This is a genomic window from Streptomyces sp. bgisy159, assembly GCF_057707805.1.
Genome location: NZ_JBYIQX010000032.1, coordinates 1 through 57,671, shown reverse-complemented (window position 1 = coordinate 57,671; position 57,671 = coordinate 1). Strand labels below are relative to the sequence as shown.

44 protein-coding genes and 1 pseudogene (1 of these 45 running past the window's edge) are annotated in these 57,671 nt (G+C 70.8%); 19 read left to right on the top strand and 26 right to left on the bottom strand.

Going from position 1 to position 57,671, the window contains the following annotated elements; translation table 11 throughout:
• The 3 genes from AC3ET3_RS26140 to AC3ET3_RS26130 form a co-directional block, all read left to right on the top strand.
• Nucleotides 1-606, top strand: the 3' portion of a protein-coding gene (locus AC3ET3_RS26140; RefSeq protein WP_435612994.1) for an aminoacyl-tRNA hydrolase. Its footprint begins 102 nt before the window's first position; 606 of the gene's 708 nt are visible here — the last part of the coding sequence; its start codon lies off the left edge, out of view; its stop codon occupies nucleotides 604-606.
• 476 nt (nucleotides 607-1,082) lie between these two features.
• A complete protein-coding gene (locus AC3ET3_RS26135) occupies nucleotides 1,083-2,420 on the top strand; it encodes an MbnB/TglH/ChrH family RiPP precursor modification enzyme (RefSeq protein WP_435612993.1) in 1,338 nt (445 codons plus the stop codon).
• A 298-nt stretch (nucleotides 2,421-2,718) separates the two neighbouring features.
• Nucleotides 2,719-4,314, top strand: coding sequence for an alpha/beta hydrolase (locus AC3ET3_RS26130; protein WP_435612992.1), 1,596 nt, complete (start codon nucleotides 2,719-2,721; stop codon nucleotides 4,312-4,314).
• A 99-nt stretch (nucleotides 4,315-4,413) separates the two neighbouring features.
• Here AC3ET3_RS26130 and hemQ read toward each other — a convergent pair whose 3' ends face one another.
• Nucleotides 4,414-5,145: a hydrogen peroxide-dependent heme synthase gene (hemQ, locus tag AC3ET3_RS26125; RefSeq protein WP_432158408.1), complete on the bottom strand. Its 732-nt coding sequence runs from the start codon at nucleotides 5,143-5,145 to the stop codon at nucleotides 4,414-4,416.
• A 5-nt stretch (nucleotides 5,146-5,150) separates the two neighbouring features.
• Nucleotides 5,151-6,650 (bottom strand): protoporphyrinogen oxidase, encoded by a 1,500-nt coding sequence (gene hemG, locus AC3ET3_RS26120; protein WP_432135894.1) that lies wholly within the window; start codon nucleotides 6,648-6,650, stop codon nucleotides 5,151-5,153.
• A gap of 182 nt (nucleotides 6,651-6,832) precedes the next feature.
• Here hemG and AC3ET3_RS26115 point away from each other — a divergent pair, with 182 nt between their 5' ends.
• Together AC3ET3_RS26115 and AC3ET3_RS26110 are read left to right on the top strand one after the other, a co-directional pair.
• Complete coding sequence (locus AC3ET3_RS26115; RefSeq protein WP_432135895.1) at nucleotides 6,833-7,897, top strand: DUF4349 domain-containing protein; 1,065 nt, start codon at nucleotides 6,833-6,835, stop codon at nucleotides 7,895-7,897.
• A gap of 33 nt (nucleotides 7,898-7,930) precedes the next feature.
• Entirely contained in the window at nucleotides 7,931-9,328 is a 1,398-nt protein-coding gene (locus AC3ET3_RS26110; RefSeq protein ID WP_432135926.1) for an FAD-dependent oxidoreductase, read from the top strand.
• Here the strand turns inward: AC3ET3_RS26110 and AC3ET3_RS26105 are convergent.
• Nucleotides 9,312-9,584 (bottom strand): hypothetical protein, encoded by a 273-nt coding sequence (locus AC3ET3_RS26105; RefSeq protein WP_432135896.1) that lies wholly within the window; start codon nucleotides 9,582-9,584, stop codon nucleotides 9,312-9,314. The genes AC3ET3_RS26110 and AC3ET3_RS26105 overlap by 17 nt on opposite strands.
• Nucleotides 9,585-9,709: 125 nt before the next feature.
• Between AC3ET3_RS26105 and AC3ET3_RS26100 the strand changes: the two genes are divergently transcribed.
• Nucleotides 9,710-10,528 carry a rhomboid family intramembrane serine protease gene (locus AC3ET3_RS26100; protein ID WP_435612991.1) on the top strand — a complete coding sequence of 273 codons (819 nt, stop codon included), beginning with the start codon at nucleotides 9,710-9,712 and terminating at the stop codon, nucleotides 10,526-10,528.
• Between the two features lie 65 nt (nucleotides 10,529-10,593).
• On the opposite strand, the gene hemE is transcribed toward AC3ET3_RS26100, so the two are convergent.
• Nucleotides 10,594-11,661 carry a uroporphyrinogen decarboxylase gene (hemE, locus tag AC3ET3_RS26095; protein WP_435612990.1) on the bottom strand — a complete coding sequence of 356 codons (1,068 nt, stop codon included), beginning with the start codon at nucleotides 11,659-11,661 and terminating at the stop codon, nucleotides 10,594-10,596.
• A 119-nt stretch (nucleotides 11,662-11,780) separates the two neighbouring features.
• On the opposite strand from hemE, the gene AC3ET3_RS26090 reads away from it, so the two are divergent.
• The 5 genes from AC3ET3_RS26090 (at nucleotide 11,781) to AC3ET3_RS26070 (ending at nucleotide 18,741) form a co-directional block, all read left to right on the top strand.
• Nucleotides 11,781-12,458, top strand: coding sequence for a DUF3000 domain-containing protein (locus tag AC3ET3_RS26090; protein WP_432158405.1), 678 nt, complete (start codon nucleotides 11,781-11,783; stop codon nucleotides 12,456-12,458).
• A 381-nt stretch (nucleotides 12,459-12,839) separates the two neighbouring features.
• Entirely contained in the window at nucleotides 12,840-13,502 is a 663-nt protein-coding gene (locus AC3ET3_RS26085; protein ID WP_003972894.1) for a response regulator transcription factor, read from the top strand.
• A gap of 243 nt (nucleotides 13,503-13,745) precedes the next feature.
• Complete coding sequence (locus AC3ET3_RS26080) at nucleotides 13,746-15,026, top strand: ribonuclease D (RefSeq protein WP_432135900.1); 1,281 nt, start codon at nucleotides 13,746-13,748, stop codon at nucleotides 15,024-15,026.
• A gap of 368 nt (nucleotides 15,027-15,394) precedes the next feature.
• The gene (locus AC3ET3_RS26075; protein WP_432135901.1) at nucleotides 15,395-16,615 is read left to right on the top strand and encodes a thiolase family protein; all 1,221 of its coding nucleotides are present in this window, start codon (nucleotides 15,395-15,397) and stop codon (nucleotides 16,613-16,615) included.
• Nucleotides 16,612-18,741, top strand: coding sequence for a 3-hydroxyacyl-CoA dehydrogenase NAD-binding domain-containing protein (locus tag AC3ET3_RS26070; protein WP_432135902.1), 2,130 nt, complete (start codon nucleotides 16,612-16,614; stop codon nucleotides 18,739-18,741). The genes AC3ET3_RS26075 and AC3ET3_RS26070 overlap by 4 nt, the downstream gene beginning before the upstream one ends.
• A 254-nt stretch (nucleotides 18,742-18,995) precedes the next feature.
• Here the strand turns inward: AC3ET3_RS26070 and AC3ET3_RS26065 are convergent, their stop codons facing one another.
• Entirely contained in the window at nucleotides 18,996-20,012 is a 1,017-nt protein-coding gene (locus AC3ET3_RS26065; RefSeq protein ID WP_432135903.1) for a PLL family lectin, read from the bottom strand.
• 72 nt (nucleotides 20,013-20,084) lie between these two features.
• On the opposite strand from AC3ET3_RS26065, the gene AC3ET3_RS26060 reads away from it, so the two are divergent.
• Nucleotides 20,085-20,456, top strand: a complete 372-nt coding sequence (locus AC3ET3_RS26060) for an NTP pyrophosphohydrolase (RefSeq protein WP_432135904.1) — start codon at nucleotides 20,085-20,087, stop codon at nucleotides 20,454-20,456.
• Between the two features lie 147 nt (nucleotides 20,457-20,603).
• On the opposite strand, the gene dxs is transcribed toward AC3ET3_RS26060, so the two are convergent.
• From dxs to ngcE, 8 genes are all read right to left on the bottom strand, one after another.
• Entirely contained in the window at nucleotides 20,604-22,526 is a 1,923-nt protein-coding gene (dxs, locus tag AC3ET3_RS26055; protein WP_432135905.1) for a 1-deoxy-D-xylulose-5-phosphate synthase, read from the bottom strand.
• Between the two features lie 193 nt (nucleotides 22,527-22,719).
• A complete protein-coding gene (locus tag AC3ET3_RS26050; RefSeq protein ID WP_432135906.1) occupies nucleotides 22,720-24,063 on the bottom strand; it encodes a sugar ABC transporter permease in 1,344 nt (447 codons plus the stop codon).
• On the bottom strand, nucleotides 24,060-24,851 hold the full coding sequence (locus AC3ET3_RS26045) for an ATP-binding cassette domain-containing protein (RefSeq protein ID WP_432135907.1): 792 nt from the start codon (nucleotides 24,849-24,851) through the stop codon (nucleotides 24,060-24,062). Before AC3ET3_RS26045 ends, AC3ET3_RS26050 begins: the two co-directional genes overlap by 4 nt.
• A 266-nt stretch (nucleotides 24,852-25,117) precedes the next feature.
• The gene (locus AC3ET3_RS26040; RefSeq protein WP_432135908.1) at nucleotides 25,118-26,203 is read right to left on the bottom strand and encodes a sugar ABC transporter substrate-binding protein; all 1,086 of its coding nucleotides are present in this window, start codon (nucleotides 26,201-26,203) and stop codon (nucleotides 25,118-25,120) included.
• A gap of 134 nt (nucleotides 26,204-26,337) precedes the next feature.
• The gene (locus AC3ET3_RS26035) at nucleotides 26,338-27,549 is read right to left on the bottom strand and encodes an ROK family transcriptional regulator (RefSeq protein WP_432135909.1); all 1,212 of its coding nucleotides are present in this window, start codon (nucleotides 27,547-27,549) and stop codon (nucleotides 26,338-26,340) included.
• 623 nt (nucleotides 27,550-28,172) lie between these two features.
• Nucleotides 28,173-29,090: a carbohydrate ABC transporter permease gene (locus AC3ET3_RS26030; protein WP_432135910.1), complete on the bottom strand. Its 918-nt coding sequence runs from the start codon at nucleotides 29,088-29,090 to the stop codon at nucleotides 28,173-28,175.
• A 1-nt stretch (nucleotide 29,091) separates the two neighbouring features.
• Nucleotides 29,092-30,018, bottom strand: a complete 927-nt coding sequence (locus AC3ET3_RS26025; protein WP_432158404.1) for a carbohydrate ABC transporter permease — start codon at nucleotides 30,016-30,018, stop codon at nucleotides 29,092-29,094.
• A gap of 16 nt (nucleotides 30,019-30,034) precedes the next feature.
• Nucleotides 30,035-31,486 carry an N-acetylglucosamine/diacetylchitobiose ABC transporter substrate-binding protein gene (gene ngcE / locus AC3ET3_RS26020; protein ID WP_435612989.1) on the bottom strand — a complete coding sequence of 484 codons (1,452 nt, stop codon included), beginning with the start codon at nucleotides 31,484-31,486 and terminating at the stop codon, nucleotides 30,035-30,037.
• Between the two features lie 232 nt (nucleotides 31,487-31,718).
• On the opposite strand from ngcE, the gene AC3ET3_RS26015 reads away from it, so the two are divergent.
• Complete coding sequence (locus tag AC3ET3_RS26015; protein WP_432135927.1) at nucleotides 31,719-32,243, top strand: hypothetical protein; 525 nt, start codon at nucleotides 31,719-31,721, stop codon at nucleotides 32,241-32,243.
• Nucleotides 32,244-32,247: 4 nt separating this feature from the next.
• Nucleotides 32,248-34,203: an alpha-glucuronidase gene (locus AC3ET3_RS26010; RefSeq protein ID WP_435612988.1), complete on the top strand. Its 1,956-nt coding sequence runs from the start codon at nucleotides 32,248-32,250 to the stop codon at nucleotides 34,201-34,203.
• Here the strand turns inward: AC3ET3_RS26010 and AC3ET3_RS26005 are convergent.
• The 6 genes and pseudogenes from AC3ET3_RS26005 to AC3ET3_RS25980 all read right to left on the bottom strand — a co-directional run bounded on the left by AC3ET3_RS26005 (nucleotide 34,149) and on the right by AC3ET3_RS25980 (nucleotide 40,244).
• Entirely contained in the window at nucleotides 34,149-34,382 is a 234-nt protein-coding gene (locus tag AC3ET3_RS26005) for a Beta-galactosidase C-terminal domain (protein ID WP_432135928.1), read from the bottom strand. The genes AC3ET3_RS26010 and AC3ET3_RS26005 overlap by 55 nt on opposite strands.
• Before the next feature lie 59 nt (nucleotides 34,383-34,441).
• Nucleotides 34,442-35,119, bottom strand: a pseudogene (locus tag AC3ET3_RS26000) (hypothetical protein); the annotation flags it as partial.
• Nucleotides 35,116-36,627 (bottom strand): GH39 family glycosyl hydrolase, encoded by a 1,512-nt coding sequence (locus AC3ET3_RS25995; RefSeq protein WP_435612987.1) that lies wholly within the window; start codon nucleotides 36,625-36,627, stop codon nucleotides 35,116-35,118. The gene AC3ET3_RS25995 and the pseudogene AC3ET3_RS26000, both read right to left, overlap by 4 nt.
• A complete protein-coding gene (locus AC3ET3_RS25990; RefSeq protein ID WP_435612986.1) occupies nucleotides 36,624-38,276 on the bottom strand; it encodes an ABC transporter substrate-binding protein in 1,653 nt (550 codons plus the stop codon). Before AC3ET3_RS25990 ends, AC3ET3_RS25995 begins: the two co-directional genes overlap by 4 nt.
• Nucleotides 38,277-38,361: 85 nt before the next feature.
• The gene (locus AC3ET3_RS25985; protein ID WP_435612985.1) at nucleotides 38,362-39,255 is read right to left on the bottom strand and encodes a carbohydrate ABC transporter permease; all 894 of its coding nucleotides are present in this window, start codon (nucleotides 39,253-39,255) and stop codon (nucleotides 38,362-38,364) included.
• The gene (locus tag AC3ET3_RS25980) at nucleotides 39,252-40,244 is read right to left on the bottom strand and encodes an ABC transporter permease (RefSeq protein WP_432135917.1); all 993 of its coding nucleotides are present in this window, start codon (nucleotides 40,242-40,244) and stop codon (nucleotides 39,252-39,254) included. Before AC3ET3_RS25980 ends, AC3ET3_RS25985 begins: the two co-directional genes overlap by 4 nt.
• A 228-nt stretch (nucleotides 40,245-40,472) precedes the next feature.
• Between AC3ET3_RS25980 and AC3ET3_RS25975 the strand changes: the two genes are divergently transcribed.
• Nucleotides 40,473-41,438: an acetylxylan esterase gene (locus AC3ET3_RS25975; RefSeq protein WP_435612984.1), complete on the top strand. Its 966-nt coding sequence runs from the start codon at nucleotides 40,473-40,475 to the stop codon at nucleotides 41,436-41,438.
• Between the two features lie 256 nt (nucleotides 41,439-41,694).
• Here AC3ET3_RS25975 and AC3ET3_RS25970 read toward each other — a convergent pair whose 3' ends face one another.
• The 3 genes from AC3ET3_RS25970 to AC3ET3_RS25960 all read right to left on the bottom strand — a co-directional run bounded on the left by AC3ET3_RS25970 (nucleotide 41,695) and on the right by AC3ET3_RS25960 (nucleotide 46,826).
• Entirely contained in the window at nucleotides 41,695-42,789 is a 1,095-nt protein-coding gene (locus AC3ET3_RS25970; RefSeq protein WP_435612983.1) for a lytic polysaccharide monooxygenase auxiliary activity family 9 protein, read from the bottom strand.
• A 281-nt stretch (nucleotides 42,790-43,070) separates the two neighbouring features.
• Nucleotides 43,071-45,788 carry an aconitate hydratase AcnA gene (gene acnA / locus AC3ET3_RS25965; protein ID WP_432135920.1) on the bottom strand — a complete coding sequence of 906 codons (2,718 nt, stop codon included), beginning with the start codon at nucleotides 45,786-45,788 and terminating at the stop codon, nucleotides 43,071-43,073.
• Between the two features lie 321 nt (nucleotides 45,789-46,109).
• Entirely contained in the window at nucleotides 46,110-46,826 is a 717-nt protein-coding gene (locus AC3ET3_RS25960; RefSeq protein WP_432135921.1) for a hypothetical protein, read from the bottom strand.
• Between the two features lie 263 nt (nucleotides 46,827-47,089).
• Here AC3ET3_RS25960 and AC3ET3_RS25955 point away from each other — a divergent pair, with 263 nt between their 5' ends.
• Nucleotides 47,090-48,619 carry a helix-turn-helix domain-containing protein gene (locus AC3ET3_RS25955; protein ID WP_432135922.1) on the top strand — a complete coding sequence of 510 codons (1,530 nt, stop codon included), beginning with the start codon at nucleotides 47,090-47,092 and terminating at the stop codon, nucleotides 48,617-48,619.
• A gap of 713 nt (nucleotides 48,620-49,332) precedes the next feature.
• On the opposite strand, the gene AC3ET3_RS25950 is transcribed toward AC3ET3_RS25955, so the two are convergent.
• Nucleotides 49,333-50,664 carry a hypothetical protein gene (locus tag AC3ET3_RS25950; RefSeq protein ID WP_432135923.1) on the bottom strand — a complete coding sequence of 444 codons (1,332 nt, stop codon included), beginning with the start codon at nucleotides 50,662-50,664 and terminating at the stop codon, nucleotides 49,333-49,335.
• 1,165 nt (nucleotides 50,665-51,829) lie between these two features.
• A complete protein-coding gene (locus tag AC3ET3_RS25945) occupies nucleotides 51,830-52,225 on the bottom strand; it encodes a hypothetical protein (protein ID WP_432159080.1) in 396 nt (131 codons plus the stop codon).
• A gap of 104 nt (nucleotides 52,226-52,329) precedes the next feature.
• On the opposite strand from AC3ET3_RS25945, the gene AC3ET3_RS25940 reads away from it, so the two are divergent.
• Nucleotides 52,330-53,649, top strand: coding sequence for an ISL3 family transposase (locus AC3ET3_RS25940; RefSeq protein ID WP_435612982.1), 1,320 nt, complete (start codon nucleotides 52,330-52,332; stop codon nucleotides 53,647-53,649).
• On the opposite strand, the gene AC3ET3_RS25935 is transcribed toward AC3ET3_RS25940, so the two are convergent.
• Entirely contained in the window at nucleotides 53,587-54,531 is a 945-nt protein-coding gene (locus tag AC3ET3_RS25935) for an ISAs1 family transposase (RefSeq protein ID WP_432159082.1), read from the bottom strand. The genes AC3ET3_RS25940 and AC3ET3_RS25935 overlap by 63 nt on opposite strands.
• A gap of 565 nt (nucleotides 54,532-55,096) precedes the next feature.
• Here AC3ET3_RS25935 and AC3ET3_RS25930 point away from each other — a divergent pair.
• Together AC3ET3_RS25930 and AC3ET3_RS25925 are read left to right on the top strand one after the other, a co-directional pair.
• Nucleotides 55,097-55,321 carry a hypothetical protein gene (locus AC3ET3_RS25930; RefSeq protein ID WP_432159083.1) on the top strand — a complete coding sequence of 75 codons (225 nt, stop codon included), beginning with the start codon at nucleotides 55,097-55,099 and terminating at the stop codon, nucleotides 55,319-55,321.
• Entirely contained in the window at nucleotides 55,318-56,160 is an 843-nt protein-coding gene (locus tag AC3ET3_RS25925; RefSeq protein WP_432159084.1) for a hypothetical protein, read from the top strand. The genes AC3ET3_RS25930 and AC3ET3_RS25925 overlap by 4 nt, the downstream gene beginning before the upstream one ends.
• A 75-nt stretch (nucleotides 56,161-56,235) precedes the next feature.
• Here the strand turns inward: AC3ET3_RS25925 and AC3ET3_RS25920 are convergent, their stop codons facing one another.
• Nucleotides 56,236-57,351, bottom strand: a complete 1,116-nt coding sequence (locus AC3ET3_RS25920) for a hypothetical protein (protein ID WP_432159085.1) — start codon at nucleotides 57,349-57,351, stop codon at nucleotides 56,236-56,238.
• Nucleotides 57,352-57,671 lie beyond the last annotated feature (320 nt).

Here is a 57,671-nt window from a genome sequence, read left to right as displayed (position 1 = left end):
GCGCCGCCCGCCCGTACCGACGCCCTGGAGACCGCCGCGCGCGCCGTGCTCATGCTGCTGAGCGACGAGCGGGCGCGGGGTGACGGCGAGTGGGCGCGGGCCGTGCGGGACTGGCAGGACGCTCGGATCCGCAAGGTGGTCCGGCGTGCCCGGGGCGCCGAGTGGCGGCGGGCCGAGGCGCTGCCCGGGATCACCGCGACCGGGAGGTCGGCCGAGGTGCGGGTGTTCCCGCCGGTTCCGCTCGACGGATGGCCCAAGGAACTGGCGAAACTCCAGGTGTCCGGCACCGAGTTGGACGACCCCGAGCCGCCGGAGCCGGCCGGGCCCGGGGTGCCGGTGCTGTGGATGAGCCCGAAGGTGACGATGTCCGCAGGCAAGGCGATGGCACAGGCCGGACATGGCGCCCAGCTCGCCTGGTGGGAGCTGCGCGAGGAGCAGCGGGCGGCCTGGCACGAGGCGGGTTTCCCCCTCGCCGTACGCACGGCCCCGCCCGAACGCTGGCCCGAACTGACCTCCAGCGGCCTCCCGCTGGTGCGGGACGCAGGGTTCACCGAGATCGCCCCCGGGTCGTGCACGGTGGTGGCGGAGCATCCGGGGCTGCGGTAGCGGGCCGGCGGACGGGAACGTCTGCGTGCTCGCCATCCGAGTACGACCGGATCTCCGGACCCGGTCCGGTGCCTCGTACGAGCGGAACCGGCGTGGTCGCCGCCCTCGGCATCGGCTTGGCGGCTCGACTGCGTGAGGTGTTTCGAGCCGAGGCCCCTGTTGCCGAGCGGCTCGGCAACAGGGGCCCTCCACCGCATCCGCCCGGGGGAAGACGGATGGGGAAGGCCACCGCCCGGGGGAGGGCCGGACCGGGAGAGCGCCGGTGAGGCGGTGGGCGACCACAATGCGCCACCTTGGCCGAAACCTGCAAGGGTTCGGACGCGAGGTCTTGTGCCGACGTGTCCACGCCCCACCAGGCGCCGCCGCGCGAAGCTCAAATGTTGCTCTGAAAGTGCCCGGCGCACGGTTCACGGGCGGCCTGCGCGGACATACCCCGGGCACTGCTCGACGGGGGCCGCAGGAGGGGGACAGGGAGCATGGCGGGACAGGTGGCACGGCTGGGGACGGGGATCGGCTGGCGGCCGGAGATCGCGGACGCGGTGGAAGAGATGCCGGGGATCGACTGGGTCGAGGTGGTCGCCGAGAACGTCTGCCCGGGGCATCTGCCGGACTCCCTGACGCGGCTGCGCGAGCGGGGCGTGACGGTGGTCCCGCACGGGGTCTCCCTGGGGCTCGGCGACGCCGACCGCCCCGACGGGGGACGGCTGGCGGCGCTCGCGGAACGGGCCGAGGCGCTGGGGGCGCCCCTGGTCACCGAGCACATCGCGTTCGTACGGGCGGGCGGGGCGCTGACCGCGTCGCCCCGCCTGGAGGCCGGCCATCTGCTGCCGGTGCCGCGCACCCGCGACGCCCTCGCCGTGCTGTGCGAGAACGTGCGCATCGCCCAGGAGTCGCTGCCCGTGCCCCTGGCCGTCGAGAACATCGCGGCGCTCATCTCGTGGCCGGGCGACGAGATGACGGAGGAGCAGTTCCTGTACGAGCTGGCCGACCGCACCGGCGTACGGCTGCTGATCGACGTGGCCAACCTCCACACGAACCACGTCAACCGGGGCGAGGACCCGGCCAAGGCGCTCGCCGAACTGCCGCTGGAGGCGCTGGCGTACGTCCATGTCGCGGGCGGGTTCGAGCGCGACGGCGTCTGGCACGACAGCCACGCGCACCCGGTGCCGCGTCCGGTCCTCGACATCCTCACCGACCTGGCGTCCCGGGTCCGCCCGCCCGGCGTGCTCCTGGAACGCGACGAGGACTTCCCCGGACCTGGCGAGCTGGAAAGGGAGTTGGCGGACATCGGGGAGGCAGTGCGGGCGGGGGCCGGGCTGCGGGGGACGGCGTCCGCGGCGCCGGACGGCGGCGCCCTGCCGGGCGCACCGGAGGACGGCGGCGCGGCGTCGCCGGAGCCGCCGCCCACCGAGCCCGCCCGGCTGCGGCTCGGGCTCGCGCAGGCGGCGCTGCTGTCGGCCCTGGTCGCGGGGACTCCCGCGCCGGAGGGGTTCGACCGGGCGCGGCTCGCCGTTCAGGCGCGGGCGCTGGCGGCGAAGCGGGCCTCCGTGGTGGCCAAGGTGGCGCCCGAACTGCCCGAGATCCTGGGCTCCGCCTACCGTCCGGCGTTCCTCGCCTACACCCATGCCCGGCCGATGCGGGGAGGGTACCGCCGGGACGCGCTGGACTTCGCGGAGCATCTGCTGCTCGGCACCGGTCCGGGCGACGGCCGTACCGAGCGGGCCCTCAGACGGTGGTGGCTGGACCGCTCCGGACCGGCCCCGCGCCGCCGCTCACGGCTGGCCAGGGTGGGGCGGGCGCTGATCCGCCGGTGAGGCGGACGGGTTCCGTCTCCGCGCCGGAGGCCCGGGGGCCGTGTGACCGCCGGCCCGCCGTCGCGATCTCACGGCGCGGTCTCCCCACTGACGGCCCAGGGAACGGCAGCGCAGAGCCAGGGCCGCCGGAGCCCACGACCGCCTCCCCCTGAGCACCGGCCGGGCCCGGCCGGGCCGGTGGGGCACGCCGGGGGGCGTGCGGGGGCATTGGGGACGACACCCGGGGGCGGTCCTTGCCTTCCGTGCCGGGCGATCGAAACATCCCTCCTGTCGCCGCCGCGCACCGAAGGGACACGCGATGAGAGCCGCCGCCCTCTACTCGGCCGCCGGAGCCCTGCTCCTGGCCGGTCTCACCGCAGTCCCGGCGGATGGCGCCCCCGACGCCGCCGGGCCGCGCCGGGCCGTCGCCGAGCGGTACGGCACCGCCGTCGCCGCCGCCCGGGCCGCGGCCGCCGGCATCTCCTTCGGCCGGTGCCCCGACGCCGAGGACCTGCCGGGCAGCATGGTGTGCGGCACGGTCGAGGTGCCGCTCGACTACACCCGCCCGTACGGCGAGCAGATCGAGTTGGCCGTCAGCCGGGTCGAGGCCACCCGGCGCGACCCGCACCACAGCGAGCGCAAGGTGCCCCGGCAGGGCGCACTGGTGTTCAACCCGGGCGGTCCCGGCGGTTCCGGCCGGTACTTCCCGCTGATCGGGCTGATGCCGGGGTGGAAGCGCATCGCGGGCGCCTACGACCTCGTCGGCTACGACCCGCGCGGGGTGGGCCGCTCGGCGCCGCTGTCCTGCCAGGACCCCGGACACTTCTTCAAGGGCCCGTCGATGGCACCGGCCCACCCCTCCGAGACCTACAAGCGGGAGCGCGTCGCGCGGGCGAAGGCGTACGCGCGCGGCTGCGCCGAGCGCAACGGCGCGGCGCTGCGCCATCACCACTCCCTCAACAACGCGCGTGACCTGGACGTCCTGCGGGCCGCACTCGGCGAGGACCGGCTGACCTTCATGGGTGCCTCGTACGGCACGTACTTCGGCGCCGTCTACGCGACGCTCTTCCCGTCCCACGTACGGCGCATGGTGTTCGACGCGCCGGTCGACCCGGACCCGGGCCGGGTCTGGTACCGCAACAACCTCGCCCAGTCAGCGGCGTTCGAGGGCCGCTGGGCGGACTTCCGGGAGTGGATCGCCCGGCACCACGACACCTACGGGCTGGGCCGGACCTCGGCGGCGGTGCTGCGCAGCTACGAGCGGGCACGGGCCCGGCTGGCCGAGGAGCCGGCCGGCGGCAAGGTCGGTCCCGGCCAGCTGCAGGGGGCGTTCCTGCAGGCCGGGTACTACGACGACTACTGGCCGCACCGCGCGCGGGCGCTGTCGGACTACCTCAGGGGCGATCCGCGCCAGCTGATCGCGCAGGCCGGACCGGTCACCCGGGTGGCGGCCGAGGCGGAGAACGCGAGCGCCGTCTACACGGCCGTGGAGTGCAACGACGCGCCCTGGCCGACCGACTGGCGGGTGTGGGACCGCGACGCCACACGGCTCTCGCGGGTGGCGCCGTTCGAGACGTGGGACAACGTGTGGACGAATCTGCCCTGCGCGTTCTGGTCGGCGCCCCGGCAGCGCCCGCTGGATGTGCGCACCGGGCCCGGGGAGCTGCCGCCGACGCTGATCCTGGCGGCCGAGCGGGACGCGGCGGCGCCCTACGAGGGGGCGCTGGAACTCCACCGCAGGCTGGCGGGCTCGGTGCTGGTGACCGAGCGGGACGCGGGGACGCACGGGATTGCCGGAGGGCCGAACGGATGCGTCAACGGCTACTTCGAGACCTACCTGCTCGAAGGACGGCTGCCCGGCCGGCACGCGGCGTGCGCGGGGCGTCCGGAGCCGGAGCCGTCGGGCGGGAAGTGACACCGGGGCGGCTCCGGGGGCGGACACTGCGCGGCCGGCCGGTCGACGCGGCCCCCGTGCCCTTCCGGCCGGGGCACCGGGGCCGTGTCGGCCGCTTCCCTAGGCCAGGCCGGCCACCAGCTCGGCCACGGACTTCCGGCGGCCCGTGAAGAACGGGACCTCCTCGCGGACGTGCATCCGGGCCTCGGAGCCGCGCAGGTGGCGCATGAGGTCGACGATGCGGTACAGCTCGTCGGCCTCGAACGCGAGCAGCCACTCGTAGTCGCCCAACGAGAACGAGGCGACCGTGTTGGCACGGACGTCCGGGAACCCGCGGGCCATCTTGCCGTGGTCGGCGAGCATGCGGCGGCGGTCCTCGTCCGGCAGCAGGTACCAGTCGTAGGAGCGGACGAACGGGTAGACGCTCACGTAGTTGCGCGGCGTCTCGTCGGCGAGGAACGCCGGGATGTGCGAGCGGTTGAACTCGGCGGGACGGTGCAGCGCCATGTTCGACCAGACCGGCGTGAGGGCGCGGCCCAGCTTGGTGCGGCGGAAGAGGTTGTACGCCTCCTGGAGCTCGTCGCTGGTCTCGGCGTGCCACCAGATCATGACATCGGCGTCGGCGCGCAGGCCCGACACGTCGTACGTGCCGCGGACCGTGACGTCCTTCGCGGCCAGCTGGTCGAACAGCTCCTGAACCTCGTCGGCGTACCCAGCGCGGTCCTCGGGCAGCGTGTCCTTCAGCCGGAAGACGGACCAGAGCGTGTAGCGGATGACCTCGTTCAGGTCCTTGGCCAGCTTGCCCTTGTTGGGGATACGGCCGGGCTCGGTGGTGGGGGCGTCGTCACTCATGTCCCTCATTCTCCTGCTCCTGCGTGCGGACTCTGCACCGGGTCGGCGGTGAGCTCGTCCGCACCGCTCAGGTCTCCTTCCAACTGGTCCACCGCCGCGTAGGCGCTGGCGACGCACGCGGGGATGCCCACGCCGTCGTAGGGCGCGCCGCACACCGCGAGGGCGGGCAGCTTCGCGATGTGCTCGCGGATCCGGGCCACGCGCGCGTGGTGACCGACCGGGTACTGGGGCAGGCCGTCGGTCCAGCGGGTGACGCGGGTCTCCAGCGGGACGGCGTCCAGGCCGGTGGCCTCGCGCAGGTCGTGGCGCGAGACGTCGACGAGGCCGGCGTCGGGGCGGTCGAGGATCTCCGTCTCGCCGTACCGCCCGACGGAGGTGCGCAGGACGACCACGTCCGGGTCCTGGTCGGCGAGCCAGCCCCACTTCTGGGAGGCGAACGTGGACGCCTTGATGGTGTGTCCGTCGACCGGCGGCACGAGGAAGCCGCTGCCGTCGGGCAGGGTGACGTCGGCGCGGCGGTAGGCGAGGCTGATCAGGGCCATCGAGGCGTACTCCACGGCGCGCAGCTCGGCGGCGGCCGCCGGGGACTCGGCGGCCAGCAGTTCGGCGGCCACGGGCGCGGGCACGGCGAGGACGACGGCGTCCGCGGCCAGGACGCGTTCGCCCGCGGTCACCCGCCAGCCGCCGTCCGGATCGCGTCGCAGGGCGGTCACCGGGGTGCCGGTGCGGATCTCGCCGCCGCGCGCACGGACGGCGTCGGCGACGGCGAGCGGCAGCGAGCCGATGCCGCCCTCGATGCCCGCGAACACCGGTCCGGGCTGCTGCGGCGCGGCGGACGCCCGGGCCTGGATGTCGCGGACGGCCTCGGTCAGGGAGGGGTGCCTGCGCGCCGCGTGGAAGAGCTGCGGGACCGCCGAGCGCATCGAGATGCGGTAGGCGTCACCGGCGTACACCCCGCCGAGCAGGGGTTCCACCAGGCGGTCGACGACCTCGCGGCCGAGCCGCGCCGCCACGTACTCCCCCACCGCCACGTCGTCGCCGATCTCGGTGGGCGGCAGGTCGGCGTCCCGCTCGATGCGGGACACGCCCTCGGCGGACAGCACGCCGGACAGGGCGGCGGCGGTGCCCGGGACGCCCATGACATGGCCCTTGGGCATGGGGCGCAGGGCGCCGCGGGTCCAGATCGACGCGGTCGCGGTGGCCGGGGGCTGCAGCCGGTCGGCGAGGCCCACCTCGCGCGCCAGGCCGACCGCCTCCGGGCGGCGGGCCAGCATCGACTCGGCGCCCAGGTCGACGCGCACGCCCGCGATCTCGCCGGCGAACAGCTTGCCGCCGACTCTGCCGGACGCCTCCAGGACGGTGACCCGTGCCCCGCGGGCCAGGAGCCGGTGTGCCGCGGCCAGCCCCGCGATGCCGGCTCCGATGACGACGACCTGATCTGTGTCCGTCCGGGCTGTGTCCGTCCGACCCGGGTCCGTGCCTGTGCCCGTACCTGCTGCGCTCATGGCTCCAGCCTCTCAAACGCCACCGACAGTCACGCCAGGGCCGTCCGGCCCTGCCGAACGGGACCCCCGTGGCTGCGCCGAGTCCGGACCGTGACCGCTTCGGAACGGGCGCCGTCCAACGTTCCGGCCGGTTGCGGCGTCAAAGGAGCGTCAGTGGTCACCAAGTCGGGGGGTAAGCCCGTATGCCCACACGTCATTCCGTACGCCGGCCGGTAGGAGTGCTGGCCGGTCTGCTGTTCGCCGCCGGTGTCGCGCTCACCGGTTGTGCCGGTGCCGACAGCGGCGACTCCGGCGCCGCCAAGGGGGCCGCCCGGGACGAGGCGGCCCAGCCGGCGGTCGGTGGTGAGGCCGCGGGCCCGGCGGCGGGCGCCGCCGGGGAGGACACCGCGGCGGGCGCCGGATCGTCCGGGAACGGGGCCGACGCGAAGGCCGGTTCCCCGGCCGCGCTCCCCGTCAACCGGATCATCCGCACCGCCACCCTGACCGTGCAGGTCGAGGACGTGCCGAAGGCACTGGACCAGGCCCGCTCCACCACCGAGGACGCGGGCGGCTACGTCGGTGAGGAGAGCACCACGCGGGAGGAGGACGGCAGCGAGCACACGCGCGTGGTGCTGCGGGTGCCCGTCGAGAAGTACCAGGCGGTGCTCACCGGGCTGCAGGGCACGGGCAAGCTCGTGGAGCGCACGGCGAAGGCCCAGGACGTCACCGACCAGGTCGTCGACGTCGACAGCCGGGTCCGCTCGCAGCGCGCGAGCGTCGCGCGCGTGCGCGAGCTGATGGACCGGGCCACCGAGCTCAGCGACGTGCTCTCGCTGGAGGCGGAGCTGAGCAAGCGCCAGGCGGACCTGGAGTCGCTGCTCGCCCGCCAGGCGTCCCTGAAGGACCGCACCAGCCTGGCGACGATCACGCTGACCCTCGACACGCCGCCGGCGCCCGACGAGGACGAGGACGGGGGCAAGGACGACGACCCCGGCCTGCTGGACGCCCTGGCCGGCGGCTGGGACGCGTTCGTGTCGGTGCTGCGGTGGGTGGCGGTGGTCGTCGCCGCGGTGCTGCCGTTCGCGGTCGCGGCGCTGGTGCTGGTGCTGGTGTGGCTGCGTGTGGTCCGGCCCCGGCGGCGCCGCGCCGCCGCGCCGGCCCCCGCCTACCCGCCGGTGCCGGCACCCGCGGTGGCGCCGGTCGGATCCGGCGCACCGGCCGCCGCCCACCCGGACGAGGAGCGCGGCGAGGAGGACCGGGAGGACTGAAGTGCCGGGTCCCCGTAGCGTGTTCACATGACCATGAACGGAAATGGCGGCGGGGGCGGTGGCGGCCGGGAACGGCTGGTCGTGATCGGCGGGGACGCCGCGGGCATGTCCGCGGCGTCCCAGGCCCGGCGGATGAAGGGCCCGGACGCCCTGGAGATCGTTGCCTTCGAGCGGGGCCACTTCACGTCGTACTCGGCGTGCGGCATCCCGTACTGGGTGGGCGGCGCCGTCCGCGACCGGGACCGGCTGATCGCCCGGACGCCGCAGGAGCACCGCGCCCGGGGCATCGACCTGCGGCTGCGTACCGAGGTCACGGAGATCGACGTGGCCGGGCAGCGGGTACGCGCGCGTGACGTCGACTCCGGGGCCGAGTCCTGGACGTCGTACGACAAGCTCGTGATCGCGACCGGTGCCCGTCCGATCCGTCCGGACATGCCGGGCGGCGACGCCCGCGGCGTGCACGGGGTGCAGACCCTGGACGACGGACAGACGCTGCTGGACACGCTGGCACGCGCGCGTGGGCGCCGCGCGGTCGTCGTCGGGGCGGGCTACATCGGCGTGGAGATGGCCGAGGCGATGATCAACCGCGGGTACGAGGTGACCGTCGTCAACCGGGGCAGCGAGCCGATGGCGACCCTGGACCCGGACATGGGCCGGCTGGTGCACTCCGCGATGGAGGGGCTCGGCATCACCATGGTGAACGACGCCGAGGTCACCGGGGTGGTCACGGACGACGACGGCTGGGCGCGGGAGGTGGTCACCCGGGACGCGCGGTTCCCGGCCGACATCGTGATCCTCGGCATCGGCGTCCGCCCGGAGACCGGGCTCGCCGAGGCCGCCGGCCTCCCGCTGGGCGCGCACCGGGGGTTGCTCACCGACCTGGCGATGCGGGTGCGCGGCCAGGAGAAGGTGTGGGCGGGCGGCGACTGCGTGGAGGTGCTCGACCTGGTGTCCGGCCAGGAGCGGCACATCGCGCTGGGCACCCACGCCAACAAGCACGGCCAGGTCATCGGCACCAACGCCGGCGGGGGTTACGCCACGTTCCCCGGCGTGGTCGGCACGGCCGTCAGCAAGGTCTGCGACCTGGAGATCGCGCGGACCGGCCTGCGCGAGAAGGACGCCCGCAGGGCGGGCCTGCGGTTCGAGACGGTCACCGTCGAGTCGACCAGCCGGGCCGGGTACTACCCCGGGGCCTCCCCGATGACGGTGAAGATGCTCGCCGAGCGCCGGACCGGGCGGCTGCTCGGCGTGCAGATCGTGGGCAGGGAGGGGGCGGCGAAGCGGGTCGACATCGCCGCGGTCGCCCTGACGGCGGGCATGACGGTGGAGCAGATGACGACCCTGGACCTGGGGTACGCGCCTCCGTTCAGTCCGGTGTGGGACCCGGTCCTGGTGGCGGCCCGGAAGGCCGCGGCTAGGCTGTCCCGCTGAGCCTGGGCAGCGAGGAGACGGCCGCGGGCTGCTCGGCCGCCGGCTTGGCGTGCGCGGCCGCCGCGGGGCGGGACCGCAGCCGGTGGCTCACCGCCTCGTCCAGGGTCACCGGCCGCTGAGCCTGCGCCGCCAGCCGGCCCGCCTCCTGGCCCAGCCGGGCCACGTCCTCCCACGGCAGCCGCACCACCAGGGAGAGTTCCGCCTCGCCGTCCGGCAGCGCCTGGACGGGCAGCGCAGGGGTCACTCGGTCGTTCATCGCCTGTTCCTCACGTCGGCCCCGCGGCGTGCCTTCCCCGCACCGCGGGCGGTTGCCGAGTGATACGCGCGGACGGGGGACGCCGTTCACCGATTCGCCCAACGGATCGGGGGCAGTAGTTCTGTGTGGTCATCCCCGTCCATGATCTGAACCCGGCGCGCACCACCCCTTGGGTGACCTACGCGCTGATCGCCGCGAACGTGCTGGTGTTCCTGTTCATGCCCGGTCTGGCCGGCTCCGTGGCGGGGGACAGCAGCCTGGCCCAGTCCTGCCACCTGCACGCGTTCCTGGACCAGTACGCGGTGGTGCCGAGTGAGTTGATCCACCATCAGATGCCGCGGCTGGTCCCCACGGGCGAGGTCGGGCTCGGCGCGAACGGTCCGGGTTGTGTGCTGGGCCCGCCGGACTACGACAAGTCGCCTCCGCTGTCCGTGCTCACCTCGATGTTCCTGCACGGCGGCTGGCCGCACGTGCTGGGCAACATGCTCTTCCTGCTGATCTTCGGCAACAACATCGAGGACCGGATGGGCCACGTCCGCTTCGCGCTGTTCTACGTGGCCTGCAGCTACGCGGCGTCGTACGGTTTCGCCCTGCTCAACGACGACTCGACGGACCCGCTGATCGGCGCGTCCGGGGCGATCGCGGGCGTGCTCGGCGCGTATCTCGTCCTGTATCCGAGGGTCAGGGTCTGGGTCCTCGTCCCCTTCCTCGTCTTCCTGCCGCTCCGCCTGCCGGCCTGGCTGGTCCTGGGCTTCTGGTTCGTCCTCCAGGCGGTCTACTCCTCCGGCCAGGGCGTCTCCGACGCGGGCACGGTGGCCTACGCGGCCCACGTGGTCGGCTTCCTGGCGGGCATGCTGATCGCCTGGCCCCTCAAACCGGGCACGACCCAACCGCCGGAACCACGCGGGTTGCTGTTCGGCAGGCGGGCCCGCCCGAGTTGGTGACCGCGTCCGCGTCCGACGGCATCCGCCGGACGCAGCGACGCGCCCCCCGAGGCACCCGGGGAGCGTCAGCGGGCGGTCTCCGCGTGGACGTGCTCCACCAGCCGGGTCAGCGCGTCCGGGTCCGTGGCCGGCAGGACGCCGTGGCCGAGGTTGAAGATGTGGCCCTCCAGGCCGGCGGCCGCGTCGAGGACCTCGCGGGTCCTGGCCTCGACGGCCTCGCGGGTGGAGAACAGCAGCGTCGGGTCCAGGTTGCCCTGGAGCGCCTTGCCGGGGCCGACGCGGCGGGCGGCCTCGTCGAGCGGGACGCGCCAGTCGACGCCGACCACGTCCGCGCCGGCCTCGCCCATCAGCTTCAGCAGCTCGCCGGTGCCGACGCCGAAGTGGATGCGCGGGACGCCGTAGTCGGCGACCGCCCGGAAGACCTTGGCGGAGGCGGGCATCACCGAGCGGCGGTAGTCGGCGGGCGCGAGGGCGCCGACCCAGGAGTCGAACAGCTGGACGGCGCTCGCGCCGGCCTCGATCTGCACCTTCAGGAAGCCGGCCGTGATGTCGGCGAGGCGGTCGAGGAGGTCGGCCCACAGCTCGGGGTCGCCGTACATCATCGCCTTGGCGTTCTCGTACGTGCGGGACGGGCCGCCCTCGACGAGGTAGCTCGCCAGGGTGAACGGCGCCCCGGCGAAGCCGATGAGGGGGGTGGTGCCGAGTTCGCGGGTGAGCAGGCCGATCGCCTCGGTGACGTACGAGACGTCCTCGGGTGTCAGGTCGCGGAGCCGGGCGAGGTCGGCGCGGGTGCGGACGGGGCGGCCGACGACCGGGCCGACACCCGGCTTGATGTCGAGGTCGATGCCGATGGCCTTGAGCGGGACGACGATGTCGCTGAAGTAGATCGCCGCGTCCACGCCGTGCCGTCGCACGGGCTGCAGGGTGATCTCGGTGACCAGCTCGGGCCGCATGCAGGAGTCCAGCATGCCGATGCCCTCGCGGACCTTGCGGTACTCCGGCAGCGAGCGCCCGGCCTGCCTCATGAACCACACCGGGGTGTGCGGGACGGGTTCACGTCGGCACGCCTTGAGGAACGGGGAGTCGTACGTGGCGGTCGGCTGCTGGCCCGAGGGGCTTCCGTTGGCACTCACGGGGCAAGTCTCGCACGGCACCGACCCGGGGGACCGCGGCACCCGGCGGCGGATCACACGCACCGGGACCCGGGGTGTCTACGCCGACACGAGGCGCCGGTTCCCCTTAACCTTCCCGCATGGCTGCGGCTCAGGGACGACTGTCGGACGGCACGGGCGGAATGGACGACGCGAAGGACGTGGGGGAGACGGACCGGCATCCGGACAGCACGGTGCCACCGGCGTTCGGCGCCGCGGTCGAGGCCCTTCGAGGCAGTCGGCTGCGGCCGCAGATCGAGGTCGAGCCGACCCCGGCGCCCAAGCGGCTCGCCCCCTTCGCGTACGCGCTGGAGGCGACGGTGGTCGACGGTGAGCAGGACCTGGCCGACGGACGGCTGGTGCTGCTGCACGACCCGGCCGGGCACGACGCCTGGCGCGGAACGTTCCGGCTGGTGACGCTGGTCCGGGCGGATCTGGAGCCGGAGATGGCGGCCGACCCGCTGCTGCCGGAGGTGTGCTGGTCCTGGCTGACCGGTGCGCTGCAGGCGCGGGGGCTGACGTACGGCGAGCCGAGCGGCACCGTGACCCGCGCCAGTTCGCACCACTTCGGCGGGCTGGCCGCGCGGCCTGCCGCCTCGCAGATCGAGATCCGTGCGTCCTGGACGCCGCGCGAGGGGCTGGGCGGGGTGCCGGACACGGCCGGTCATCTGGCGTCCTGGTGCGACCTGCTGGCGCAGGTCGCGGGACTGCCGCCGGCCGGTCCCGGTGACGCGTCGGTGGTGACGTTGCCGCAGCGCCGGGATCCGCACTCCCGCTGACCCGCCCTCCGCCCCGCCCGCCCCCGGGCGCCCCTCCCCCAGCCACCCCCACCCTCCCTCTCAGGTCCCTTCTGCCCCGGGTCACGGTCGCCCGGGGCAGCGGTGTGTCCAGGGGTGCCGTCGGTCAACCCTCTGCGAGCCGGTCTTGGGCATCTCTTTGTCGATACGGACACTTTGTGACCTGTCTCGCCACTCAAACGGGCTCGATCGCACCCGTCCGATCCGATTTGACCTTCGGATGATCGAGCGCACGTCCGAATTGCACTGATTGTTACTCACTAGATCGTGATCATTTCCTAAAGGCGGCCGGGCTCGGTGCCGAAGACGACTGTGACCTTGAAAAGCAGGGTTCGTCCCCATCCCGCCATCCCAGGAGGCCTGGTGTCCGTTCTCCTCGAGCAGCCCGCAAGCCTGGTCGCCTACCGCCCGAACAAGCCCACCGCCATGGTCGTCGTGGCCGACCCGCGCGTCCGCTCCACCGTCACCCGCCACCTGTGGGCGCTCGGTGTGCGCGACGTCATCGAGGCCTCGTCCGTCGCGGAGGCTCGTCCCCGCATCGGCAACCCCCGCGACATCTGCGTCGCGGACGTCCACCTCCCCGACGGCTCCGGGCTGACCCTCCTGTCGGAGACCCGCGCCGCCGGCTGGCCCAACGGCCTCGCTCTCTCCGCCGCCGACGACATCGGCGCCGTCCGCAACGCCCTCGCCGGCGGTGTCAAGGGCTACGTCGTCACCGGCACCCGCACCAACGTCGGGCTCCCCACCCGCCCCGGTGCCGCCCCCATCGGCGCCGCGGCCGCCCGCCTGCACCGTCGCCCCCCGGGTGCCCCGAGCCACCCGGGCGGCTACCGCGAGCTCTCCGGCCGCGAGGTCGAGGTCCTGCGCCTCGTCGCCGAGGGCCAGTCCAACAAGGCGATCGGCGTCTCGATGGGCCTGTCCGCACTCACCGTCAAGAGCCACCTCGCCCGGATCGCCCGCAAGCTGGGCACCGGCGACCGCGCCGGCATGGTGGCGGTGGCCCTGCGCACCGGCATCATCCACTGACCCCGAGCACCGCAGGCGCTCCCGCCGCCTCCGGTACCGCCCCGTCCCCCGCTCCTTTTCCCCGGCACCCCGGCGTCCCCCTGGTCCCCCGCCTTCACCCCCGCCCCCCATCACCCCTCTCCTCTCCCCTCACCCGTTCGTGAACCCCGCCTTTCCGCGGCGTGACTGGTTTGCGTCCCCTCGGTGCCCGTCGACGGAACGTTCCGTCGGCGGGCGCCGTCCGCACACGGATACCCTTGACAGGTGACCGACGCCCAAGAAACCGCAGCAGCCAGCTCACTGCGAACCACCGGAGGCGCCCCTCCGGACGACGGCGGATCTACTGCTCAAGGGGCGCCGACACCATTGCTGGAGCCCCGTGAGGGCATCCCACCGGTGATCGCCGACGAGACCGCCCTCGCCGAGGTGATCGCCGCCTTCGCCGAAGGGCAGGGCCCCGTCGCCGTCGACGCCGAGCGCGCCTCCGGCTACCGGTACGGGCAGCGCGCGTACCTCGTCCAGTTGCGCCGCGAGGGCGCCGGCTCCGCGCTGATCGACCCCGTCGCCTGCCCCGACCTCTCCGCGCTCGGCGACGCCCTCGCCGACACCGAGTGGGTGCTGCACGCCGCCACCCAGGACCTGCCGTGCCTGCGCGAGATAGGCATGGTGCCGACCACCCTGTTCGACACCGAGCTGGCGGGCCGGCTCGCCGGGTTCCCCCGGGTCGGACTCGGCGCGATGGTCGAGAGCGTGCTCGGCTTCGTCCTGGAGAAGGGCCACTCCGCCGTCGACTGGTCCACCCGCCCGCTCCCCGAGCCCTGGCTGCGCTACGCCGCGCTGGACGTCGAACTGCTCGTCGACCTGCGCGACGCGCTGGAGAAGGAGCTGGACCGGCAGGGCAAGCTGGACTGGGCCCGACAGGAGTTCGCGGCGATCGCGGCCGCGCCGCCCGCCGAGCCCCGCAAGGACCCGTGGCGGCGCACCTCCGGCATGCACAAGGTGCGGCGGCGCCGGCAGCTGGCCGTCGTACGGGAGCTGTGGCAGACCCGGGACCGGATCGCTCAGCGGCGTGACGTCTCGCCGGGCAAGGTGCTGTCCGACGCGGCGATCGTGGAGGCGGCGCTCGCCCTTCCGGGCACGGTGCACGCGCTGGCCGCGCTGAACGGCTTCGGGCACCGGATGGGGCGGCGGCAGCTGGAGCAGTGGCAGGCCGCCGTCGACCGGGCCAGGGCGCTGTCCGACGCCCAGCTGCCGCAGCCGGGGCAGCCGGTGACCGGGCCGCCGCCGCCGCGGGCGTGGGCCGACAAGGACCCGGCGGCCGCGGCGCGGCTGTCGGCGGCTCGGGCCGCCGTGTCGGCCCTGGCCGAACAGCTGAACATGCCGCAGGAGAACGTGATCACACCGGACACCGTGCGGCGGGTCTGCTGGGAGCCGCCGAAGGCGGTCAGCGAGGAGTCCGTCTCGGACGCGCTGTCCGGCCACGGCGCCCGGCCGTGGCAGGTCGAGCTGGTCACGCCGGTCCTGGTGGCGGCGTTGTCCGCGTAGCCGTAGCGAGAGAACCGACCAGGGGCGGCAGGACGACCGGGATCGCTGCCGCCGAGAGGGGCCCAGTGGGCGCCGAGGGGTTCCTCGAAGCGGAACGAGGGCGTCGAGATCGCGCCAAGATCCTGGAGCGGCATGGCAGGGAAGGAGACGTGGAAGGCGTGGTGGACGGTGGTCGACGGCGCACGCCGTCGTCGAGCCGACCGGAAGCGTCCCGCCGATCGTCCACGGCTCCCCCGAAGGTGTGACGTTCGCCGCTTGGACCTCCGGGGCTGGGCAGCTACGTTACCCACAAGTAGCATGGGCCTGAGCGCGCGCTCAGCGCATGCGCACCGCAGTAGTGCCTATCCCGCACCTGGAGGAGAGCCATCGTGCCTCGTACCGTCAGGGACGTCGTCTTCGTCGACGGCGTCCGCACCCCGTTCGGCAAGGCGGGCCCGAAGGGCATCTACCACGAGACCCGCGCCGACGACCTCGTCGTGAAGGCGATCCGGGAGCTGCTGCGGCGCAACCCCGGTCTCGACCCCAAGAAGATCGACGAGGTCGCCGTCGCCGCGACCACGCAGATCGGCGACCAGGGCCTGACCCTCGGCCGCACCGCCGGGATCCTCGCGGGCCTGCCGACCTCCGTCCCGGGCTACTCCATCGACCGCATGTGCGCCGGCGCCCTGACCGCCGTGACCACGGTCGCCGGTTCGGTCGCCTTCGGTGCCTACGACGTCGCCGTCGCCGGCGGTGTCGAGCACATGGGCCGCCACCCGATGGGCGAGGGCGTCGACCCCAACCCGCGGTTCGTGAGCGAGAAGCTGGTCGACGAGTCGGCGCTGTTCATGGGCATGACCGCCGAGAACCTGCACGACCGCTACCCGCAGATCACCAAGCTGCGCGCCGACGAGTACGCGGTGCGCTCGCAGGAGAAGGCCGCCAAGGCGTACGCCAACGGCAAGATCCAGGCCGACCTGGTCCCGATCTCCGTGCGCCGCACCAACCCGGAGGCCGGCGAGACCGGCTGGGGCCTGGTCACCGCCGACGAGCCGATGCGCCCGGGCACCACCCTGGAGAACCTCTCCGGTCTCAAGACCCCGTTCCGCGTCCACGGCCGGGTCACCGCCGGCAACGCGGCCGGTCTGAACGACGGTGCCACCGCCTCCCTGATCGCCTCCGAGGACTTCGCGCGCGAGAACGGCCTGCCGGTCAAGATGCGCCTGGTCTCCTACGCCTTCGCGGGCGTCGAGCCGGAGGTCATGGGCTACGGCCCGATCCCGGCGACGGAGAAGGCCCTCGCCCAGGCGGGGCTGTCCATCTCCGACATCGGCCTGTTCGAGATCAACGAGGCGTTCGCCGTCCAGGTCCTGGCCTTCCTGGACCACTACGGCATCGCGGACGACGACGAGCGCGTCAACCAGTACGGCGGCGCCATCGCCTTCGGCCACCCGCTGGCCTCCTCCGGCGTCCGGCTGATGACCCAGCTGGCCCGCCAGTTCGAGGAGCAGCCGCAGGTCCGCTACGGCCTGACCACCATGTGCGTCGGCTTCGGCATGGGCGCGACGGTCATCTGGGAGAACCCGCACTTCGACGGAGGCACCAAGTGAGCACCACCGCTGAGCTCCTGAAGGGCGCGGCCGAGCTGTTCCCCGACGAGGTCGTGACGCAGGCGCACGTACGCCACCTCGACCTGCCGTCCGGCGCCGGGCGGTTCGCCCTGATCACGCTGGACAACGGCTTCGACCACACCAAGCCGACCACCTTCGGCCCGGCCTCGCTGGCGAACCTCAACGTCGCGATCGACCAGGTCGAGGCGGAGGCCGCGGCCGGCGACATCGTCGGCGTCGGCATCACCGGCAAGCCGTTCATCTTCGCCGTCGGCGCCGACCTCAAGGGCGTCGAGCTGCTCAAGGAGCACAAGGACGCGCTGGCCATCGGCAAGGGCGGCCACGAGGTGTTCAAGCGCCTCGCGGGCCTCGCCGTGCCGACCTTCGCGTACTACAACGGCGCCGCGATGGGCGGCGGTGTCGAGGTGGGTCTGCACTGCACCTACCGCACCGTCTCCAAGGCGCTGCCGGCGTTCTCCCTGCCGGAGGTCTTCCTCGGCCTGGTTCCCGGCTGGGGCGGCTGCACCCTGCTGCCGAACCTGATCGGCGCCGAGAAGGCCGTCTCGGTCATCATCGAGAACAGCCTCAACCAGAACAAGCAGCTCAAGGGCAAGCAGGTCTACGAGCTCGGGATCGCCGACGCGCTCTTCGAGGGCGCCGACTTCCTGGAGCAGTCGCTGATCTGGACGGCGTCCGTCCTCAAGGGCGAGATCGTCGTCGAGCGCCCGGCGATCGACCGCGGTGAGGCCTGGGACCAGGCCGTGGCCAAGGGCCGTTTCGTCGCGGACTCCAAGGTGCACGGCGCGGCCCCGGCCGCCTACCGCGCGCTGGACATCATCGCCGCCGCCAAGAACGGCGACCTGCAGCAGGGCTACGACGCCGAGGACCAGGCGCTCGCCGACCTGATCATGGGTGGTGAACTGCGCGCCGGCATCTACGCGTTCAACCTGGTGCAGAAGCGCGGCAAGCGCCCGGCGGGCGCACCGGACAAGAACCTGGCGCGCCCCGTCACCAAGGTGGGCGTGGTCGGCGCCGGCCTGATGGCCTCTCAGCTCGCCCTGCTCTTCCTGCGCCGTCTGGAGGTGCCGGTCGTGCTGACCGACATCGACCAGGAGCGTGTCGACAAGGGTGTGGGCTACGTCCACGCCGAGATCGACAAGCTGCTCGGCAAGGGCCGGATCAACCAGGACAAGGCCAACCGGCTCAAGGCGCTGGTCTCCGGTGTCCTGGACAAGGCGGAGGGCTTCGCGGACGCCGACTTCGTCATCGAAGCCGTCTTCGAGGAGATCGGCGTCAAGCAGCAGGTCTTCGCGGAGGTCGAGGCGGTCGCCCCGGCGCACGCGATCCTGGCGACGAACACCTCCTCCCTGTCCGTCAGCGAGATGGCGTCGAAGCTGAAGCACCCGGAGCGGGTCGTCGGCTTCCACTTCTTCAACCCGGTCGCGGTGCTGCCGCTGCTGGAGATCGTCCGCGGCGAGAAGACGGACGACGCGTCGCTGGCGACCGCCTTCGCCGTGGCCAAGAAGCTGAAGAAGACGGCCGTCCTGGTCAAGGACGCCCCGGCGTTCGTGGTGAACCGCATCCTGACCCGCTTCATGGGCGAGGTGCAGAACGTCATCGACGAGGGCACCCCGGTCGAGGTCGCGGAGAAGGCGGTGGAGCCGCTCGGCCTGCCGATGTCCCCGCTGGTGCTGCTGGAGCTGGTCGGCCCGGCCATCGGTCTGCACGTGTCGGAGACGCTCAACCGGGCGTTCCCGGACCGCTTCAGGGTCTCCCCGAACCTCAAGGCGGTCGTCGAGGCCGGCAAGCGCGGCTTCTACGTCTACGACAGCGGCAAGCCGGAGCTGGACCCGGAGGTCGCCGCGCTGCTCAAGCAGGGCGATGCCGTCCTGACCGAGGAGCAGGTGCGCGCCCGGGTGCTGGAGGCGGTGGCGCAGGAGATCGGGCTGATGCTCGACGAGGGTGTCGTCGCCGAGGCGCAGGACGTCGACCTCTGCCTGATCACCGGTGCCGGCTGGCCCTTCCACCTGGGCGGCATCACGCCGTACCTGGACCGTGAGGGTGTCTCCGAGCGGGTGACCGGCAAGCGGTTCCTGGCTCCGGGCGTGGCCTCGGTTCCGGCGTGACGTCCGTGCACGAATGACGAGGGCCTCCGCTTCCGGGCGGAGGCCCTCTTCGTGTCGCCCGCTTCCGGGCGCCGCCGCTACTCGGCCTGCGGCCGGGCCGGTGCCCGGCTGCCGCGGCGAGCCGGGCCTTGCGTTCGCGTCCCCCGCCTCCCGGCGGACGACGCGCCTACGGGCGCGGTACCGGGCGCCACGCCCGCACGTCGAGGGGAGCCGATGGAGCCGCGTCAGGTGCGCGCGATACGGAGATCAGGTGATCACACCTCCTGCCACGCCGTCAGCGCCAGCCCCGGTTCCTCCTTGCGGCGGCTGATGAGCAGCTTGCCCGTCGACGGGGACAGCGCCGCGGCGACCACCCGGCCGTCGGCGTCCTGCGTGAGCGCCACCTCGGCGTCCGCCGGCAGCACGGGACCGGACTCGGTCCACACGGCACCGGCCGACTCGTCCTCGGTGGGGTACGCGGCGAACACGACCCGTCCGGCGGACGACCGCTGGGCGACCAACGTGCAGTCCAGCCCGTCGAGTTCGCAGCGCACCGCGGCGACCGGGCCGGGGCCCGCGGAGGCGACCAGCGGCACGGGCTTGCCGCCCGGCCGCCAGGCGCACACGTCTCCGGACTCGTCGGTGAAGAACAGCGTGGTGTGCTCCGCGGAGGTGGCCAGGGCGCGCAGGGTGCCGGGGCGGACCGCCGTCTGCGCCCGCTCCTCCACCACGAAGGGGGTGGCGGGCTTCTCCTGCCGCCAGTACAGGACGGCGCCGGGCACGGCCGCGTAGACCTCCATACGGCCGTCCTTGCCCGCGACCGCGGCGGGAGCGCCCTGGATGTCCTCGCCCCCGAAGTCGCGCCACGGGCCCCAGCCGCCCTTGACCGACTGGGCGCGCATGCTCAGTCCACCGGCCGCGTTGCGGAGGAAGACGTGGGCACGGCCCTGGTCGTCGACGGCGACGGAGGGATCGCCGGTGCGCTCTCCCTTGCCGTTCGGGTGACCGATGGGTTCCCAGTCCAGGGGCGCCAGCAGGGGCCTGAAGTGCGTGGAGTGCACCAGCCCGGATTCGCCGGGCACCGTGGGCCGCCATGACACCAGATGCCCGTAGGCGTCGATTCCCTGGCCGACGGAGAGCACCGGGTGCAGCCGCTGGTCGCCGCCGATCCTGCGCGGGGCGTCCCAGGCACCGCCCGGTGCCCGCTCCGCCCGGCACAGCACGGCGTCGCCGGAGAGCTGGTAGACGCTGAGGCGGCCGTCCCGGCCGCGTATGAGCCACTTGCCGTTCACCCGATCACTCTAAGCCGCCCGTCGTCGGCGGTGTGGGTGGGGCACCCCATCGGGCGTGCGAGGCTGGGCCCCATGGACCGCACCGCTGCCCTGCTCGTGATCGTCGACGCCGCGAACGTCGTCGGGTCGGTGCCCGACGGCTGGTGGCGGGACCGGCGCGGCGCCGCCGAGCGGCTCCGTGACCGGCTGGCCGCCGAGGGCCTGCCGGGGCGCCCCGGTCCGGTGGAGATCGTCCTCGTCGTGGAGGGCGCGGCGCGGGGCGTGGCCCCGGTGCCCGGCGTCCACGTCGAGTCCGCGCCCGGCAGCGGCGACGACCACATCGTCGCCCTCGTCGCCGAACGCGGTGCCCGCGCCTGCCTCGTCGTCACCGCCGACCGGGAACTACGCCGCAGGGTCGGCGAACTGGGCGCGGAGGTGACGGGCCCCCGGACGGTACGGGGATGAGCCGGCCGCGGACCGGCGGGTGACCGCTGCGGCAGGGGAACAGCACATCTGCTCACCGCCCGGCCGAGCCCACCGAAAAGGGGCGCGGGGAACTGCGCGACCAGCCCCCACGCGCCCGCGGGCGAAACCCGCGCCCCGCCCGGAGGGCTAGTCGCGGGCGGGCTCGACGGAGTCGACCGTGGTGCGGTCGAAGCGGCCGTCCAGCCTGGAGACCAGTCCGGTGACCTGGCGGGCGATGTCGGGCGCGGTCAGCCCGATCTCGGCCATGACCTCGGCCCGCGACGCGTGGTCGAGGAAGCGCGGCGGAATGCCGAAGTCCCGCAGCGGCACGTCCACACCCGCGTCGCGCAGCGCCTGCGCGATCGCCGAACCGACACCGCCGACGCGGGAGTTGTCCTCGACGGTCACGACCACCCGGTGCCGCTCGGCGAGCGGGGCCATCGCCTCGTCGACCGGCTTGACCCACCGCGGGTCGACGACGGTCGTGGAGATGCCCTGCCGGTCGAGCAGCGCGGCGACCTCCAGGCACATCGGCGCCAGCGCGCCCACCGACACCAGCAGCACGTCCGGCGTGTCCGTGCCCGGCTCCCGCAGCACGTCCATGCCGCCGACCCGGCCAACGGCGGGCACCGCGGGCCCGACGGCGCCCTTGGAGAACCGCACGACGGTCGGCGCGTCGTCGACGGCGACGGCCTCGCGCAGCTGCGCCCGCACCTGGTCCGCGTCGCGCGGCGCGGCCAGCCGCAGCCCCGGCACCACCTGGAGGATCGACATGTCCCACATGCCGTTGTGGGAGGCGCCGTCGGTACCGGTGATCCCGGCCCGGTCGAGCACGAAGGTCACCCCGCACCTGTGCAGGGCGACGTCCATCAGCACCTGGTCGAAGGCGCGGTTGAGGAAGGTGGCGTAGACGGCGAAGACGGGGTGCACCCCGGCGTGCGCGAGACCGGCCGCGGACACGGCGCCGTGCTGCTCGGCGATGCCGACGTCGTAGACCCGGTCGGGGAAGGCCTTGGCGAACTTGTCCAGGCCGACCGGCTGGAGCATGGCCGCGGTGATGGCGACGACGTCCTCGCGCTCCTTGCCGAGGGCGACCATCTCCTCGCCGAAGACGGAGGTCCAGTCGGCGCCGGAGGAGGCGATGGGCAGACCGGTGTCGGGGTGGATCTTGCCGACGGCGTGGAAGCGGTCGGCCTCGTCCTGGAGGGCGGGCTGGTAGCCGCGGCCCTTCTCGGTGAGGCAGTGCACGATGACCGGCCCGCCGAAGCGCTTCGCCCGCGCCAGCGCCGACTCCAGCGCCTCGATGTCATGGCCGTCGATGGGGCCGACGTACTTCAGGCCCAGGTCCTCGAACATGCCCTGCGGGGCGATGAAGTCCTTCAGGCCCTTCTTGGCACCGTGCAGCGTGTCGAACAGCGGTTTGCCGACGACGGGGGTCTTCTCCAGCACCTCCTTGGTGCGGGCGAGGAACCGCTCGTAGCCGTCGGTCGTGCGCAGCGTGGCCAGGTGGTTGGCGAGGCCGCCGATGGTGGGCGCGTAGGAGCGCTCGTTGTCGTTGACGACGATGACCAGCGGGCGGTCCTTGGCGTCGGCGATGTTGTTGAGCGCCTCCCAGGCCATACCGCCGGTGAGGGCGCCGTCACCGATGACGGCGACGACGTGGCTGTCGCGTTCGAGCAGCTGGTTGGCCTTGGCGATGCCGTCGGCCCAGCCGAGCACCGTGGAGGCGTGGCTGTTCTCGATGACGTCGTGCTCGGACTCGGCCTGCGAGGGGTAGCCGGACAGGCCGCCCTTCATCTTCAGCTTGGAGAAGTCCTGCCGGCCGGTGAGCAGCTTGTGCACGTAGGACTGGTGGCCGGTGTCCCACAGCACCTTGTCCTTCGGCGACTCGAAGACCCGGTGCAGGGCGATGGTCAGCTCGACCACGCCGAGGTTGGGGCCGAGGTGGCCGCCGGTCTTGGAGACGGCGTCGACGAGGAAGGTCCGGATCTCCCCTGCCAGCTGGTCCAGCTCCTCCAGGCTGAGCCGGTCCAGATCGCGCGGTCCCGTGATGCGGGTCAGCAGCGGCACCCGTGCCTCCTTGCAGTAGAGCTGATCGAGCTGTTGCCGGGCTTGTCGAGTCTAATGTTCCGCCCCGGCGGTGGGTTCCCGGCCCATGCGTCATAGGTCACGCGATCGGCCGTACCCAGGTTGAGCCCGTCCTATGACAGGGCTGTGCCCGGCACCTGACCGGTGCCGGGCACAGGGGGCGCTGGGCGCGGGGTCAGCCGCGGCCGGACGCCTTCTGGCTCTTGCGGGAGATCGAGTCGATGACGACCGCGCCGAGCAGAACACCACCGGTGATCATGTACTGGATCGAGGTGTTCATGTTCAGCAGGTCCAGACCGGTCTGGATGGACTGGATGACCAGCATGCCGAGGAGCGCGGACCACACGGTGCCGCGGCCGCCGAAGAGGCTGGTGCCGCCGATGACCGCCGCGGCGATGGCGAGCATCAGGGTGTTGCCGCCGCCGGCGTTCAGCGTGGCGCTCGCGGTCTGGCCGGCGAAGAACATACCGCCGACCGCCGCGAAGCCGCCGGCGATGGCGAACACGGTGATGCGGATCATCGGCACGTTGATACCGGCGCGCCGGGCCGCCTCGATGCCGCCGCCGACCGCGAAGACCTTCCGGCCGTACGTGGTGCGGCGGAGCACGAAGTCCATGACGACCAGCGCCGCCAGGAAGATCACCAGGGCGTTGGAGACACCGCGGGCGTTGTTGAGCACGGCGGCGGACACGAAGGACGCGACAGCCAGCAGGCCGACCCGGATCAGGATCTCGGCGGTCGTGCGGAACGGCACCCCGGCGGCCCGGCGGCGGCGCTGCTCGCCGAAGTTGCCGATGAGGCTGAGCGTCACCCCGAGGCCGGCCAGCAGGTAGGCGCCGATGATCGCCTGGTCCATGAAGAAGGAGTTCTGGCCGAGCAGGTGGATCGGGCCGCTCTCCGAGGGGATGTTGATGGTGCCGCTGGAGCCCAGCAGCCACAGCATCAGACCGTTCCACCCGAGGAAGCCGGCCAGGGTGACCACGAACGCCGGTACGCCGATCTTCGCGAAGAACCAGCCGTGCAGGGCGCCGATGCCGAGACCGGTCAGCACCGTCAGGACCAGCGAGAGCCACGGGTTCATCGAGTGGTCGACCACGAACACGGCGAACACCGTGGAGGCCAGACCGCTGACGGAGCCGACGGACAGGTCGATCTCACCGAGCAGCAGGACGAACACCAGGCCGATGGCCAGCATGCCGGTGGCCGCCATGAAGTAGCTGATGTTGGAGAGGTTGTCCGCGCTCAGGAAGCGGTCGTTCTTCACCTGGAAGATCGTCCAGATGATGATCAGGCCGAGGACCACCGGCAGCGAGCCGAGCTCACCGCCCCTGACCTTGCGGATGAACTCGGTCCAGTAGCCCCTCAGGCCCTCTTCGCGGACCAGCAGCCGCGGGTCGACGACGGCGACCGGCGCGGCCGTGGGGTCGTCGGCGGGCGCGACGGTTTCCTGGTGCAGCGCGCCGTCCGTCTTCTCCACCTCGGGCGTCTCGCCCTTCACGCTCTTGGACGTGTCGCTCACTTTGCCGCCTCCGTGCTGCGACGCCCCGCACGACGGGTCACGGCGTTGTCCGTGGCACCCGTGATCGCGGCGATGATGTCTTCGTGGCTGGTGTCCTTCACCGGGAAGGAGCCGTTGTTCTTGCCCAGGCGCAGCACGGCGACGGTGTCCGCGACCGCCTTGACGTCGGCCATGTTGTGGCTGATGAGGATGACGGCGAGGTTGCGCTCGCGCAGCCGCTCCACCAGGTCGAGGACCTGGGCGGTCTGCTCGACGCCGAGGGCGGCGGTGGGCTCGTCGAGGATGACCAGCTTGGGCTCGCCGATCAGGGCGCGGGCGATGGCCACGACCTGGCGCTGGCCACCGGAGAGGCTCGCGATCGGGATGCGCACGCTCGGGATGCGGATGGAGAGCGTCGACAGCAGTTCGCGGGCGTTCTTCTCCATCGTCACCTCGTCGATGACGCCGCGGTGCAGCAGCTCGCGTCCGAGGTAGAGGTTGCCGACCACGTCCAGGTTGTCGCACAGGGCGAGGTCCTGGTAGACCGTCGCGACGCCGAGTCCCTGGGCGTCGTGCGGCTTGTTGATGTTGACCGGCTTGCCCTCCCACTCGATGACGCCCTCATCGATGGGGTGGACACCGGCGATCGTCTTGACCAGGGTCGACTTCCCTGCGCCGTTGTCGCCCACCAGGGCGACCACTTCTCCGGCGTGAACCTCCAGCTCGACGTCGGTGAGTGCCTGCACCGCACCGAATCGCTTGGAGACTCCGCGCAACGCCAGCACGGGCGTAGCGGACACGTGAACCATCTCCTTCGCCGCCTGACCGGCGGGGATGCCGCGCTGTGGGACAGGCGCGGAGGGGTGTGCTGGACGGGCCGGCCGAGGGGGGGCGGCCGCGTCGGCGCACTTGGTTTACAGGATGAACGAGGGCGAGTGCGTCGCGCTCGGCGACGGTGCTCCATCCGGCGCCCGCCCCGCAGCGGGGTCGAGGGCGGCGCGGGCGCCGGAGGGGTCTCGCGGGGCCGCCGGGCGGTCACGGGGACCGCCCGGCGGCCGTGCGGCCGTACGGCCTGTTACTGCAGGCCGGCGGCCTTGCAGGCGGCGGCGTACTCGGGGGTGCAGATCTGCGCGACGGTGTACAGGCCGTCCTTGACGACCGTGTCCTTGATGTTGGCCTTGGTGACCGACACCGGGGTCAGCAGCTGCGAGGGGACCTTGTCGCCGGAACCGCTGGTCAGCTCCTGGGTGGCCAGGGACTTGATGTCCTTGCCCTCCAGCAGGTTGACCGCGAGCTGGGCGGCGGCGTCGGCCTCGGGCTTGAAGGCCTTGTAGACGGTGGAGGACTGGGTGCCGGCGACGATGCGCTGGATGCCCGCGAGCTCCGCGTCCTGACCGGTCAGCGGGATGCCGCTGATGCCGGCGCCCTTGAGGGTGTTGGCGATACCACCGGCCATGCCGTCGTTGGCGGCGTAGACGCCGGCGATGTTCTTCGCGCCCAGCTGGGTGATCGCGGCGGACATCTTCTGCGCGGCGATGGTGTCCTTCCACAGGCCGGACTGCTCGTAGGCGATGTCGACCTTGCCGTCGAGGGCGTTGTGGGCGCCCTTCTTGAACTGGCCGGCGTTCGGGTCGGCGTCGTCACCGTTGATCATGACGACCTTCGCCTGCGGGTTGGCCTTGGAGCCGAGCGCGTCGAGCAGCGCCTGGCCCTGCAGCTCACCGACCTTGACGTTGTCGAAGGAGACGTACGCGGAGACCGGGCCCTGGGCGAGGCGGTCGTACGCGATGACCTTGACGCCCTTGTCCACGGCGGACTTGATGGACGACTTGATCGCGGCCGAGTCCTGGGCGGAGATCACGATGACCTTCACGCCCTTGGTGACCATGGTGTTGACCTGCTGGGCCTGCTTGTTGGCGTCGGCCGCGGCGTTGGCGTAGTCGACGGTGCAGTCGGAGCAGAGCTCCTTCACCTTGGCCTCGAAGAACGGCTTGTCGAACTTCTCGTACCGGGCGGTGACGCTGTCGGGAAGCAGCAGGCCGATCGACTTGCTGTCGGACTTGCTGCCGCCGGAGTCGTTGTCGTCGTCGCCCGCCTTGCCGCACGCGGCAATCGACAGGGCCATGGACACGGCGGTGGCGCCGATCACGACTCTACGCATCGTTGCGTTCATTGGGTTGTGCCTCCCTGACAGGGCCGCAACGCTGCGGCCGAGGTGGCTGGAAGTCAACTCGGCCACACGTGCGACGTCAAGAAGTAAATACTTAACGAGATGGCAACGGCGTCATGCGTTCTCTAAGTGAAGGCGGGTGCGGCGGCTGGGAGCGGGCCCACACCGGTCCCGTCCAAAAGTGTCGAATCGCCCATCTCGCTCAACGCGAGGGCGAGCGCTCCGAGCACCTCGGCGCGACCACCAAGTGCCCCCGGGAGAACGGTGAGTTGACGCGCCGCACTGGGGATCGCATAGCGGCCGACGGACTCTCTGATGGGCCCGAGAACGAGCTCTCCGGCCTCGGCGAGATCACCGCCGAGGACCACCCTGCTCGGGTTCAGGAGGTTGCAGAGGTTGGCGACTCCACTGCCGATGTGGCGGCCGACGTCGGCGATCACCCGACGACAACCCGGGTCTCCGTCCTTGGCCAGCCGCACGACGCCTTCCATCGTCAGGCCGGTGCCGTGACTGGGCTGGAGGAGCGGTAGCACGTACCGTGCGGCCGCGAAGGTCTCCAGGCAGCCGCGATTCCCGCAGCGGCAGACCGGACCGGATTCATCCAGAGTAATATGTCCGATTTCTCCCGCGGTACCGCCGGGTCCTCGATAGATTTTGCCGTCTATCACCAGGCCGGCGCCGACACCGCTCGCGACCTTGATATATGCGAGATCACGCACGCCCCGGCCGCTGCCCCAGACCATCTCGCCGAGGGCCCCGAGGTTGGCGTCGTTGTCCACGTGGACCGGCACGCCGAGCCGTTCCCGCAACTCCTGGGCGGGCCGGGTGCCGATCCAGCCGGGCAGGATGGCGGACGAGCCCAGGGTGCCGGACTCCACGTCGATCGGACCGGGCACACCCAGGCCCACACCGGCGATCTTGTCGCGATCCACCCCGGTGGCTTCGACCAGCCGGGTGAACAGCTGCTCCGCCCGGTCGAAACCCTGCGTCGAGGAGGCGTCCACGTCGAGCGGCTCGGACTCCTCGGCGAGCACCTGGTGCGCCAGGTTGCCGATGGCGACCCGCAGATGCGTATGGCCGAAATCGATGCCGATGACGATGCCGGCGTCCCCGCTGAGCGAGACGCTGCGGGCGCGGCGGCCGCCGGCCGAGGTGGGGGTGACCTCGACGGTTCCGCCGTCCTTGAGTTCCCGGACGATATTGGAGACGGTGGCCGCGGACAGACCGGTCGTCCGGGCGATCTCCGCCTGGGTGAGGGATCCGGCCAGCCGGACGGCTCGCACCACCCGCTCCAGGTTGGCCCGATGCAGCGACGACTGCGACCCCGGAGTCTCCACGACGACCTCCTGCGCGCGGGGCCGCTTCGATGAGACCCCGTCTATGTCCAACTAGTGAACTCTAAGCTGAGCCGTTCGGGTTGCCTCCCGTCAAGAGGTTGAACAACATCCGCAGGATCGAACAAGGGTGCGTGCGAGGATCGCGGTGTGTGCGGAGACGGCTGCACGGCGTGGTGGAACGCCCGCTTCCGTGCGACCGGACCACGGTGTTATGCGGCAGTGTGGGCGGTTCGCGCGGCCCACCGCACCTTGAGAACGGAGGTTGAAGGCAAGCCCGCGTGCCTCCCCGGGGCGGCTCCGCACCGCGATCACCGCATGACACACCGTGGCCGGCGGGATCGCCGTGGCGAGGTCCCGGGCCCGGGACCGGCGCGCACGTGCCACTGGCCCAGTCGCGCGGCACAAGCGTCGACGCCGAGCTGTTCGAGCAGGCCCTGGAGGAGCGCGGCCGGGCGGTGCTGAAGCGGAGCCGGACGCTCCCCTCCCCGCGCGAGAAGGCGGAGATGTCGTACACCGTCGAGGCTCGCATCCCCGGATCGGCCGACGCCGGGGCGGCGCTCAAGGCGCCCCTGGGCAAGCTGCGGGTCGCGCCCCGGACCACCGCCCCTCGGACGTGCCCGTGGCTACTTCAGGGCGCCCGCCGTCAGCCCCGCCACCACCTGGCGCTGGAAGACGATGTACGCGCCCAGCACGGGCAGCATCGCCATGACCAGTCCGGCGAACAGACCCGACCAGTCCCCCTTGTAGCCCTGGCTGACCGCCAGCTGGACCAGGCCCTGGGTGAGGACGTGTTTGTCCGGGTCCGTGTTGAGGACCGTCGGCAGCATGTACTGGTTCCACTGGCCCAGGAAGTTGAAGATGCCGACGCTGATCAGGCCGGGCCTGGCCATGGGGAGCATGATCTGGAAGAACGTCCGGGTGTGCGAGGCGCCGTCGACGAACGCCGCCTCCGCGACGGAGGTCGGCAGGGTGCGGAAGAACGCGGTCAGGAAGAAGACCGTGAACGGCAGCGAGTACGCGATGTACACCAGGATCAGGCCGTGGATGGTGTTCAGCAGGCCCATGTTGTTCACGACGTAGAACAGCGGCACCAGCGCCAGCATGACCGGGAAGCTCATGCCGCCGATGAAGAGGAAGTAGATGAACCGGTTGCCCGGGAAGTCGAAGCGGGCCAGCACGTAGGCCGCCATCGAGCCCAGCACCAGGGTGCCGACGAGGGAGCCGCCCACCACCAGGACGGTGTTGAGGAAGTAGTCGCCCATGTGGGCGTCCGTCCAGGCCCGCGACCAGTTGTCGAGGTGCAGCTCACCGGGCAGCGACCAGGGCGAGGAGAAGATGGACCGGTCGTCCTTGAACGACGTCATCACCGCCCAGAGCAGCGGCAGCACGACCATGATCGCCCAGATCACCAGGACGCCGTGGGAGAAGGCGTTGAGCACCGCTCCCTCGGCCCTTCGGCGCCCGGTGCGCCGGCCGCCGGCGGGCGCGTCCGCCTTCGACACGGGGGTGGGGGCCGGGGCCGGCTTGTCCGTGGTCTTCAACTCAGTACTCCAGCCGCTCTCGACGGCCCAGCCGCAGCACCACCGCGGCGAAGGCCAGCGTGACGACGAGCAGGGCGACGCCGATGGTGGTGGCGTAGGCGGCCTGACCGTCCCGGAAAGCCTTCTGGTAGACGTACAGGACCAGCACCGTGGTCGAGTAGTCGGGGCCGCCGGGCCCGGTCGTCATGATCTGGACGACCGCGAACGACTCGGCACCCAGGGCGAGGATGCCCAGATAGACCCAGCCGGAGCGCACGGTGTCCCACAGCAGCGGCAGGGTGACCCGGAAGAACGTGGTGGCACGCCCGGCCCCGTCGAGCAGCGCGGCCTCGTACAGGTCCACGGGGATCGACGCCATGCCGGCCGAGAACAGCACCACGAAGAAGCCGACCGTCGACCAGACCAGCACCGCCATCACGGCCCACAGGGCGAGGTCGGGGTCGCCCAGCCAGAGCGGCTGGACGCCGTCCAGGCCGATGCCGCGCAGCACCGAGTTGACGGCGCCGCTGTCCGGGTTGTAGGCGAAGGCGAACAGCAGGGCGACGATGGCGATGGAGAGCACCTGCGGGAAGAAATAGACGATCTTGTAGAAGGACGAGCCCCGCACTCCGGTGATCGCGGGGCCGCCCTTCCGCCGGCGCCCGCCGACATTGATCATGAAGGCGAGGAACAGTGCCAGAGCGATCGTCACCACGGGCAGCACGAAAGCGAACACCAGGCTGTGGCGCAGGGACTTCCAGAAGATGTCGTCATGGAGCATCCGCCGGTAATTGTCCAGGCCCACCGTCTCGAATTCGGGACTCAGTCCCGTCCAGTCCGTGAAGGAGTAGTAGATGGACTGGACGAAGGGCCAGATGACGAAGAGCGCGTACAGTCCCAGGGGCAGCGCCAGAAACCCCACGATGAAACGGTACTTGCCGTGCTGCATCGCGTCACCGGCGCCTTCACTGGTGTTTGTAGTGCTTGATCGACGTGTCCTTCGCCGCCTCGTCGGCGAATTGCTGGATCTTCCGCACGGTCTCGGCGGGGGTGAGCCGGCCCGCCATCATCTCGCCGAGGCCGGCGACCCCGATCTTCTCCTTCTGCAACTGCACGTACCAGTCCTGCAGCCGCGGATTCACCACGTTGTCGCCGGCTTTCTCCAGCGCCGCGACCCCCGACTTCAGGCCGGGGGTGAGGTCGAGCCCGTCAGTGCCGCCGTTGTACGCGGTGAGCGACTTGACCTTGGCGGTGAAGTTCCTGGAGGACGCCTCGCCGAGCATGACGCGCAGCTGCTCCATGCCGCCGGTGCCGTTGCTCGCCTTGGCCGGCACGACGAACGGTTCGCCGCCGGAGGCCCAGATGGCGCCGAAGGGCATCTTGTCGGAGCCGTCGATGCCGGTGGGCGCCGAGACGGCGAGGTCGAAGTCGGCGGGGATGACGTTCGCCGACTCGTTCTCCACCCAGGAGCCGTTGGGCAGGAAGAGCGCCTTGCCCTGGGCCCACGCGGTCTGCGACTGGATGTGGTCGAGGCCGGGGGTGCCGCGCAGGACGTAGCCCTTCTTGTAGAGCTCGTAGTAGGCCTCGAAGCAGGTCTTGACCGCCGGGTGCTTCCAGGCGTTCGGCTCCAGGTTGTCGATGGCGTCGAGGACTTCCCGGCCGCCGACCTTGGCGATCATCGGGTAGAGGGAGAAGGGGATGTAGTACGGGTACTTGCCCGCGTACGTCCAGCCCGCCATGCCCTTCTTCTTCGCCTTCTCGCACACCGCGAGCATCTGGTCCCAGGTCTCCGGGTACCGCTCGTCCAGCGCGTCCAGCGCCTTCTGCGAGTACCAGACGCCGTAGACCGTGTAGGCGTAGTACAGGATCCACACCGGGTCGCCGTCGAACTGGCCCATCTCGACGATGCCCGGGCGCAGGGTGTCGCGGACCTTCTTCTCCGGGTCGTCGTAGGAGGGCGCGTCGAGCAGCGGGGTGAGGTCGGCGAGCTGCTTCTTGCCGACGAGGACGCCCATGTCCATCTGCTCGGCGCCGGAGTTGTCGATGAGGTCGGGCGGGGTGCCCTGGTTGAACCGGGGCTGCAGGGTGGACTGGATCTTCTGGGTGGCGGAGAACTTCACCTCGGCGTCGGGGAAGTTCCGTTCGTAGACCTTGACCGCGTCCTCGGCGTACTCCTTGCCGAATCCGCCGTCGAACAGTACGAACTCCATGGTCGCGGTGGCGTTCACGCCGAGGGGGTTCTTCGCGGTCTTCTCGCCCGATTTCGCCTTTTCCTCGCTCCCGCCGCCGCTGCTGGCACAGGCGGAGAGGAAACCCGTCGCCGGGACGGACATCAGACCGAGTACGGCGGACCTCTTGATCAGATCGCGGCGGCCGACGCCCGTCGGCCCGTGGTTCGCTGCGGAGGTGGATCCCATGCTCAAGTCCTCGCCTTCTCCAGGAACGGGTCAAGCTGGGTCGTGCAGGAAACGCCGACAGGTATAGTCCACTTCCCGCCAGGACAGCAAGATCGGGCGCAAGGTCGGGCGGTGGTCTTTTCCGAGTCGAGACCTGTCGGAAATACGACTGCGCGTACCGCGGGCCATGGTTGAGAATGTTCGGGCCGCCCGTGATCGACGGGCGCTCCGGCACGAGGAGGGGGAAGTGCGGATGAGCTTCGTCGGCAGGCTGGCGGCGGTGGCCGGCGGCACGGTGCTCGCGGCGGGGGCCCTGGCCGCGACGGCGGCTCCGGCACAGGCGTACAGCCCGAACCCGTCGATGGCCAAGTACTACTACGACACCGACGGCTGCCCCTGCAGCGGCGGCAACCTGACCGACCCGTTCGACGGCACGTACTTCGCGCACGACGCCGGCGGTCTCGCGGTGAAGATGGAACTGACCCGGTCGGGCGCGTTCCTCGGCAAGGTGGAGTTCCACCCCTACGGCGAGAAGCTGTGGGTGTACGACACGGCCAACGACGGTGACGGCTACTACGTGAAGGTGAGCTACACCTCCGGCGGCACCACCCACAACCTGGGCCCCTTCACCCCGCCCGGCACCAGCGCGGTCCTGGACTACTCGGTGAAGGACCTGGACATCCCCGAGGGCGCCTACGTGGACATCTCCGTCTACGACGACGCCGGTCTGAGCGACCTGATCGGTGCCGCGCGCGGCACCGGCGCGGCCGTCGCCTGACGCCGTGGCCACCGCCGTGGATCCGGCCTGGCTGCCGCCGCAGGTGTGGCGCCCGCTGGGCCGCAGGCGGGTCGCCGTCCGGGGCTCCGGCCCGCTCGTGGAGACGGTGCGCGCCGAAGTGACCGACGCCTGCGGGCGGTTCGGCGGCGAGGTGGTCCGGGAGGAACCGTACGACCTGCTGCTGGAGCTGCGCGCGGACGCGGCACCGGACGAGCTCGGTGACGAGGGGTTCGCCTGCGCCCGGGACGACGGGCCGACCACGGTCACCGCGTCGGGTCAGCACGGCCTGCTGCACGGGCTGTTCCACGTGGTGCGGCTCGGCGAGCGGGCGTTCTCCGGGCGGTGGGAGCGGCGCGTCCACCGCCCGGCGGTCGCGCTGCGCGTGCTGGACCACTGGGACAACGTCGCCGTGCACCCCGTGATGGGCCAGGTGGAGCGCGGCTACGCGGGCGGCTCGCTCTTCTGGCGGGAGGGGTCGGCCCGCGGCGACACCGGACGGCTCCGCGCGTACGCCAGGCTGCTCGCGGCCTGCGGGATCAACGCGATCACCGTCAACAACGTCAACGTGCACACCGTCGAGGCCCGCCTGCTGACCGACCGCGTCGCCGAGGTCGCCGAGATCGCCGACGCGGTGCGGCCGTACGGCGTGCGGGTGCACCTGGCGGTGTCCTTCGCCTCGCCGGTGGTGCTCGGCGGTCTGGACACCGCCGACCCGCTCGACGAGGGGGTGCGGCGCTGGTGGGCCGAGGCGGCCGAGCGGGTGTACGCGGCGATCCCGGACTTCGGCGGGTTCGTGGTGAAGGCCGATTCCGAGGGCCGGCCGGGCCCGTTCGGCTACGGGCGCAGCCACGCCGACGGCGCCGGCGCGCTGGCCGCCGCGCTCGCCCCGTACGGCGGCACGGTCCGCTGGCGGGCGTTCGTCTACGACCACCGGCAGGACTGGCGGGACCGCTCCACGGACCGGGCGCGGGCGGCTTACGACCATTTCGCCCCGCTGGACGGGCGGTTCGCCGGCGACACCGTGCTCCAGGTCAAGCACGGTCCGATGGACTTCCAGGTGCGCGAGCCGGTCTCCCCGGTCCTCGGCGCGCTGCCGCGCACCCGGCTGGCGGTGGAGTTCCAGGCCACGCAGGAGTACACCGGGCAGCAGCGGCACGTGTGCTGGCTCGGACCGATGTGGAGCGAGGTGCTGCGGTTCCGGCTCGGCGACGAGTCGGTCGGGGATCTCGCCGACGCCTTCGCCGCCGTGTCCAACGTGGGTGACGACCCCCACTGGACGGGGCATCCGCTGGCCCAGGCGAACCTGTACACCTTCGGGCGGCTGGCCTGGCAGCCGGACGCCGACCCGGCCGCCGTCCTGGAGGAGTGGATCGCGCTCACCTTCCCGGCCGCCCCGGAGCGGCTGGCGGACGGGCTGCGGGCGGTGCTGGCCGGCTCCTGGCGGACGTACGAGAAGTACACGGCTCCGCTGGGCGTGGGGTTCATGGTGCAGCCGGGGCACCACTACGGGCCGAGCGTCGACGGCTACGAGTACAGCCCGTGGGGCACCTACCACTTCGCCGACCGCGACGGAGTCGGCGTCGACCGCAGCGTGGCGACCGGCACCGGTTACGCGGGCCAGTACCCGAAGCCCTGGTCGCGGCTGTACGAGTCGCCGCGGACCTGCCCCGACGAACTGCTGCTGTTCTTCCACCATGTCCCGTACGGGCACGTCCTGCACAGCGGGAAGACGGTGATCCAGCACATCTACGACACCCGCTTCGAGGGCGTCGAGGAGGTCGAGGAGGCCCGCCGGGTGTGGGCGGGCCTAGCGGACCTGGTCGACCCGGCGTGGCACGCGCGCGTGAGCGAGCGGTACGAGGAGCAGTTGCGGTCGGCACGCGAGTGGCGGGACCAGCTCAACAGCTACTTCCTGCGCAAGTCGGGGGTGCCGGACGCGCGGGGCCGCCGGATCCACTGAAGCCGCAGGACGGACACGCCGAGCGGGTCCAGGTCGAGCGGGTCGCCCTGGTCGACCCGCTTTCCGGTGAGCAGGTCGCCGGCGGCGGCGTGCGCGGTGAGGGCTGCCGGTCGGGTGGTGTGGTCGAGGAGGAACAGCAGGCGGTCGCCGTCCGGGGTGACCCGGGTGGCGGTCTCCACACAGGGGGTGTAGCGGTGGGACCAGGAGGCTGTCCACCAGGCGTCGTTGAGGGCTTGGGTGCGGTGAAGTCCTCCCGGGTCTCGGCGATCACCGGGCGACTGCTGTGCAGCAGGGAGAGCAGCAGGGGCGCGGCGAGCAGGGCGGGCAGGGCTTCGGTGAGTACGGCGGTCAGACCGGCGGCGAGGATCAGCAGGGAGGCCGCCGCGAGGGTGACCCGGCCGTGCCGGGCCAGGAAGTACGCGGCGAGGCGGGCGGTGTCGCGGGCCCGGAAGGTGAACAGCGACGTCAGGATCAAGGCGTGCGCGCCCCACAGCAGGGCGACGGCGCCGGTCAGCGCGACCAGGGCGGCCCACCAGCCCGGCAGGCCGGTGGCGGCGAAGTGGGTCAGGGTGAAGGCGATGACGGTGAGCCAGGCCAGCAGCGGCGCCCACAGCTTCAGCGCGGGCCGTGCGTTGAGCCGCCAGCCGCGGGCGTAGACGCGGGCCGGGTGCAGGTCGGTCAGGTCGCGGCCGCGGTGGTGCAGGGCGTAGACGGCGGCGGCCAGGGCGGGGCCGAGCGGGAGCAGGCAGAGCGCGGCGAGCGGCAGGTTGGCGGGGTCGCCGCCGAGCAGGAACAGTGCGGCCAGGCCCGGTGAGGCGGCGGCGAGCAGGAGGGCCTGGGTGGTGAGCAGGGTGTGGATCAGCGCGGTGGCGCGGGAGAGGACGCCGGTGCCGAAGTCGGTGACCGTGCCGCTCATGACGGCTCCCGGCCGAGCAGCCGGCGCTCGTCCCACCAGGGCGGGGTCTCGTCGGCCGGCGGGGTCAGCTCCACGAGGGTGATCTCGTGGCGGGCCAGGGTGAGACGCAGGTCGGCGCGGCCGCCGGTGAGAGGAAGCCGGGTGTGGGCGCGGGCGGGCTCGGCGGCCTCGTGCAGGACGTCGAGCTGTCCCGGTTTCGGGGAGCGGGGGCCGCCCATGTGCCGCCAGGCGGTGTAGGCGTTGCCGTGCTCCTCGTCGACGGTGGAGCGCCGGACGAAGGTCTCCCCCGCTCCCCCTACGGGCACCGACAACCGCAGCTCGTGCCGCTCGGGGCCGGGTGTCGTACCGCTCGGGTCGACCGGCGCCCAGGCCAGCACGGTGACCCGGCCGTCCCGATGGCGGGTGACGAGGTGGTCGTCGCCCCGGGCGAGCAGGTCGGCGCCCATCCGCGCCATGAACGCGTACAGGTGGTAGGTGGGCTTGCGCACCTGCCGGTGGGTGAGCAGCCCGAAGCCGCCGTGGAAGAGGGCGGTGGGCACGCCCGCCTCCTCGAACATGTCGCTGAAGGTCCAGTACGAGAAGGAGTCGGCGAGGTCGCCGCCGGAAGCGAGCACGGGGGCGAGGTAGGCGGCGTTGAACGCCGTGTCGTGGATCGGGTTGTCCGGGCAGTAGGAGGAGTTGAACTCGGTGATATGGACCGGGAGTTCGGCGTACCGGGTGCCCTTGAGCTGTTGTCGCGGGGTGCCGAACTGGTGCAGCAGGTCGCTCGCCGGGGCGAGGGTCTGGTGGGATCCGAAGGGCACGTGCTGGGCGGGGCCGGAGGTGTAGGCGTGGCGGGAGACGAAGTCGAGGGGTACCTCGTGCTCGGCGGTGAACTCGGCGAAGCGGACGAGCCAGGGGTCGGCGCCGGGTGAGATCGCCGGTCCGCCCACCCGGAGGCCGGCGTCGACCTCCTTGACGGTGTGCGCGGTGATCTCGTAGAGCCGGTGGTACGCCTTCTCGTCGGCGTCCTGCCAGAAGTCGGTCAGGTTGGGTTCGTTCCACACCTCGATGGGCCAGGTGCGGACCTCGTCGAGGCCGTAGCGGTCGACGAGGTGGGTGAGGGTGGCGCGGACCAGGGCGGCCCACTGACGGTGGTCGCGGGGCGGGGTGACGTTGCCGCGCCACCAGAAGACGGTCTGCTCGCCGGAGGCCAGCCCGTCGGGCATGAAGCCGAGTTCCAGGAAGGGGCGGACACCGAGGCCGAGCCAGGCGTCGAGGATCTGGTCGACGTAGGTGAAGGAGTGGTGGTCGTGGCGGGCGCCCTGCCACTCGTAGGGCCGGTGGACGCCCATGCCGTCGCTGAGCAGGCCGTGGCCGCGGATGTACCGGAAGCCGATGTCCCGCTGGAGCAGGGCGAGGGAGTCCTGGTGGTCGCGGCGGAGGGCGAGCTCGGTGCGGCCGGTGCCGACGCAGTGGCGCCAGGCGTCGGACAGACGGCCGACCGGGGTGCCGGGGACGTGGATCACCCGTTCTCCTTCTTGAAGCGCGCGTACGCCTTGTTGTGCAGGTCGATCAGCCGGTCCATGTTCTTCGCCTTCAGCTCGGCGACGTAGTCGTCCCACTCGGACAGGGGGCGCTTGCCGAGGGCGAACCGGAGGGTGTTCTGGAAGACGTGGTCCCGCAGCGGGGTGTCCCACAGGGTGGCCTGTTCCTGTTCGACCGACTGCAAGGGGTGCGCGGGGTCGACGGGGAGCTGCCGGCGTCGGGACATCGCGTCCTGGAACTTCTTCTCGTCGGGCGTGAAGGAGGAGGAGACCAGGGCCCAGCTGCCGCCGTAGGAGAAGACGCCGTTGGAGAAGCCGTAGTCCCGCTGGAGGTTCTTCGGGGCGCCCGGGTCGGAGCCCATCAGGTCGATGCCGTCCTCGAGCTCGTAGCGCCCGCCGGACTCGGTGTAGGTGACGTCCCGCACGCCCCACTTGGCGAACCGCTGGCCCTCGTCGGAGTACCACAGCCAGTCCACGAACTGCATCAGGGCGACGAAGCTGTCGCCTTTGAGGGCCTCGCGGGAGATCATCAGCCCGTTCTCCAGGCGGGCGCCGCCCAGCACCACGGGTCCGGCCGGGCCGAGCGGGACCGGGACCATCTCGATCGCCGAGCCCTTCACCTGGCGACGGAGGTTGTAGCGGTAGTTCTGCACCAGCTCCTGCGGGTTGGCGCTGATCGCGAAGGACTTCTCGGCGAGCAGCTTCTCGGTCGCCTCGTCGTCGGTCTGGGTGAAGCTCTCGGGGTCCATGAGCTTCTCGTCGACGAGCTTGCGCAGGAACTCCAGCATCTGCCGGTAGGCGTCCGTGGCGCCGGTGAAGACGTACTCGCCCTTGCGCCGGTCCCAGCTGGTGTTGAGGTACGACCAGCCGGCCCGCACGCCGTACGCCTGGCCGAGGTAGCCGAGCAGCGCCCCGGCAGAGTGGGGCGGGTTGCTCCACCGGTCGGAGAAGGGGTAGCGGTCGGGGTACTCGGCCCTGATGGCCCTGAAGACGGTGTACACCTCGTCCCAGGTGGTCGGCAGGGCGAGGCCCAGGCGGTCGAGGACGTCGGTGCGCAGCGACAGGGAGTAGCCCGACTTGACCTTCTCGTGCAGGCCGGGCAGCAGGTAGTACTTGCCGTCCGACTGGCGCAGCGAGTCCAGCTCGGGCTGGAGCGCCCATCTCCTGACCTTGTCCCGGAAGTTGGGCATGAGGTGGACGTAGTCGCTGACGGGCAGGACCGAGCCGGAGGAGACGAAGGGGGCCTCCTGGCCGGGGTAGGTCTTGGGGATCAGCAGCGGGGCGTCGCCCGCGCCGATGAGCAGGCTGCGCTTCTTGTCGTAGTCGCTGGACGGGACGGTGGTGGCCTTGAGGGTGACGCCGGTGCGCCGGGCCAGCTCCTTCCAGAACAGCCAGTCCGGCTTCAGCGGGTAGTTGGGCATGTTGTTGTGCAGCAGAGTGAAGGACAGCGCGGTCGTCGCCTTGAACTGCTGTCCTGCGCGGTAGTCCTTCATCGCGCCGTGCTGCTTCTCGGCCAGGTCCTTGGTGTCCCCGCCGTCGTCACCGCCGCCGCAGCCGGTGGGGGTGGCGAGGCCGGCGAATCCGGCGGCGGCGAGGATCTGGCGCCGCGACAGCTTGCCTGTGTTGGGCACGGACACTCCCTTGTTCGGTGAGCGGGACGGGAGAGCGGAAGGGGAGAGCGGGACGGGAGAGCGGGACGGGAGAGCGGGAGGGCACTCAGCCCTTGACCGCGCCGAGCATCACGCCCGACACGAAGTAACGCTGGACGAACGGGTACACGCACAGGATCGGCAGGGAGGTCAGCACGATGGTGACCGCCTGGATGTTCGCCGCGACCTGGGTGCCCTGCTCGGTGGTGGCCCCGGCGTTGGTCGCCCCGGTGGCGCCGGCGATGAGGTTGCGCAGGTAGACGGTCACCGGCATCAGGTCGGTGCGGTCCATGTAGAGAAAGGCCTGGAACCAGGAGTTCCAGAAGGACACCGAGTAGAACAGCACCATCGTCGCGATGACCGCCTTGGACAGCGGCAGGACGATGCAGAGCAGGATGCCGTAGGTACTGAGCCCGTCGATCTCGGCGGCCTCCTCCAGCTCGGAGGGCAGGCTCTCGAAGAAGGCCTTCATCACCAGCAGGTTGAAGACGCTGATCGCGTTCGGCAGGGCGATCGCCCACACGGAGTTCTTCAGGCCCAGGCTGGTGATCAGGACGTAGTGGGGGATCAGACCGCCGGAGAAGAACATGGTGAACACGGCGACCCCGACGAGCAGTCCGCGCCCTCGCAGGTGCTTCTTGGACAGCACGTAGGCGTAACAGGTCGTCAGCACCATGGCCACGGCGGTGGAGACCACCGTGTAGAACACGGTGTTGCCGTAGCCGCGCCAGAACGTGTCGTCGGTGAAGACGATCCGGTAGGTGGTGAGGTCGAAGCCCCTGGGCCACAGGGTGACCTCACCGGCGCGGATCTGCCGTTCGCCGCTGAAGGAGCGGGCGACGATGTTGACGAACGGGTAGAGGGTCACCACCACGACCAGGGTGAGGACGACCCCGTTCACGCCCTGGAAGACGCGGTAGCCGCGGGTCGGCTGGTTGACGGAGGTGCGGGGGCGGCTCACCACAGGCTGGTCCCGACCGTGCGGCGCGACAGCTGGTTCGCGGAGGTGATCAGGACCAGTCCGATGACCGCCTCGAACAGGCCGATCGCGGCGGCGTAGCTGAAGCTGTTGGACTCCACACCGGTCCGGTAGAGGTAGGTGGAGACGACGTCGGCGGTCGGGTAGGTCAGCGGGTTGTACAGCAGCAGGATCTTCTCGAAGCCGACCGCCAGGAAGGTACCGATGTTGAGGATCAGCAGCGTCATCATGGTGGGGCGGATGCCGGGCAGGGTGACGTGCCGGATCTGCTGCCAGCGGCCCGCGCCGTCGATGCGGGCGGCCTCGTAGAGGTCCTCGTCGATGGTGGTGAGCGCGGCGAGGTAGAGGATCGTGCCCCAGCCCGCGGTCTGCCAGATCTCCGAGCCGACGTAGATGGTGCGGAACCACTCCGGTTCCTGGATGAACCGCACCGGGTCGTGACCGAACCAGCCGAGCGCGTGGTTGACCGGGCCGTCGGTGGCCAGCATCTGCATCGTGATGCCGGCGACGATGACGATCGACAGGAAGTGCGGCAGGTACGACACCGACTGCACGAACCGCTTCAGGGCGGTGCGGCGCACCTCGTTGAGCAGCAGCGCCAGGACGATCGGGACGGGGAAGCAGCACAGCAGGGTCAGCCCGCCCAGCCACAGGGTGTTGCGGAAGACCTGCCAGAAGGTCGGGTCGGACAGGAACATGCGCACGTAGCGCAGCCCCACCCACTGCTCGCCGAGAATCGAACCGCCCGGTTCGAAACGGCGGAACGCGATCACGTTGCCGATCATCGGCAGGTAGCGGAAGAGCAGGAAGAAGACCAGCGGCAGCACGGCCAGCGAGTACAGCTGCCAGTCGCGGCGCAGCGAGCGGCGCAGGCCGCGGCGCGGGGAGGGCCGGGCGGGCGGAGCACCGGTCGTCGGTGGCGGTGGGTCCTGGGTGCCGGGCGGCGGAGCCGGCGAGGTGGACGTGCTCATGCTCGGGCCTCCCGGAGCGGGAACGCGGAACCGAAACTTTCGAGCTCTTACCGGTAACTTCGCGGCAACCTATGGGCATGGAGAAAGCGCTGTCAATGGGTCACGCGCCAGTTTCCGCACCACGGAGGGGAGACGTTGGAAGCCTCGGGCGGCAGGGTAGAACCCGGAGGCACCACGCACCGACTCCGCAAGTTTCCGTTCTGGTTCCGATTCCTGCGAGGTGTCCTCTTGCCCGCGTTCGACCTGCCGCTGCACGAGCTGGAACACCACCGGCCCGACGTCCGGGAACCCGCCGACTTCGACGACTTCTGGCGCCGGACCCTCAAGGAGGCCGCGGCGCACGCCCCCTTGGTGTCGATGCGCCCGGTGGAGAACGGCCTGCGGCTCACCCGCACCTGGGACCTGACCTTCCGCGGCTTCGCCGGCGACCCCGTGCGCGCCTGGTTCAGCCTCCCGGCCGACGCGAGCGGGCCCCTGCCCGCCGTCGTCGAGTACGCCGGGTACGGGCGCGGCCGGGACCTCCCGCACTCCCGGCTGACCTGGGTGACCGCCGGGTACGCCCATCTGCTGATGGACAACCGGGGCCAGGGCGACCGGTACGGCGACGGCGGCACCACCCCCGACCCGCACGCGAGCGCGCCGGGCGGACCCGGGCCCGCCGTGCGGGGCCTGCTCGACCCCCGGGACTACCACTACCGGCGGCTGATCACCGACGCGGTGCGCGCCGTGGCGACGGTGCGTACGCTGCCCGGCGTGGACCCCGCCCGCACGGCCGCCGTCGGCAACAGCCAGGGCGGCGGACTCGCCCTGGCCGTCGCCGGGCTGGTGCCCGACCTCGCCGCGGTGCTCGTCACCGCGCCCCTGCTGTGCGACATCCGGCGCGCGCTGGACCTCACCGACACCGGGCCCTACGGCGAGATCGCCGGGTACCTCGCGGTCCACCGCGGCGCCGAGCGGGCCGCCCATCGCACCCTCGGCTACGTGGAGGGCGTCTCGTTCGCCCGGCGCGCGCAGGCGCCCGCCCACTTCGGCACCGGCCTGCGCGACACGGTCTGCCCACCGAGCGGCGCCCATGCGGCGTTCAACCGGTACGGGGAGCTGACGGGGACGGACCCGCGCCGGGAGATCCACTCCTATCCGTACAACGGCCACGAGGGGGGCGAGGGCGTCCACGTGCGGCGCCAACTGCTGTGACTGGCGAAGGTGTTGGGCCAACCGCCGATGTGACAGCGTTGTCCGGCCGAGGGTAGAGTCAGGTGTAGACCACACGCGCGTGGCTCACCGCCGTCCGGCGGCCCGCACCGCGCACCCCCACCCCGTCCGTGGCACCGTCCGGCCGGGGCCCACCCGGCCGACCCCGATCCCCCGTAGGGGTCGGCCGGGTGGGACCTTCCACTCCGGCCGGCGGACCCGGTGGCCTCTCGGCGCCGACCTCCGGGTCCGGGCGGGGTCAGCCGACCCGGCAGGGCAGGGTCGTCGTACTGTCACCGCCGGGCCCCTGGACCACGTAGCCGAAGGTCGCGCTCCCGCCGGGGCTGAGGGCTCCGTTCCAGTCGGCGTTGTGAACCATCACGTCCTGGCCGGTGTAGGTGGCGTTGCCGTTCCAGAGGCTGTCCACCGACTGGCCCGCGGGCAGCGTCCAGTCGACCATCCAGCCGAGCATCGGGACGTCGCCGGTGTTGGTGACGGTCACCTCGGACTGGTAGCCGCCGCTCCAACTGCCGGTCGTGCGGCGGGTCGCGGAGCACTCGCCGGGGACCGGGTCGGTCGGGTCGCCGGGCTCGTGGATGCCCGTCACCTCGCCGTTGCCGCCGTCGAAGACCACGTCGGAGCAGGAGTAGAAGGTCTCCGCGCTGTCCGAGCGCTGCCACACCATGTAGACGATGTGCCGCCCGGACTTGCCCTCGGGGAGCTTGCCGGACCAGGAGTAGTTGGCCTCGACCGTCCCCGGGGAGCCGTCGAGCGGCGGGTGGTCGACCGAGAGGAAGGGCTGGTCCTCGATGTCGTCCCAGGTGAGCGTCCGGCTCGGGTCGAAGCCGTCCTTGGTGACGTACACGTAGAACCAGCCCGGGTGGGCCGCCCAGGCGTTGTACGAGAAGTCGACCGTCGCCCCGGCGGTCAGATGGGTCAGCGGCCAGTCGTCGCGCGGCGCGTCGAAGCCGGTGAAGTTGGTGTTGCCGCCGCTGCACAGCGCGCCGTCCGGGACGAAGCCGCGGGTGCGGCCGGCGCCGTCCGAGCGCAGCACGGAGAACCAGTTGTAGAACGGAGTGGTGCCGCTGACCTGCTGGGCGTTCCGGCAGGCCGGGTTGACCGGTTTGATCTCCCCGGCGTCGGTGAGGGCGTCCTGCCAGCACAGGAAGGTGCGGCTGCCCGGCTTCATGGGGGTGCCGTGCGCCTGCGCGGGGCCGCCGGCCGAGACGACCAGGCCGAGGGCGGGGACGGTGGCCAGCAGGGAGACGAGGACGAGCAGCAGGGCGCGCAGGCGTAAGCCCGGCCGCGCCGCCGAGGGCGAGGGTGTCAGGGAGTCCCGAGTTGCCATGATCATGACAGATCAGTCCGTCCTTCCGTATGCGGACCGGGCGGGTGGGGGGCGTGCGGATGAGTGAGGGCGGGAGCGCTCCGGCGGCGGGTTCCGGTCCACCGATGGGAGCGCTCCCACCCTCACCTCTGCGGAAGGTAGCGCCGCGGGGCGCGCTTGTAAACGGGTGGCGCGGCGATGGAGCCGGGATTCACTGCGCGAGGACGACCGGCGGCGCGAACCGGTGAACGACGACGGCCGTATCCCCGAGCGCGGGGATACGGCCGTCGACTACCCTGCTGCGCCGCTTACTTGCGGATCAGGCTGCGCAGCACGTACTGCATGATGCCGCCGTTGCGGTAGTAGTCGGCCTCGCCGGGGGTGTCGATGCGGACGACCGCGTCGAACTCGACGCCGGTGTCGGTGGTGACCTTCACCGTGCGCGGGGTGCTGCCGTTGTTCAGCTCCTCGACCCCGGTGACGGAGAAGGTCTCCTCGCCGGTCAGGCCGAGGGACTGGGCGGAGGCGCCCTCCGGGAACTGGAGGGGCAGCACGCCCATGCCGATCAGGTTGGAGCGGTGGATGCGCTCGTAGGACTCGGCGATGACGGCCTTCACGCCGAGCAGCGCGGTGCCCTTGGCCGCCCAGTCGCGGGACGAGCCGGAGCCGTACTCCTTGCCGGCCAGGACGACCAGCGGGATGCCCCGCTCGATGTAGTTGCGGGAGGCGTCGTAGATGAACGACACCGGACCGCCGTCCTGGGTGAAGTCGCGGGTGTAGCCGCCCTCGGTGCCCGGCGCGATCTGGTTGCGCAGGCGGATGTTGGCGAACGTACCGCGGATCATGACCTCGTGGTTGCCCCGGCGGGAGCCGTAGGAGTTGAAGTCACGACGCTCCACACCGTGCTCGGTGAGGTACTTGCCGGCCGGGGTGTCGGCCTTGATGGCGCCGGCGGGCGAGATGTGGTCGGTGGTGACCGAGTCGCCCAGCTTGGCCAGGACGCGGGCGCCGGAGATGTCGGAGACCGGCTCCGGGTCCATGCCCATGCCCTCGAAGTACGGGGGCTTGCGGACGTACGTCGACTCCGGGTCCCACTCGAAGGTGTTGCCGGTCGGGATGGGCAGCGCCTGCCACTGGGCGTCGCCGGCGAAGACGTCGCTGTAGGACTTGGAGAACATGTCCTCGCCGATGGCGCCCGCGACGACGTCGTTGACCTCGGCCTCGGAGGGCCAGATGTCCTTCAGGAAGACCGGGTTGCCGTCCTGGTCGGTACCCAGGGCGTCCTTGGTGACGTCCACCTTCATGGAGCCCGCGAGGGCGTACGCGACGACCAGCGGCGGGGACGCCAGGTAGTTCATCTTGACGTCGGGGTTGATCCGGCCCTCGAAGTTCCGGTTGCCGGAGAGGACCGAGGTGACCGCGAGGTCGTGGTCGTTGACGGCCTTGGAGACCTCCTCCGGCAGCGGGCCGGAGTTGCCGATGCAGGTGGTACAGCCGTAACCGACCAGGTTGAAGCCGACCTTGTCGAGGTAGGGGGTGAGGCCCGCCTTGTCGAAGTAGTCGGTGACGACCTTGGAACCCGGGGCGAGGGTGGTCTTGACCCAGGGCTTGCGGGTCAGGCCCTTCTCCACGGCCTTCTTCGCGACGAGCGCGGCGGCGACCATGACGTACGGGTTGGAGGTGTTGGTGCAGGAGGTGATGGCCGCGACGGTGACCGCGCCGTGGTCGATCTCGTACGTCGAGCCGTCGGGGGCGGTCACGGTGACCGGGTTGGACGGGGCGCCGTTCGGGGCGACGGCCGGGGCGTCGGAGGCCGGGAAGGACTCCTGGCCGGCCTCGTCCACGGCGTCGACGTAGTTGCGCACGTCCAGCTTGAACTGTTCGGCGGCGTTCGCGAGGACGATGCGGTCCTGCGGGCGCTTGGGGCCGGCGATGGAGGGCACGACCGTCGACAGGTCGAGCTCCAGCTTCTCGGAGAAGTCCGGCTCGGCCTTCGGGTCCAGCCAGAGGCCCTGCTCCTTGGCGTACGCCTCGACGAGCGCGACCTGCTGATCGGAACGGCCGGTGAGCTTCAGGTAGTTCAGGGTCTCGCCGTCGATCGGGAAGATCGCGGCGGTGGAACCGAACTCCGGCGACATGTTGCCGATGGTGGCGCGGTTGGCGAGGGAGGTGGCGGCCACGCCCTCGCCGTAGAACTCGACGAACTTGCCGACGACACCGTGCTTGCGCAGCATCTCGGTGATGGTGAGCACCAGGTCGGTGGCGGTGGTGCCGGGCGGCAGCTCACCGGTGAGCTTGAAGCCGACGACGCGCGGGATCAGCATGGAGACCGGCTGGCCGAGCATCGCAGCCTCGGCCTCGATGCCGCCGACGCCCCAGCCGAGCACACCGAGGCCGTTGACCATGGTGGTGTGGGAGTCGGTGCCGACGAGGGTGTCGGGGTACGCCTGGCCGCCGCGGACCATGACCGTGCGGGCCAGGTGCTCGATGTTCACCTGGTGGACGATGCCGGTGCCGGGCGGGACGACCTTGAACTCGTCGAAGGCGGTCTGACCCCAGCGCAGGAACTGGTAGCGCTCCTTGTTGCGGCCGTACTCCAGCTCGACGTTCTGGCCGAAGGCGTCCGCGGTGCCGAACTTGTCGGCGATGACGGAGTGGTCGATGACCAGCTCGGCCGGGGCCAGCGGGTTGATCTTCGCCGGGTCGCCGCCGAGCTCCTTGACGGCCTCACGCATGGTGGCGAGGTCCACGACACAGGGCACGCCGGTGAAGTCCTGCATGATCACGCGGGCCGGCGTGAACTGGATCTCCTGCGACGGCTGGGCCTGGGAGTCCCAGCCGCCCAGGGCACGGATGTGGTCGGCGGTGATGTTGGCGCCGTCCTCGGTGCGGAGCAGGTTCTCCAGCAGGACCTTGAGGCTGTACGGCAGGCGGGCCGAGCCCTCCACCTTGTCCAGCCGGAAGATCTCGTACGACTCGTCGCCCACCTGCAGCGTGCTGCGGGCGTCGAAGCTGTTCGCCGACACGACAGTCTCCTTCATTGATGTGCGCGTACCACCGCATCCTGCCGCCACGCGAGCTTGGCCCGTCCGCTAAGGTAAAGCTAAGTTAGGCAACCCTTACCGGAGTGGCGACCGCGGTGCGCCTTCGGCAGATATCTCGATGTCGAGATAACTCTAGTACATGGGGGCGCGCTGGTCATGCTCCGGGCCCGTCGTGGGTCGCCTTTCATTCGAACCGACAGGGCCGGAGGAGCACCGGAGGGCCGCCGGGCGGGAGGTGGCGACAGCCACCCCCCGGGCCCGGCCGACCCGGAGCCACGCCTCGCCGCCCATGGGACGGCACGGTCACCAGTCGAGTCCGGCCGTGGTCTTCGCAGGACCGAGCACCTCCACATGACCGCGGTCTCCGTACACGGAACCCCGCCAGCGGGCGAACGCGGCGGCGGTGCGGTCCGCCAGCCCCTCCTCCCCCGCCCCGAAGTCGACCCGCACCACGGACTCGGTACGGGCACCACCGGCGGGCACGCGGACCCGCACGCCCGTGACGTGGGCGGCGAGGGCGGCGTCCGCGTTCGGGGCGTCCGCCGTCAGGTACGCGCGGAACTCCCGGAGCATCGGATACCAGCAGTTCGGGCCGGAGGTCGGCACCCCGCCGGCGTCGTCGGTGGTTTCGTCGGTGAAGTCGTCCGAGTCGTCCGTGGTCTCGTCGGGCAACTCGCCCTGGTCGTCGCTCGTCGTGTCCGGCAACTCGCCCTGGTCATCACTCGTCGTGTCCGGCAACTCGCCCTGGTCATCACTCGTCGTGTCCGGCAACTCGCCCTGGTCATCACTCGTCGTGTCCGGCAACTCGCCCTGGTCATCACTGGTCTCGTCGGGCAACTCGCCCTGGTCGTCGCTCGTCGTGTCCGGCAGCTCACCCTGGTCGTCGCTCGTGGTGTCCGTCAGACATGGGCCCGCCGTCGGCGCGGCGGTCGCCGCGTCGCCCGCGCGCTGCGTGCCACAGGAGACCAGCACACAGCAGCACCCGGCGAGCGCGGCGACCACCGAGAGGCGATGACGCATCCGAATCCTCATACATGCCCCCTTTCGGGGGGTCAGAGTGATGCCCCCGGGCCGAGGTTCCACTGAGAAGACAGGGGATACCCCGGTCGAACGACCTCACAGCCGGGCCACCTGGTGACGAATCAGAGCATTACGGACTTAGGGCGATATCAGCGAACGTCGCACATGCGGCCAACCACCCCTGACCAGCACGGACTGACCGCCCGTCACCCGAATGGACCTCCCGGCGAGCCCCATCTCATATCTGAGATAACCTCAACCTCATGGCAGACGATTACCTCGTACGCATCGGTAAGCTCATCCGTGACGCCCGGCAGCACCGAGGCTGGACACAGACGCAGCTCGCCGAGGCCCTCGGTACCAGCCAGAGCGCCGTGAACCGCATCGAGCGCGGCAACCAGAACATCAGCCTTGAGATGATCGCCCGCATCGGAGAGGCGCTGGACAGCGAGATCGTCTCGCTGGGCTATGCCGGGCCGATGCACCTGCGCGTGGTGGGCGGCCGCCGGCTGTCCGGCGCGATCGACGTCAAGACCAGCAAGAACGCGTGTGTGGCCCTGCTGTGCGCCTCCCTGCTCAACAAGGGCCGTACGGTGCTGCGCCGGGTGGCCCGGATCGAGGAGGTCTACCGCCTGCTGGAGGTGCTCCAGTCCATCGGCGTACGCACCCGGTGGATCAACGACGGCGTCGACCTGGAACTCGTCCCGCCGGCCGCGCTGGACATGGACGCCATCGACGCGGAGGCCGCCGTGCGCACCCGCTCGATCATCATGTTCCTCGGTCCGCTGCTGCACCGCATGGACCGCTTCAAGCTGCCGTACGCGGGCGGCTGCGACCTCGGAACCCGGACCATCGAGCCGCACATGATCGCGCTGCGCCGCTTCGGCCTGGACGTCGCGGCGACCGAGGGGCAGTACCACGCCGTCGTCGACCGCGCCGTCCGCCCGGTCCGGCCGATCGTGCTGACCGAGCGCGGCGACACCGTCACCGAGAACGCGCTGCTGGCCGCCGCCCGGCACGACGGCGTCACCGTCATCCGCAACGCCTCGTCCAACTACATGGTCCAGGACCTGTGCTTCTTCCTGGAGGCGCTGGGCGTACGCGTGGAGGGCATCGGCACCACGACCCTCACCGTGCACGGGGTGCCGCACATCGACGTCGACGTGGACTACTCCCCCTCCGAGGACCCGGTCGAGGCGATGAGCCTGCTGGCCGCCGCGGTCGTCACCGAGTCGGAGCTGACGGTGCGCCGGGTGCCCATCGAGTTCCTGGAGATCGAGCTGGCGGTCCTGGAGGAGATGGGGCTCGACCACGACCGCTCGGCGGAGTACGTCGCGGACAACGGCCGTACGCGCCTCGCGGACCTCACCGTCCGGCCCTCCAAGCTGGAGGCGCCCATCGACAAGATCCACCCGATGCCGTTCCCCGGCCTCAACATCGACAACGTGCCCTTCTTCGCGGCCATCGCGGCCGTCGCCCAGGGCAAGACCCTCATCCACGACTGGGTCTACGACAACCGCGCGATCTACCTGACCGACCTCAACCGCCTCGGCGGCCGCCTCCAGCTCCTGGACCCGCACCGCGTCCTCGTGGAAGGCCCCACCCGCTGGCGCGCCGCCGAGATGATGTGCCCGCCGGCCCTGCGTCCGGCCGTGGTCGTCCTGCTGGCGATGATGGCGGCGGAGGGCACGTCGGTGCTGCGCAACGTCTACGTCATCAACCGGGGGTACGAGGACCTCGCGGAGCGTTTGAACTCGGTGGGGGCGCAGATCGAGACGTTCCGGGACATCTGACCGGCGCGATGTCGTGCCCCTTGGAGGCAAGGGGCACGACACCTGAACGTGCCAGCTGACCTGCGGATACTCACCTTCACAACCCTCCATTGATCACTGTTGTTTTTCAGCACCTTGTGCAACGCACGTGCAAGATGATCTTGAATGGGTGACGACACGTCAGAGCTGTCTGAGTAACCGTCAGCCTTTACGGAGAGTTGTCGTCGCAGTGGCCTCGCAACGTGCGAGGAGCGGCGGCGGTGACGGTGGCGTTCCACGCCCCGTCGGGGCCCCGCAAGTGCGGTTCGTGTCGATGCAGTTGCCGCCCAGGAAGTATCGGGCCATGTTCGATCCGCACCTGTATGCGTTGGCTGCCGCGGATCCGTGCGGCTCGGCCGGACGTCGGTGCAGCCGTCCCGGCGTTATAGGCGAGTAGACATTCATCCAGCGTCACGCTGTCCCGTCTCGAGCCCTTTGCCGCTACGGGCCTTGCTGGCGAACGATCTGGCTGCTGGCGTTGCTGCCCCGTGGCGGCGCCCGCAGCGACAGAGTGGCGCCCCCGCATGCACGAGTAGGAACGGGCTGGTTTGCCGGGCCTGGAGATGCGCAATGCCTCCCAGGCCCGGCTACTGGAGCGGCCCAAGGTGAGCGGCCCGTCTGGATCAAACTGTTGGCGGGGCCTGCAGCCCTCCCCTTGTCGGTCTTCCTGAGGTTCCCCACGCCGGAAGGCGGCCTCACGGTGTCCAGAGGGGGGCCGGACGAAGGTCCGGAGGAGCTGACAACAGGGATGACACACCCCCGGGGACGCCGAGCTTCGCCAGAGCCCAGTTGAGCGAGGCTGCCTCGGCATCGCACATGCGGGCGATCAGGCTCGTCTGCTCGGGCAAGAGGATCCTCCGGGGGATCACGATGGTCTCGCGGACCCTGTCAAGGGGCAGTCCGCGCTGGAAGCCCTGTCCGGCTCGACGGGGCGCGTCCTCGTCCGGCGGGAGGGGCAGGCGCCGGTGGGCTGCGTTCGAGACGACGATTCCAGCGACGTGGGTGTACTCCTTCAGAACGGGACCAAGCAGGTCCGCGAGCGCGTCGGTCTTCGCAGCGAGCGTCATGTCGGCGAAGGGCGTAGGGAAGTGGAAGAGGCCGCTGTGGTCCTCTACCCAGATCCACGCGGTGCCGGCTCCCTCCGTCTTGGCACCCTTACCCCGCACCTTGCCCAGGAGTCGCTTGCCCTGGTCGCTTTCCACCGCGTCCCCGGCCAGGCTGGTGCCGAGAGGAGCCTTCCCAGGGCGGACGGTCAGCCGTCGCCCGGAACTGGTCACGACGTCACCTGCGGCCCCCGAGGCCATGCACTCGTCGGCGGCTTCTTCGGTGCGCTTCTTCCACGCCTCGAATTCGTTGCCGTTCAGGAGTTCGGGGAGATCACCTTCCCAGTAGATCTCGCGCCCCCTATCCAGGGTGAAGAGGTGGATCCGGCAACTCTCGCGGAACCTCTCGTAGTCCTGGAGCCTCTGATCCTCTGCGAAGGTGACGACCTCGATGAAGAGCGGTCCAATCCGGATGTCGCCGGGGCCCCCGCTGGCCTTCGCTGGCTCCAGCTCAACCGGGAGTCCGCGGGCCGCGCCCATGAGCGCAAGGCGGGCCTGTGTCTGGGTGTGCAGGAATCGGGACAGAGTGACGTCACGGCGGGCGTCCCGGCGAACGGAGGCGAAGCCGGGTACCTTAGCATTCTCCAAGTAGGCGTACGCAGCCCACCACCGGACCGCCTCAACCCACGCCCCCTTGTCGGCGCCGTTGAAGAACTGAAGCACTGGGGAGGAACGGCCCAGTCCGACGAAAGTGTCTCTGGCCCGGCTAGCCGCGGGCGAGGGGGTCACGGCCTTCGGCAGCCAGCGGCTGTCGAAGAACGACGTCAGGCCGGCCACCGCCCGGACAGTGACCTCGTGTCCGGCGGCGGAGAGATAGTCGGCCCCCTCCGGGTGGCCGAACCACGCCTCCCAGTCGATCTCCCGGTCGCCCCGATCGATCGCCCGCCATATCTCTTCGTCGCGAGGGTGCATGTCCTCCAGCATGACGGCCCGCAGATAGGAGCGAAGGGCATTTTTAGGGGCTCTGACCAGCTCGGCCCCTGCGTCAGCTGGTTGTCGAGGACTCACAACACCGGCAACAGCGGAAAGCACACACCGTGGCACTCCTGCGCACACTCACCTCACACGTGGCCGCTGTATGCCCTGGCTCGCGCCGCGGTCGCGCCAGGGTCCCTGCGTAGCGCCAGAAGAAACCCCAGGAGAAGGGATCCGATCTGGGGTTTCCGAGTGAGCCGCTTGCGGGATTCGAACCCGCTACCTACGCATTACGAGCCCGCTAGGGATCGTGCCAGACCGTGCCGCGCGGTCGCGTCAGATCCCGTTTTCCCAGATCAGAGCACATGTCGCGGTCCCGCTGTTCGCGTCCCGTCTTGCACCGTCCAAAGGCATCCGCGCTCCCCTTGCGCTCCCCTAGAGCTGCTTGCACCACGCCGATCACTGCGGGGGGACTCCTCTCCCCCGGGCTGATCCCGGCTTATACCCCTTCCACAAAGCCGCCGAACAGGCATCTGCTCCCCATGGAAGGCAGCACCCGTCCCGGCCTTCCTGTGGAGCAACCGCCTCGATCTGCTCCGGTGAAGGAACAGATCAGGCAAGATTGGTCCATCATGAACGATGCGGTGGTTGCACCAGGCCAGCTGGTAAAGGTACGCGGAGAGCACTGGGTCGTCGCGCGCGTGGACGAAAGCCGTCAGCCAGTCGACGAACTCGCGGCTGCCCGCCTTCCAGGGCGGACGCTCGTAACACTGACGAACGTCTCTGGCGACGACGTCGGCGACAGCCTGACCGTCGTCTGGGAGATGGAGCCAGGCCGTCAGCTGGTTTCGTCGGAAGAGCTGCCCGAGGTTCAGGATGGGCGCTGGGATGATCCGCAGCGGCTGGGAGCCTTCCTCGATGCTGCTCGGTGGGGCAGCGTGGCAAGTGCTGATACAGAAACTCTGCAGGCTCCGTTCCGGTCCGGAATCACCGTCTATCCACACCAGCTCGCCCCGGTCGCCAAGGCGCTGTCCATGCCGCGAGTGAACCTCCTCGTCGCCGATGACGTCGGCCTCGGCAAGACGATCGAGGCCGGCCTGGTCATCCAGGAGATGCTTCTCCGCCACCGCGCTCGTCGCGTGCTCGTCGTCTGCCCTGCGTCACCAGGGCTTGATCAAGTTCCCTGGGTGTCCGGGTTGTTGGTGATGCCCAGGAGCGGGAGGGCTCGTTCGGGCTGGTCGCGGATTGCGCGGGTGGTCTTGGCGATGTTGACGGCTCCGAGGGTTTTGAGCAGGCCGATGGCGAGGTTGCGGAAGGTGGCCATGGCGCGGGGTGCGGTGCTGGTGTGGAGGGTGGAGGCGTCCTCGGCGTAGGTCACAACTCTCACATGGTGCAGGGCCTCGACGGCCCAGTGGCCGCGGACGGCGGCGGCGAGTTCGGCCGGGGTGGTCTGGTGGGCGTCGAGGCTGGTGACGGCGTAGATGGTCTCGCGGCTCTCGCGCTCGCCGGTCTGTTTGCGGGTCTTCGAAGTTGAGCGGTGCGCTGGTTCGGCTTGCTGACACGGCGTCACGCTCCGTGTTGGGTCGGGCTGCTTGGCCCTGGACGCAAGGTGCCCGTGGCCCTGCGTGATCATTTCTGTTCTCTACGCAGAACGATCATGCAGGAGCCACGGGCTTGCTCAACGATACGACGTTGCTGCTCGACCTCGACGGGGTGTCCGTCGTCCGGGTCGAGCGGCTGGCGGACGGGATACGCCGGGTCCACCTGGCCACGGCCGATGACAGGGCCCGGGCGTGCCCGGCCTGCGGAGTGTTCGCCACCAGGGTGAAGGGCTCGGCGGTGACCCGGCCCCGCGATCTGCCGTACGGCGAGAGCGGACTGGAGTTCCGCTGGCACAAGCGCCGCTGGTGGTGCCGGGAGGCCGCCTGCCCGCGCCGGTCCTTCACCGAGCAGATCCCGCAGCTACCGGCCGGCGCACGGATCACCATGCGACTGCGCGGTGCTGCCGGGCGGCGAATACGCGACGCCGCCTCCACCGTCATCCAGGCCGCCCGGGATCTGCGTCTGTCCTGGCCGACAGTGATGGACGCCTTCCGCGCCGTCGCACACGAGGTCACCGACGCCCCGCTGCCCGAGGTGACGGTGCTGGGCATCGACGAGACCCGGCGCGGACGGCCGCGCTGGGAACAGGACCCCGCCACGGGCAAGTGGATGCTGACGCGCGACCGGTGGCATACGGGGTTCGTCGACGCGCTCGGCACCGGCGGCCTGCTCGGACAGGTCGAGGTCCGCACCGTCGCCGATGTGCTGGCCTGGCTCGCCACCACCCCGCTGGCCTGGAGAAGGAGCATCGAGTACGTGGCCATCGACATGTCGGCCACCTACCGCGCCGCCGTCCGCACCGGTCTCCCGCACGCCACCGTCGTGGTCGACCACTTCCACGTCGTCCAGCTCGCCAACAAGATGCTGTCCATGGTCAGGCGCCGCACCACCGCCGAGATGCGCGGCCGACGCGGACGCGCCAGTGACCCGGAATGGAAAGCCAGGCGGCGCCTGCTGCGCAACCGCGAGGACCTCACCGACGAGCAGTTCGCCACGATGTGGAACACGCTGCTGGGCGAGGGGACGATCGGCCAGACCCTGCTGACGGCATGGATCGCCAAGGAGAACCTGCACAACCTCCTCGCCTTGGCGAGAACCGGCGCCGACCGCCACCAAGTCGGGCACGCCCGCTGGAAGTTCCTCACATGGTGCGCGGACTCCGACATCCCCGAGGTGCGCCAGCTCGCCATCACCGTCGACCGCTGGTGGGCCGAGATCGCCGCATTCATCGACACCGGGCACAGCAACGCCAAGAGCGAAGGCATCAACCGCGTGATCAAGCTCGTCGCCCGCAACGCGTTCGGCCTTCGCAATGCCGACAACCAACGGCTACGGACACGCTGCGTCACCACCCGCCGAGCCCGCGGACACCTCCGCACCGCTCAACTTTGAAGACCCCTGTTTGCGGCGTCGGTGGACGCGGAGGGCGAGGCGGCCGTGGGGGAAGGCGATCCCGCCGAGTTCGTCGGCGATGCCGCAGGTCTTGATCGAGCGGGACTCCCGGCGGCCGTGTCCGGCAGAGGAAGCGGTGTGCTGGACGGCAATGTCAGGCCAGGGCAGGGCGGCGAGCTGCCGGTGGGCGGTCGGCTGATTCCGCTTGATCATGGCGATGTAGTGGGCGTTCTTCGTCTCGACCAGCCAGGTGACGTTCGCCTTGACCGAGTGCAGGGCGTCGAAGGTGACGACGGTGCCGGTCAGGTCCAGCGGTTCGAGCAGGGGCCGGAAGTGCGCGGTCTCGTTCGTCTTGGTTCCGACCTCCGCCTGGGCGAGGGTCAGGGCCCGGTGGTGAGTGACGGCGGAGAGCAGGTGTCTGCGGCCGGCGTTCAGGCGGGCCGATCCTCGCAGTGACTTGCCGTCCACGGCGATCACCTGTCGTTTCCCCGAGACTGTTCCCGCGGTGCTCCGGGCGGTGAGGTAGGCGCCGACTGCTTGGTCCAAGGCGTCACCGTCGACGGCCGCGAGCACGCGGCCGATCGTGGTCCGCGAGGGGGCACGGCGCCACCTGAGCGGATGCCGGCGGACTCCGAGGGCCGTCAGCACGGTGTCCGAGGCCCGTGCCGCCCACTCGGCGATCTCATCCACACTCCTCATTCCGGAGACGGCCGCGCAGGCACAGACGAGGAGGATCGCGGTCAGCGAGTACCAGCGGCCCCGCCTCGCCCGCGGGTCGGGCACCCGCTCCAGAAAGGGCCGCAGGTCAGCGACTTGACTGGCATCCAGCGGACCCAGCTTCACCAGCACCGGCGGGATGAGAGAAGATGCAGCGGCAGGCACGGGCCACCTCATGATCGTTGAGCTTCGACACCCCAATGATCACGAAGCCCGTGCCTGCTCTGCTATGCACCCCAACCGGTCACGGCCCGACCAACCGCCCGCCCCCGGAACTCGCCCAAGCCCTGGGGTCAGCTCCGCGCGGAGCCTCGCCTCTACTGGTGCAGTGGACTTTTTCAGGATGGGGAGTATTCCCTCAACGTTCGATTGGCTGAGCCCGTCAGCAGTCCAAAGAAAGGTAAACGAGACCTCGGCGCAAATGAACTGAGCCCCATCCGGCGTAGGGTCGCATCACCCAGCCCGGTACGGTCGCGCACCCCCCGCCGCACGATGACGTTGGCGCGCCAGCCCTCGCCAGAGGATGATCTCCCGTCAGTGATGCTGGAGTTGCTGTTCTCGATCACGCCAACAGCAGGCAGATCCCAACAGTTGACGGCACCCCTTGCGCACGGAAGGTACAGAACGGTCCCGGAAAACACGTGAAACAGCCGCCTGCATGGGGGAAGTTGAGCATACTGAGGCGACAGGCTCGCGGTCTGCGCCCGCAGCGACCGAGGGGGAGGTCGGCATGCCCATGTCCGGGCTGCAACGCACACAAGTGTGGCGCGCGGCCATAGCCGCGATCGTTGCGATAGTTGGCACGCTGGTCGCGCTGTTCGCCACGGATACCATCGGCGGCGATCGAAATGAGTGCAGCAACCAAGCTGTCTGCGGTCACGGCAACGACACCAACTTTGGCAACCCGCCTGATCCGACCACCGATCGGACCGCCAGCCAGGAGTCGAACAGATGAAGCTCCCGATCGGCCTGGGTGCCGCCTTGACGGTGTGTGCTGGTGCACTGCTGGTGGGATGCTCCAGCAATGAGTGTTCGGGGGGCTCCGTCTGCGGTGCAGGAAACGCAGTCGACGCGCCCTCACGGAAAGCACAGTCACCGACGGCTCCGACGCCCGGAGGGCCGCTGCTGGTGACCCACAAGTGGCCTACCGCCAAGGTCTGCGATGGGTCCACCTCCGTCGCAATGCCAGCTGGCGGCAAACCTCTGGACAAGTTCGATCCCTCTCAGCAGAACTTCCGTTCCGAAGTAACCACGCCGGGCAACAAAGGTGGCACGTGGGGCAGCGGCTTTCTGTATCTGGACCTGAGCGCTGAGGGCACGGAGTCCGTCACCGTCGACGAGCTCCACCTAACCACGCGTGTCCCCAAGAAGATCGGCCCGCCCGAATGGGTGGCTCTGACGCAGGGCGGCTGCGGCGACGTCAAGGACCGAGTTTTCGACCTGGATCTGGACACACCCAAACTTGTCGACCGCGGCGTCGTCGGTGGCGGAGAGACCGATCCAAGTGAGCCACCAGTGCGAACGAACCCGCTCGGTTCTGGATTCACCGTCAGCTCTACGGACCCGGCGATCATCCGCGTCGACGTATCCGCCTGTCATGGCAACTACGAATGGTCCCTGCAGGTCGATTACAGCTACCACGGTAAAACTCTGCACAAGGTAGTCGGGCCCTTCAGGTCATTCGGCGCTGCCGGCCAGAACACCTCCGTGTACACCCCAGACCTCGGCACCGGGAAGGTCGGGACCCCCAGCCCGCCAACAGATGTGCCTATCGGTTGCAGGGGACAGCAGTAGATCAACCCAGAATTTGCGGCAACCGCCACCCCTCATCACGCTTCCTTGGGCCACTTGAGGTGGGGCCCAAGGAGGTCATCTGACCTGGTCAGAGCCCGCAATACGGGCCATGAGGTAGACACTCCAACCACGCTGAGCATGGTGGGTCCACTTGAGTGCGGTTTGGATGTGGACACCGAGTAGGTCAGCAAGAACGGGTGCCGGCAGTTCGGCAGCGAGGGCGATCAGGGCCGCTGTCCGAGCGGATCTGGTCTGGATGCCCTGGCGTACGAGTTGATCGTTGAATGCCTTGCGGCTGAGGGGATGCCCAGGCAGCACTCCGGGGAACAACCACAAGGGCTGGTCGGCCAGATGGCGGGTGAGGCTCGAGCGTCGGCGAGGCGCCTGGGCAAGTTGATGGAGAAGTTCGGCCAGGCGGGGCGGCACCCACAACCTGCCGGGGCCGACGTGGAGGAACGTCTTGTCTGGTGCTGAGCCATATATCTCGTCGGTGGTCAGGTAGCGCAGGTGTTCGCCAGGGATGCCATAGAGGAGGACGAGGGATCCGGCGACGCGGACTTCGAGGGGTAGCGCGGCGTCGGTGAGGCAGCGTCGGAGCTGTCGCCAGCGGTCTTCTTCGGTCAGGACCGGGCCGGCGGCTGCGGTGGGCGGGGTGGCGATGATGTGTGGGTCGGTGAGACCGCGTTGGGCAGCCCAGTCGAGGAACTGCTTGGTCTCGTAGTGTGAGCGGTTGGTGCTGAGCCAGGTGTCGAGTCGGTCCTGGTCCAGCGTGGCGAGTTCGAGACGGTGTGCGTCGAGCCAGTCCAGCAGGCACAACGTCTGGCGGACGCGACGGCGGATGCGCTGAGCCGTGGATGTGGTGTTGAGACGGTCGGCGGCCTGGCGGCGGGCTCGTCGCAGCAGTACCCACGTGGTGAACGGGCGGACGAGGCGGCCGTGGTGCGCGGGTCGGTCGGTGAGCAGGCCGTCGAGCCAGGCGGGGATGCGTTCGAGGTCGTCGTTGCGGGGCGGCAAGATGCCGGTGGCGATCAGTAGGTGGCGCAGGTAGCGCTCTGCGTGGCTGGGTGGGAGTTCGTCCAGGAGGTCGTGGCTGATCGACTGCTGGGCGGTGGCCAGGTGGATCAGCAGTCGGGCGGCGGGGCTGTCGGAGAGCCAATGCAGGGTGCCGGCCGGTTCCGTGGTGTCGCTCAAGGCGTCCACTAGCGGCATGAGTTGGGGATGCTGGGTGCCGTCCGATCGGGTGATGCGGTCGCGAACGCGGTGACGCACCACGCAGCGCAGGCATTGGCCGTCGGCGTAGGCACCTTCCTCGTTTCCGCAGGCGGTGCAGGGCGGGATGGGGCCTGCACCGGCGCAGGGCCCGCAGATTCCGGCCCCGCCAGCGCGATGAGCGGTGCCAATGAGGGGGCGGCGAGTGCCGCACTGTGCGCACGGTTTCGGACGGCTGCGGATGCGGTGGTAGCACGGTGGGCAGACAGGGCCCATGGGCCAGTTCGCTGCGACAGGGCGTG

Excerpts from the sequence above, each read along its gene's own strand:
- AC3ET3_RS26135 (WP_435612993.1), top strand. The coding sequence starts at position 1,083 with ATGGCGGGACAGGTGGCACGGCTGGGGACGGGGATCGGCTGGCGGCCG.
- AC3ET3_RS26130 (WP_435612992.1), top strand. The coding sequence starts at position 2,719 with ATGAGAGCCGCCGCCCTCTACTCGGCCGCCGGAGCCCTGCTCCTGGCC.
- hemQ (WP_432158408.1), bottom strand. The coding sequence starts at position 5,145 with ATGAGTGACGACGCCCCCACCACCGAGCCCGGCCGTATCCCCAACAAG.
- hemG (WP_432135894.1), bottom strand. The coding sequence starts at position 6,650 with ATGAGCGCAGCAGGTACGGGCACAGGCACGGACCCGGGTCGGACGGAC.
- AC3ET3_RS26115 (WP_432135895.1), top strand. The coding sequence starts at position 6,833 with ATGCCCACACGTCATTCCGTACGCCGGCCGGTAGGAGTGCTGGCCGGT.
- AC3ET3_RS26110 (WP_432135926.1), top strand. The coding sequence starts at position 7,931 with ATGAACGGAAATGGCGGCGGGGGCGGTGGCGGCCGGGAACGGCTGGTC.
- AC3ET3_RS26105 (WP_432135896.1), bottom strand. The coding sequence starts at position 9,584 with ATGAACGACCGAGTGACCCCTGCGCTGCCCGTCCAGGCGCTGCCGGAC.
- AC3ET3_RS26090 (WP_432158405.1), top strand. The coding sequence starts at position 11,781 with ATGGCTGCGGCTCAGGGACGACTGTCGGACGGCACGGGCGGAATGGAC.
- AC3ET3_RS26060 (WP_432135904.1), top strand. The coding sequence starts at position 20,085 with ATGGACCGCACCGCTGCCCTGCTCGTGATCGTCGACGCCGCGAACGTC.
- AC3ET3_RS26045 (WP_432135907.1), bottom strand. The coding sequence starts at position 24,851 with ATGGTTCACGTGTCCGCTACGCCCGTGCTGGCGTTGCGCGGAGTCTCC.
- AC3ET3_RS26040 (WP_432135908.1), bottom strand. The coding sequence starts at position 26,203 with ATGCGTAGAGTCGTGATCGGCGCCACCGCCGTGTCCATGGCCCTGTCG.
- AC3ET3_RS26025 (WP_432158404.1), bottom strand. The coding sequence starts at position 30,018 with ATGCAGCACGGCAAGTACCGTTTCATCGTGGGGTTTCTGGCGCTGCCC.
- ngcE (WP_435612989.1), bottom strand. The coding sequence starts at position 31,486 with ATGGGATCCACCTCCGCAGCGAACCACGGGCCGACGGGCGTCGGCCGC.
- AC3ET3_RS26015 (WP_432135927.1), top strand. The coding sequence starts at position 31,719 with ATGAGCTTCGTCGGCAGGCTGGCGGCGGTGGCCGGCGGCACGGTGCTC.
- AC3ET3_RS25980 (WP_432135917.1), bottom strand. The coding sequence starts at position 40,244 with ATGAGCACGTCCACCTCGCCGGCTCCGCCGCCCGGCACCCAGGACCCA.
- AC3ET3_RS25970 (WP_435612983.1), bottom strand. The coding sequence starts at position 42,789 with ATGATCATGGCAACTCGGGACTCCCTGACACCCTCGCCCTCGGCGGCG.
- AC3ET3_RS25960 (WP_432135921.1), bottom strand. The coding sequence starts at position 46,826 with ATGCGTCATCGCCTCTCGGTGGTCGCCGCGCTCGCCGGGTGCTGCTGT.
- AC3ET3_RS25955 (WP_432135922.1), top strand. The coding sequence starts at position 47,090 with ATGGCAGACGATTACCTCGTACGCATCGGTAAGCTCATCCGTGACGCC.
- AC3ET3_RS25950 (WP_432135923.1), bottom strand. The coding sequence starts at position 50,664 with ATGCTGGAGGACATGCACCCTCGCGACGAAGAGATATGGCGGGCGATC.
- AC3ET3_RS25930 (WP_432159083.1), top strand. The coding sequence starts at position 55,097 with ATGCCCATGTCCGGGCTGCAACGCACACAAGTGTGGCGCGCGGCCATA.
- AC3ET3_RS25925 (WP_432159084.1), top strand. The coding sequence starts at position 55,318 with ATGAAGCTCCCGATCGGCCTGGGTGCCGCCTTGACGGTGTGTGCTGGT.